Here is a 56,260-nt window from a genome sequence, read left to right as displayed (position 1 = left end):
CCCACTCATCGACATGCGGATTGATCTTCTGCTCGACATACCGCCGTACCAGCGCACGGAATTCCTGATGCTCATCGCTGTAGATCACGTCGCCCTCCTCACCGAGGCCCCCACTCCGACGCTAGCCGAGCCCGCCGCCTAAGACGGCCGAATGATCACCGCCAGCGCGCGTGGCGCGGAAACAGTGCGCGCCCCGCCTCATGCGCCACCTCGACCAGGACACGCGCCAACCGGGCGGTATCCAGAGCCGTTCGCTCCCCGCCGATTTGGCCGGACAGCGACAGCGCCCCCACGGCGGCCCCCCGGCCCCGAATCGGCACCGCCACGCAGGCGATGCCGGTGATCGATTCCTCGTTGTCCAGGGCAACACCCTGCCGGTGCCGGATCCTGGTCAGCTCACGATGCAGTTCCGCCTTGTCGCAGATGGTGCGCGGCGTCAACTGCGGCAACCGGTCCCGGAAGGATGTCTCGACAATGCTCGGCTCCAGCGAGGCCAGCAGCGCCTTGCCGAGTGCAGTGGTGTGCGCGGGCATCCGTCCGCCCAGGCGGGTCGGGATGCTGGCGGTAACCCGGCCACCGGCCTTGTCCAGGTACAGCACCTCGCGCCCGTCGAGCACGCCGAGATGGCCGACCATGCCGGTCCGCTGACACAGATCGTGCAGCAGTGGACTCACCACATCGCGAATCTCGTTGTGGTCGGCGGCGAGTCCGCCCAGTTCGAGCGGACGCATGCCGAGTCGGTAACCGCCGGGCGCGTGCGCCAACCAGCGTAGCCGGATCATCTGGTCCAGAATCCGGTGCACGGTGGACCGGGGCAGGCCGGTGCGTTCGGCGAGCCCGAGTAGCGTCAGGGTCGGTGTCGAACCGTCGAAAGCGTCTAGGATCAGCGTCATCCGCTCGATCATGGATACCGGCGTCTGCGCGGGCCGGGTGGTCGGTCGACCCGAACCCGACAACAGCTGTTCGGACTGCGGGCCGGTCAGCACCTCGACCGTCATGGCGCACCTCCATTGTGTAGCGGATCTAGCTTAGAGTATTTCGATTAGGCATGTCCGTTTTCGGCACACCTGTTCGTGTCCCCCATCACAGTGCCGTCGCGCGGACAACCCGGAATCCCGAAAACTACGGAGATCGCTACGGATCTTCTCGGTAGCCGGAATCCGTTATTGACAGCCCACCGAGCGCGCCGCTTACCTTCATGGCGAAACGGAATATTTCTAGTCGAAACTAGGAGCGCCATGGCCGTCGTGCTGGACTTCAAGGCCGTCCTCGGCCGGTTCGCCACCGGAGTCACCGCGATCACCGCCCTGGACGGCGCCGAACCCATCGGGTTCGCCTGCCAGTCCTTCTCCGCACTGTCCCTCGATCCGCCCGCGGTGGCCCTGTTCCCGGCCAGGACCTCCACCACCTGGCCGCGCATCCGGACCGCCAGCAAGTTCTGCGTGAACGTGCTTGCCGCGGATCAGGAGGATGTGTGCAGACAGCTCGGTCGCAGCGGTGCCGATAAATTCGGCGGCCTCGATTGGCAGCCGTCCCCCAATGGCTCACCGCTACTGGCCGGATCGATCGCGTGGATCGATTGCGAACTCGGCGGCGAACTCGACGGCGGTGATCACACCATCGTCATCGGCAAGGTCACCGCGCTCGGGGCGGACCGTGAGGCCGATCCGCTGCTGTTCTACCGCTCCGGATTCGAGCGCCTTACCAGCGTTTGAGCTTGCTCCCGACCAGTGGGACGCCGCCTTTCGGCAACGGCGGACACCGCCGAACCATCGAAGCACAACGACACGGACGACGAACGTGGAGGACCAATGAGCCCGGCGAACACCGACGACCAGGTGCGCGTGATCGACACCGGCGCCCCGCCGACCCGATACGCCCGCGGCTGGCACTGCATCGGCCTTGCCGACAGCTTCCGCGACGGTAAACCGCACACCATCGAAATCTTCGGCACCGAACTGGTGGTGTTCGCGGGCGAGGACGGCACGCTGCATGTGCTCGACGCCTACTGCAGGCATATGGGTGGCAACCTCGGTGACGGCACCATCAAGGGCGACACCATCGCCTGCCCGTTCCACGACTGGCGCTGGAAGGGCAATGGCCGCTGCGCCGCGATCCCCTATGCCCGCCGGGTGCCCCCGCTGGCCCGCACCAAGTCCTGGGTCACGATGGAGCAGAACAAGCAGCTGTTCATCTGGAACGATCCGGAGGGCAATCCACCGCCCGCGGATGTCGCGATTCCCCGGATCGAGGGCGCGTTCAGCGACGAGTGGAGCGACTGGACCTGGAATCAGATCACCATCGAGGGTGCGAACTGTCGCGAGGTCATCGACAACGTCGTGGATATGGCGCATTTCTTCTATGTGCACTACGCCTTCCCGACCTACTTCAAGAACGTCTTCGAGGGGCACATCGCCAGTCAGTACATGACCTCGATAGGCCGCGAGGATATGCAGGGTGAACTGGCCAAGGAAGCGGGCGGCCAGAACACGCTGCATTCGGAGGCGCACTACTACGGCCCTTCCTACATGATCGATTACCTGGTCAACGAATCCAATGGGCAGACAGTCGAATCCGTGCTGATCAACTGCCACTACCCGGTCTCGCCCACCAAGTTCGTGCTGCAATACGGCGCGATCGTGAAGAAGCTGCCCGGGCTCTCGGCCGATGAGGCCGAGGCGATGGCGGTGCGCTTCGCCAATGGACTCGGCCGCGGTTTCGAACAGGATGTGGCGATCTGGGAGCGCAAGACCCGCATCGACAATCCGCTGCTGTGTGAGGAGGACGGACCGGTCTATCAGCTGCGGCGCTGGTACGAGCAGTTCTATACCGATATCGCCGAGGTGGAGCCGAAGATGACCGACCGTTTCGAATTCGAGGTCGACACCACCCGCGCGATCACCGCGTGGGAGGCCGAGGTCGCCGAGAATCTGGCCGCCCAACGCGCGGACGCTTGAACGGACCAGTGATGGATTGCGTCACCTGCCACGCCTGTCGAAACCAGGTGTCCGTGGTCAAATTCAGCCCCGCGCATACGAGTGTGCAGTGGAGTTCCGCCGCTCGCGCGCACTGTGCCGAGTTCGCCCGCGATGGCGGCGGGCCGGTGCGCGGCTGCGCGGCCTTGCGCGACAGTATCGAAAAGGCCGTCACCTCAGGCGAAGTCGGGTTGACCACGCGTGATAGGGATCTGCTGTGAGCATGGCGGAAACACTGCGGGTGGTTCGCGTGATCGCCGAAACCCACGACGCGGTATCGCTGGAACTGGTCGCCGAATCGGGTCGGCCACTGACCTATCGCCCCGGCCAGTTCCTGACACTGCGGATACCCAGTGCGCGAACCGGTTCGGTGGCCCGCTCGTACTCGCTGTCCAGCGCACCGCACGAGGACGGGCCGCTCAAGGTCACCGTCAAACGGACCGAGGGCGGCTACGGTTCGAACTGGCTGTGCGATAACGCCGTCGCGGGCATGACCATCGATAGTCTGGCGCCCGCAGGAGTCTTTACGCCCGACTCGCTCGACACCGATCTGCTGCTGCTCGCGGCGGGCAGCGGGATCACGCCGGTGCTGTCCATCCTGAAATCGGCACTGGCGCAGGGGTCCGGACGCTGCACCCTGATCTATGCCAACCGCGACGATGACTCGGCGATCTTCGCCGACGAACTGCGGTCGCTGACCGCCAACTACCCGGATCGCCTGGTCGTGCTGCATTGGCTCGAGTCCGTACAGGGCTTGCCGTCGGTGCGCACACTGACCACCCTGGTCGCGCCATGGTCGGACCGCGAGGTATTCGTCTGCGGCCCGGTGCCCTTCATGGACGCCGTGGTCGAGGCGTCCGTCAATCTCGGCATGGACCGCACCCGCGTGCATGTCGAGAAGTTCGTTTCGCTATCGGGCGACCCCTTCGCCGAGGTCGACGACGACACCGGCGACGCCGCGCTCGTCGAGGTCGAACTCGACGGCACTACCAACGAATTCCCCTGGCCACGTAATACAGTGCTGCTCGATCTACTGCTCGCCCGCGGCGTCGAAGCACCGTACTCCTGCCGTGAGGGCGCCTGTAGCGCGTGTGTCTGCCGGGTCGTCGACGGCGAAGTGAAGCTGCTGCGCAACGAAGTACTGGAACGCGAGGACCTGGCCGACGGCTATGTGCTGGCCTGCCAGGCGGTGCCGGTAACCGACACGGTCCGGATCACCTATGAATGAGGAGAACACCCCTATGGGCATTATCAGCTCGCTCGGCTATGTGAAGGTCGCGGTCGCCGATCCGGCGGCCTGGCGTACCTTCGCCTTCGATGTGGTCGGCTTCGCCGAGGGTACCGGTCCGGATCCGGACGCGATCTACCTGCGCATGGACGAGCACGTCGCGCGCCTGGTCCTGGTGCCGGGCGAGACCGACAAGGTGCTCGCCATCGGCTGGGAGGTGCGCGACCACCGCGCGCTCGCGGAGGCGCGAGAGGCGGTGGAGCAGGCCGGAATCGAAGTTGCCGCGCTCACCGTGGCCGAGGCGGATGCCCGCAGCGTGGAGGAGGCGATCACCTTCCGCGATCCCTCCGGCACCACCATCGAGATCTTCCACGGCCCGGTCCTCGACCACAGCCCCGTCGTCGGCAAACACGGAAACCGTTTCGTCACCGAGGGTCTCGGTCTCGGCCACGTGGTGCTGCCGGTGCCCGACCTCGACGGCGCGTTCCGTTTCTACACCGACGTCCTCGGTTTCCTGCCACGCGGCGCGTTCCGGCTGCCGACGCCGCCCGAGTACGGTCCGGTGCGCATCCGCTTCCTCGGTGTGAATCAGCGCCACCACAGCCTGGCGCTGATCCCCTCCGACGGTAAGGAGGGCTCGGGCCTGGTGCACATCATGGTCGAGGTCGACCGTCTCGATGATGTCGGCCGTGCCCTGGATCGGGTGAACAAGGCCGGATACCACCTGTCCTCCACGCTGGGCCGCCACACCAACGACAAGATGATCTCCTTCTACGTCCGTACGCCGGGCGGCTGGGATCTCGAATTCGGCACCGAGGGTGTGCTGGTGGACGAAACCACCTACACCGCAGAGGAAATGACGGCCGACAGCTATTGGGGTCACGACTGGGACCGCAGCTGAACCACCGCACGTAAGGACAATTGAATGAGCGACAACCAGTTCGGCCCGACCAGGTTCGGATTCTTCATCGCGCCCTACCATCCGCTCACCGGCAACCCGACCCTGCAACTCCAGCGCGACCTCGCACTGGTGGAGCTGGCCGACCGACTCGGCTTCGCCGAGGCCTGGGTCGGTGAACATCATTCGGCCGGACTGGAGATCATCGCCGCACCCGAGGTATTCCTCGCCGCCGCGGCCCAGCGGACCAGCCGCATCCGTCTGGGCACCGGTGTGAACTCCCTGCCCTACCACCAGCCGATGATGCTCGCCGACCGCATCTGCCTGCTGGATCACCTGACCATGGGCCGCACCATGATGGGCGTCGGCCCCGGTCAGCTGGCCACCGATGCCGCCATGATGGGCATCGATCCGGTTCGCCAGCGCGACATGATGCACGAATCCATGGACGTGCTGGTCCGCCTGCTGCGCGGTGAGACGGTGACCGCCGAAAGCGACTGGTATCACCTGAGCGAGGCCCGCCTGCAACTGCTGCCCTATCAGGTCGACGGTCTGGAAATGGCGGTGGCCTCGACGATTTCACCGTCCGGCGCGGTGCTGGCCGGACGGCACGGCGCCGGTCTGCTGTCCCTGGCGGCCTCCGATCCCAGCGGATACGATGCGCTGCTGCCGAATTGGCAGGTCTATGAGAAGACCATGGCCGAACACGGCCAGACCGTCGATCGCGCCAAATGGCGGCTGGTCGCGCCGATGCACATCGCCGAAACCCGCGAACAGGCGATGTGCGAAGCCGAATGGGGCGTCGGACATCTCGTCGACTACATCGAAAAACTCAGCGGCCGCAGCGCGCCGTGGAATACCTCGGCCCGCGCCGCCGTCGAACAGTGGACCGGTGCAGGGTTCCCGGCCTTCGGCCGCGCCACCATCGGTACCCCCGACGATGCCATCGCGACCATCGAGAAACTCGCCGAACAGTCCGGCGGCTTCGGCACCTTCCTGCTGCTCGGACTGAATATCGCGGACTGGGACGCCACCCAGCGTTCGGCCCGGCTCTTCGCCGAACGGGTGATCCCGCATTTCACCCGGGCCAACCGCAATCGCACCGCCTCGCTGGAGTGGGCGCATGCCAATAGCGAACGCATGATCGGCGGCCTGACCGCTGGCATTCAGAGTGCCTTCGAAAAGTACGGCCAGACCTTGGCTTCCGCACTGGGCACCGAGGAGGCCAACTAATGCGCGCGGTGGTGATGCGGGCCGGTGCGCTGGTCGTCGACGAGGTGCCGGAGCCCGTGCCCGGACCCGGCCAGGTCCTGGTCGAGACGATTTCCTGCGGTATCTGCGGATCCGATAAGCAGGCCCTGGACTACACGGACGAATTCCTGCAGGCCTCCCGCGACAGTGGCGTCCCCACTTTCCAATTCGATCCCGATCGCGATGTCGTCATGGGTCACGAAATCGCGGCACGAGTGGTCTCGGCCGGACCGGATACCCCGCATACCCAGGGACAGTTGGTGGTGGCCCTGCCATGGGCCATCGATCATGTGGGCCAGATCCACGGTGTCGGGTTCTCCAATGAATTCCCGGGCGGCTACGGCGAACGCATGGTGTTGCAGGCCATGGCGTTGGAGCCGATTCCGGATTCGGTCGCACCGCACGTCGCGGCGCTTACCGAACCGCTCGCCGTCGGCTTCGGCAATGTCGCGCGCACTGGGATCGGGCCCGGCGGCTCCGGCATCGTGATCGGTTGCGGCCCGGTGGGTTTGGGTGCGGTCGCCGCGCTGGCCGAGCGCGGGATCGCCCCGATTGTCGCCTCCGATCCGTCGAAGCTGCGGCGCGATACCGCATTGCGGCTCGGCGCGCACCGCGTTGTCGACCCCGCTGCCGCAGATCCGATCGAGGTATGGCGGGAGGCCGCCGCCCCCGGCCAGCTCCTGCACGTCTGGGTCTGTGCCGCGGTCCCCGGCATGATCAACGAGCTGATGTACAAGGTCCCGCGCCTGACGACGATTCTCCAGGTCGGCGCGGTGATGACCGACGATGTCATCCGCCCGATCGTCGGCATCTACAAGGACATCTCGCTGCAGATGTGCATGGTCTACCCGCATGAGGAGTACGCGAAGACCCTGCACCGCATTGCCGACGGCACCATCGATGCCGCCTCGCTCATTACCGATCAGGTCGGGCTGAGCGGCGTCGCTGGTGCCATCGACGCACTGCGCAATCCGGACGATCACATTCAGATCCTGGTGCGACCGGATCTCTGACCGCCCCGGGGCCGTATCGTCGAGGACGGCAGTCGAGGGCGACGAAGGGGCTGGTCATGGCATTGCGTACCGATCTCACCGAGATGTTCGGCATCGAGCACCCGGTCATGCTGGCCCCGATGGGCGGGGTGGCGGGCGGCGAGCTGGCCGCCGCGGTTTCCGAGGGCGGCGGATTCGGCCTGATCGGCGCCGGTGGCGGCGATCAGGACCTGCTCGATCGGGAATGCGGGGTGCTCACGGCCCACACCGAAAAGCCCTGGGGCGTCGGGTTATTGAGCTGGGCAACCGATCTCGATGCCGTACTGCGAGTAGTGGAGCGCCGCCCGGCGGCGATCATGTTGTCCTTCGGCGATCCCACACCGTACGCGGATGCCGTACTGGCGGCCGATATTCGCCTGCTCGTCCAGGTGACCACCACGGATGAGGCCGCCCGCGCCCTCGACGCGGGCGCGCATGTCCTGGTCGCACAGGGCGGCGAGGCGGGCGGACACGGCGGCGCGCGCGGCACGCTGCCGTTCGTACCAGCGGTCGTGGATCTGGCGGGGACGGTGCCGGTACTCGCCGCGGGCGGCATAGCCGACGGTCGCGGGCTGGCCGCCGCACTCGTGCTGGGTGCGGCCGGTGCGCTGATCGGGACGCGCTTCGAGGCCACAAACGAAGCCCTGATATCCGCCGAACAGGCAAAGGCCATCGTCGAGGCCGATGCGGGTGACACCGAACGCAACCGGATCATCGATATCGCGCGCGAATCCCCGTGGCCCGCCGAATACACCGCCCGCACGCTGCGCAATAGCTTCCTCGACGAGTGGCACGGCCGCGAAGCCGAACTCGCGGCCGATTCGGTTGCGCGACAACGGTATCGAGACGCGGCCGAGCGGGGCGATCTGGACTGTCTGCCGACCTGGGCGGGCGAGGCGGTCGGCCTGATCGACGGCCTGGAGTCGGCCGCCGATCTGGTGGGCCGGATCAGCGGCGACGCCGAGCAGGTGATTCGGCGTGCCGCAGGGCGCTGCGGTTAGTCGGCTCATCCTCGGTCATCGCGTGTAGCCATTCGCGGGTGTAGCGCTCGGCCAGCAACGGCAGGAAGTTGTCGATGGTGGCGTGGTCCGCGACGTGGTCATAGGCGGAGCGCAAGCACTGGTCGACGGTTTCGTCGGGGACCCCGTCGAATTCGCGCTCCAATCGCCGCGCGGCGGTACGCAGTGCCAGCTGCTGATCAATGGACGGCTCATGGTGTTCGTGCGGGGTGCGACCTTCGGTCATGGCGGACTCCTGGCCAAGATGAACTTGCAATGCGGTGGGCGCAGCGGGGCGCGCCGACTACTGCGTCCACCAACCGGATACCCGCTGTGGCCGCGCGAACACCCGCAATTGCGGGGCGGATCCGGTGCTGTTCCCGGCGCGGATTCCGCGCTACCGTTTTGGCATATATCAATAGCCTCGCGGAGGTGGTCGGAATGCTCGGCAAGAATCCGACGTGGGTGGCACCGGAGGCGTGCACGTTGCCCACCGAACAACAGCCATTGCGCGTAGGTGAGTTCGCGCTCCTGTTCGCCACGGCACTGCGCAAGATCGAGCGCCCGGCGCCGACCCTGCTCCGACTCGAACTCGACGCCGCGGCCACGGCGAGCGCGCAAGATCTCGCGGCCCGCGAATCGAGCTGCTGCGCCTTCTTCAGCTTCGCGTTCACCCCCGCCGAGCCGGGCGCGATATTCATGGATATCCAGGTGCCATCCGCCCACATCGCGGTCCTGGACGGCCTCGCCGCACAGGCCGTGGCCGCACAGCCGACGGCTCCGTCGGATGGCTAGAACAAGTTCTTGTTTTGCCGCTTCGTCAGTGCCAAGCTGAACGGATGGATCTCGACGCCATCGAAGCCGTCCGCCAGCTCAAGTACCGCTACTTCCGAACACTGGATCTCAAACAATGGGACGACTTCGCGGACACCCTCGCGGTCGACGTCGCCGGTCGCTACGGCACCCATGCCATGGGCGCACCGCTGTCCCTGGACGGCCGTGACGCCGTCACCGCGTTCATGCGCGAGAACCTCGGGCCCGCCATCGTCACGACCCATATCGCCAACCATCCGGAGATCACCGTGGACGGCGATACCGCAACGGGCTCTTGGGCTTTCGAGGACACCGTGATCGCCACCGAATACGGCGTACTGATCCGCGGCGCGGGCTACTACACCGACAGCTACCGCCGCGACAGCGACGGCCGCTGGCGCATCACCGCGACGAGCTATCAGCGGATCTACGAGTCGATGCAATCCCTCGCCGACACCCCCAGCTACCAACTCCTGTCCAACATGTGGGCGGCCGGGACCCCGAAATAGGACAGCCGATAAGGTGGATCCGTTATGGCCACCATCCGGCATGAAATTTCGATCGACGTCCACCCGAAGCACGTATGGGCGGCCCTGCGCGATATCGGCGCCGTGCACGAACGCCTGCTGCCCGAATATGTCGTCGATACCCGAATCGATGGCGACGTCAGATTTTTGACCATGCCCGGCGGCAATGTGATCCGCGAACTGATCGTCACCATCGATGACGAGGCACGCAGGCTGGCCTACTCGGCCGTCGAGGGCTTCCAATTGCCACTCACCCACCACCACGCCTCCTTCCAGGTACTCGATGCCGACAACGGTCGCAGCACCCTGGTTTGGGTCACCGACGTACTACCCCACGATGCCGCCGACCAGGTGCGCCCGCGAGTCGAACGCGGCGCCCAGGTAATCAAGACAACCATCGAACAACACCATCCAGCCTGAGACCACCCACCCACCCCACCTACCGCGCGCCCCACCAAAAAACGACCGTCATGAGCCGAGAATGCGCTGGTGCAGGTGCGTTCTCGACGTTTGCCTGCGTGAGCGCATGGTGATCGCCTGTCCGAGGGCTACCCAGCATGCTGGGTGAGGATTGGATTTGGGTCCACTATTTTGCGGGTGGCACTCGACTCGGGCGGGTCGTGCGCGGAGTGTGTCAGGTATGTCTTCGCTTGCGCCCGATGAGTTCACGACCGAGACCGCCTATCTGAATACCGCTTCGCACGGTTTGCCGTCTGCGCGCTCATTGGCGGCGGTGCAGGAGATCAACGCGTTCTGGGCGGCGGGTCGTGGTGCACCGGCGACGCGGGATGATCTGGTACCCGAATTGCGGGCCGGGTTCGCGCGATTGCTGGCGGGCGCTTCGGTCGACGATATCGCGCTCGGCGCAACCGTGGCCGGGCTGATCGCGCCGGTGGTCGCCGCATTGCCGCCGGGAGCGGAAGTATTGCTCGCCGAAGGCGAATTCTCTTCCGTCTCCATGCCTTTCGTGCATCGCGGCGATCTCGCCGTGCGGTTCGTGCCATTGGAGCGCCTTGCCGAAGAGGTGCGGCCCGAAACGGCATTGGTCGCGGTCAGCGTCGTGCAGTCCAAGGACGGCCGGACCACGGATATGCCACTGTTACGCGCGGCCACCCGGGCGCACAATGCCCGACTGCTGGCCGATGCCACCCAGGCCGCCGGATGGTTGCCGCTGCGTTTCGACGATGCCGACTATTGGGTGTGTGCGACATTCAAGTGGCTGATCGGCGCGCGCAGCGTCACATTCTTCGCCGCCGCACCGGAAGCCGCCGCCGAGTTGCGCCCGATCAGCCCCGGCTGGTACGCGGCGGCCGACCGCTGGGCCGAACTCTACGACCCGATCGCACTATCGAGCACCGCCCAGCGATTCGACTCCACTCCGGACTGGCTCGGCGTCATTGCAGCGCTGGCAGGTCTGTCGTTGCTCGAGGAGCTGACCATCGACAAGATCGGCGCCCACAACCGCGAACTCGCCACCCGGTTCCGAACCGGGTTGGCAGAGTTGGGTTTCCAGTCGGTACCCGCCGATTCAGCGATCATCTCGGTGCCCGGCGCGGGCGATGCGGCAGCCCGCCTGGAAGCGGCGGGCATCATCACATCCGCCCGCGGTGGCGGCCTGCGCTTCTCCTTCCACCTCTACAACAGCACCGACGATGTGGACCGAGCACTGACCGCCCTCGCCGAGCGCTGACAACCGCACCTGCTGGTCGACCGGCCGTTTCCTGGCGCACGAGTTCCGGACTCACGATGATCGGCGGATGCTGTTCATAGAAGAGCACTGCTGACCGCGTGCGCGGCCGGGCGGGGAAACCCTCCCGGCCGCGCCTGCACCCGATCCCCGCGCGACCATCACATCCAGGCCATCGAGCACCCGCTTGCGGGTCTCCGCAGCTCCGGAACCCCCGACCAGTCGGCCGCTACTTCACCTGCCCGGGATCACGGCTGGCCGCTGGCCCACGCCTGTACGGCGTCGAGGAACTCCGGGCCGCCCACGACATATCCGCCGACGGTTCCACCGATCAGCGCGCCCACGGGAATGCTGATCCCCCATATCAGGGGAAAAAGCGCCCCGAGGATGCCGCCCACGATGGCACCGCCGACGACGCCGGGCAGGTTCTTGTTGATCTGCTCCTTGAGTCGGTCGTAGGAGCTGATGTCCTGCAGTTGCGCAATATCTTCTGCCGTCGGGGTCGGTGTCAGCGTCAGGGTGCGGCCGTCCGCACCGATGTGCTGCGCAATCGCGATCGAACGCCCGTCGACGGCGTACCACTGCGGCACTTCGGTCACCGCCGCTCCGTCGCCGGACTCGAGCACCACCGCACCGTTCTGCGCGATCTCGAACTCGCCATTCTCGACGGAGGCGATAATGACCCTGTCCACTGGCGAAACGGTGATCTGGTAGTTGATTCCGTGATCCACACCGGAAGTCGTGCCCCCCGCAGTCACCGCAGTCGGCTGCTCCGTTACGGCCAGCTCTGCATGGGCGGTTGCCGCAGTGACACCCACGGCCGAGATGGCCACGAAAACGGCAGCAGTGATTTTCTCGAACTTCATCCTTCGAATCCCTCCACTCAACTGCCCCTGATGGGCGGACCGAGTCAGACCTTAAGCGGTGTCGAATTCAATGGCGTGCAGCACGCCACACGCAGTTCGAAGTCACTGCATTCCGGTTTTCCATATCTCCGGTGCAGCCCTTGCGGGTGCCGCAGCGAGCGGAAGGTCGCCGGGAAGATCCTGCGTGTCAGCGCTCTCGCTCCAGCTGGGCGAGCCGGGTGAGGGCGGGCAGCGCGGCGGCGAGTGCCCGTCGGTGTGCGGGGCTCAACTCGGAGACCATCGGAACCAGGTACCGGACCCGGTCGTCGCGGCGGGCTTGCCGCACCTGCCGGCCTGCCTCGGTGAGGTGCACGATCACGGCCCGTCCATCACCAGGGTCACGGCGGCGCAGCACCAGCCCGTCGCGCTCCAAGCGCGTGATGAGTTGCGTGATGCCAGGCTGGGTCATCTGCTCGGTCTCGGTCAGATCGGTCAGCCGCACCGGGCCCCGGTGAGCCAGGGTGTCGAGCACCGACAAGGTGGTGAACGGCAGCTTCTCCCGTACCGGGATGCGGATGTAGACGCGGTTGAAGTCCTCGATTGCCGCGGCGAAGGCGTCCACGTCGAAATCGTCTATGTCGTCCACACGAGCAACTATATCCGGGAATTATAAAAGTTGCTTAAATAAGCTCCTTATGTAAAGTCGACACCAAACGGCGCAGGAGGCCAGATGAGCGACAGAACCCACGATGCCCGACCGTTCCCCTTGACGCCGACGAAGATTCACGTCCCCGACAGCGTGCTCACCGACCTGCGGCAGCGCCTGGATCTGACCCGCCTGCCCGATGATGTCGGCAATGAAGACTGGTATTACGGCGTGCCGCGCAGCTATCTCCAGGAGCTCGTGGACTACTGGCGCAGCGGATACGACTGGCGCGCAGCCGAAGCCGAGATCAACACCTACCAGCATTTCAAGGTCGAAATCGACCGTATACCAGTGCATTTCATGCGCAGGCCCGGCGTCGGGCCGAATCCGACGCCGCTGATTCTGACACATGGCTGGCCCTGGACGTTCTGGCACTGGTCCAAGGTCGTCGACTTGCTGGCGGATCCGGGGGCGCACGGCGGTGATCCGGCCGAGGCGTTCGACGTGATAGTGCCCTCGTTTCCCGGGTTCGGGTTCTCCAGCCCGCTGGCGAACCGCCCGGATGTGAACTTTTGGAAGGTCGCCGACCTCTGGCACACGCTCATGACCGATGTTCTGGGCTACCAGAAATACGGTGCCGCCGGCTGCGACGTGGGCGCACTGGTCACCGCGCAGCTCGGCCACAAGTACGCCGACGAGTTGTATGCCATCCACATCGGATCCGGACTGAAACTCACTCTGTTCAACGGCGATCGTGCCTGGGATTTCAGCGGCGGCCTGCCGATTCCCGACGGCCTGCCCGCGGAGGTACGCGCACGAATCGTGGAGCTGGACAAGCGTTTCGCCGTCCACCTGGCCGCACACCTGCTCGCCCCCAGCACCCTCGCCCACGCCCTGTCCGATTCCCCGGCGGGCATGCTGGCCTGGATCCTGGAACGTTGGTTCAAATGGAGCGACAACGGCGGCGACATCGAAACCGTGTTCAGCAGAGACGATCTCCTCACGCACGCCACGATCTACTGGGCCACCAACACCATCGGCACCTCGATACGCCTCTACGCCAACCACAACCGCTATCCCTGGACGCCTTCGCACGACCGTCTCCCGGTCGTGCAGGCCCCCACCGGCATCACCTTCGTGGGCTACGAGAACCCACCCGGCATCAGCACCGCCCAACGCGTCGAACACTTTCGCGCCAGCGACCGCGCCCAGTGGTACAACCACGTCAACCTCACCGTCCACGACCACGGCGGCCACTTCATTCCCTGGGAGATCCCCGACCAATGGACCGGCGACCTACGCCGCACCTTCCGGGGACGGCGCTGACACGTCTAACAGACGGTACGTAGTGCTCGGCAGTCAGGCGCGCTACGGGCATGTTCAGCTACTGAGCTGGTGCGTGTTTCGAAGTGAAGTGAGGGGTGACACCGTTGCGATGCCACCCCTCGGTGTGTTCGGTGGAAGTTGTTGCCCGCGTTGGTGTGTGGGTGAGGTCTCCGGGTAGGCGGGCCGCGGGCCCGCCCTCACCACTTCGAGACAGAACCCAGTAGGGGCACGCGGGACCGGCGCGCTATCCGCGTTCGGTCAGGGATGCGATCAGCGGGAACTTGGCGTTGAGGGTGATCGCCGCAGCCGGAGTGGGGTTCGGGTTCTCGATGGTCAACTCGAACCGCCGCATGATGGTCGACAACGCGAGTTGCATTTCCATCATCGCGAACGCGTTGCCGATGCAGAGGTGTCCACCCGCACCGAAGGGCAGGTAGATGTTCCGGTCACGAGCGGCGACCGCGTCGGCTGCGAAGCGGTCCGGGTCGAAGGTATCCGGCTGATCCCAAACCTCGGGATTGCGGTGTGCGTGATAGTAACTGAACATCACCGGAGTGCCTGCCGGGATGAGGTGGCCCCCGATCTCATCGTCCTCGCGGGTGCGGCGTTGTCCCATCCACGCCGGTGGCATCAGCCGCAGCGCCTCCTCTATCACCTGCTTGTTGTAGGCCAACGCGGGCAGATCGGTCATGGTGGCGTGATCGCCGGGCAGCGCGGCGTCGACCTCGTCACGCAGCCGCTCACGCACCTCCGGATGCAGTTGCAGGAGCAGAATGGCCGATGTCAGAGCCGAGGAGCTGGTTTCGTGACCGGCGAAGAGCATGGTGACGACCTCGTCGCGCAACTCTTTGTCAGTGAAGTTCTTGCCGGTCTCGGCATCGGTGGCGCTCATGAGCATGGCCAGCAATCCGCCGTTGTCGTTGTCGCGGAGCTGGTCGATCACCGAGTAGACGATGGCATCCATCTCGCCGAGCGCCCCCCAGAAGCGGCGGTGGCTCGGAGTTGGAAACTGCAAGGGGATCAACGGCATTCGGATGAACTTTCCCAGTTCGTCGTTCACCCGCTGGGTCGCGTTGGAGAAACCGGTCACCTCTGGTCCCTGCGGATCCATCCCGAACAGAGCCCGCACCACGATCCGCAAAGTGAGATGGCTCATCTGCTGGCCGATATCGATCGTTCGGCCGGCTCGGGCGTGTTCGGCCCATTCGTCGCACATGGCGTCGATCTCGGCCACCATGATCTCGGTGAGCGCGTTGATCTTCTTGTGGTGAAAGGCGGGTTGCACGAGGCGCCGGTTATGTCGCCACTTGTCGTGGTCGGCGATGGTCGCCAGCCCGCGGCCCGCGAACAGCTCCAGGATGTCGTACATCTCGGTCTCACGGGTGAAGTTCACCGTGCGTTCCTGCAAGATGTACTTGATGTGGTGGGGATGCGTAACGCCGACCATGACCCCGTTGATCAGCTGGAACCGAAACACGTCACCGTGCTGGGACCTAGCGTCGGAGAGGAACGTAATCGGGTCGGTGAGATAGCGTTTGGTGTTGCGGAGGCGGCCAGAGACCATCGGGGGCAACGCATGGACAGTGATGGAGAGAGACGTCACCGCACCAAGTAAAGCCGAGCGCGCAGAACTTGCCATGGTTGGCAAATGCGCCCGAAAACGACTGTTTACGGTTCGGTCGATACCTTCCGTGACCTGCTGTCGAGAGTCCGTGCGGTTGGTTTCCCTCCGCCCCGGGCCAGCACTACCTTATCAACCGCGTCAACGCCCGAGCCTGACGTGGTTGCCGCCAGCAGCGCCGAAACAGCTTGACATGCAACGGATTCGAAGAGAATCTGCTGACCCGGGGTTTATGTTGGTTCGCGCCCTATCGGGCCCTATCCAGGATGTGGAGCATCGGGTTACCCGGGTGGGCGGGTTGCGGGGGCGGTGATCAGGGGCAGGTCCAGCGCGGTGAGGATGCCCGCTGGGGCTTGGACGACCGCCGGGACCGCGTTGACGATGCGCATGGCTGTGGCCAGTAGCGTCGCGTGGTTGTGGTCGCCATTGCGGCTGGAGGTGACCAGGTCCATGGCATAGCTGGGTTCGCCGGTGATCTCGACACGGTAGGAGCCCTCGGGGTGGGCGGGTTGCGGCCAGTCCGGGCACAGGTCGGGGCGCAGGCGCGTGACGTGTTCGAGCACCGTCACGACCTGGTCCCCGACCATGCCGCGCACCTCGAAACGCAGTGCGGCCGCGGTCCCTTCGGCGATATGGCCGGTGGCGATATCGAAGGAATCCGGTGCGGGAATGCGTTCGTAGGTCTGGGTGACGGCGTCGAGAGTGACGCCGATGCCCGCCGCCAATTGACGCACGGTGCCGCCCCAGGCCAGCGATAGCACCCCCGGCTGCAACAACATCGGGATCTCGTCGAGCGGTTTGCCGAAACCCATGATGTCGAACATGACCTCACGGTTGTCGTAGCTGGCGTAGTCGACGATCTCCAGACACCGCAGCTGGTCGATGCGCAGACAGGTGCCCGCGAGCGCCAGCGGCAGTAGATCATTGGCGAAGCCCGGATCGATACCGTTGACCCACAGCGACGAATTCCCTTGTGCTGCAGCCTCTTGGATCGGCTTCAGCAGCTCATCCGGCAGCACACCGTAGGGGTACTGGAAGAACACCGGAGCGCACGCGACCACATTGATTCCGGCACTGAGCAGCCTGCGCAGATCTTCGACCGCCTCGAGCAGACGGTTATCGGTCATCGAGCAATACACGACGCAATCGGGTTTCGACGCCAGTATCGCCTCGGTATCGGTCGTCGCGGTGACGCCGACCGGATGATCCAGTCCGGCAATGGTTCCCGCGTCCAGCCCGTCCTTCTTCGGACCCGAAACCCATACCCCGGCCAATTCCAGATCCGGATTCGCGATCACACCGGCCAGTGCGTGCGCGCCGACATTGCCAGTGCCCCATTGGACTACGCGGTAGGTCATGACAGATCCGGAAGTGGCAGGTCGAGATTGGGCGCGATCAGACCGCCATCGGGCTCGAGCACCTTACCGGTGACGTACTTTCCGGCTGGCGACACCAAATACAGTGCGGCGGCGGCGATATCCTCGGGTTCACCGATGCGGTGCAGTGGCGTCTTCGCCTCCAGCTCCGTACGCATCGCATCGTTGCCCGCCACGATCTCCAACGCGGAGGTCAGAATCGAGCCCGGTGCGATGGCATTCACCCGGATGCGCGGATTCAGATCCATTGCCGCCAGCCGCGTGTAGTGCGCCAGCGCCGCTTTCGCCGTCCCGTACGCCGCAAAAGCACGCCCAGGCAGTCGCCCCATGGTCGAGGTGATATTGAGAATCGAACCGCCACCGGCGGTTTCGAGAATCTTGGGCACCGCCGCACGCACCAGCGCGTGCGCATTGGTCACATTGAAGTTGAACGCCTGCACCAGCGCGTCCGGCGTTGTGTCGAGCAATGGGCACGGCAGCGCGCCGCCGACATTGTTGACCACGATATCGAGGCGTCCGAAGCGTTCGACGGCCGCGGCGGCCAGCCCGGCGGTCGCCTCGATATCACTCAGGTCCGCGGGCACCACATGGGCCTGACGGCCCGCGGCCGTCACCTGCTCGGCGACCTCGTCCAACTGGCTCTTGGTGCGGGAGGCGATGACGACATCCGCGCCCGCCTCCGCGAAGGCCACCGCAATCGCCGCGCCGAGGCCGCGCCCCGCGCCGGTGACGACGGCGACCTGTCCGTCGATTCGGAATCTGTCCAGAATCATGCGCACTCCACAACTGTCGAATATTCGACACTGCTTGTCGTAATATTCGTCATCGTAGAACCGCTCCACCGAACCGCACAAGAGGTTGTCCATGTCCGACCGGTCCCCGTCCCCGCCGACCCGCCGCGTCATCGATATCGTGTCGCTGCTCGCCGCGACCCCGGAGCCGATCAGCGTCGCGGGCATCGCGGACCGCCTCGATATCGCCCGCGCCACCGCGACCGCGATTCTCGCCGAACTGGATTCGGCGGGCTGGGTGCGGCGCGATCCGAACCGCGGCTACGGCCTCGGCCCGGCGCTGGCGAATCTGCACGGCCCCGCGCTGCCGCGCGCGCTCGGCGATATCCTCACCGAACTCACCGTCCGCACCGGCTACGGCGCGACCCTCAGCCGGATCGAGCCCGAGCACCTCACGGTCCTCGATGTGCGCCACGGGCCCGAACGCGTCGTCCCCGGCATCCCGGTCGGCCATCGCATCCCGCTGCAATTTCCGGCCGGGGCCAGCGTGATGCCGTGGCGTTCGGCCACCGAACAGAACACCTGGCTGGCCACCGCGCCCGACGCGGACCGCCGCATCGCGAGCGGCCTGCTCACCCTCGTTCGCGATCGCGGCGTTGCCCTGTTCCGCCCGCGCACCGACGATGCGGGCACGGTCGAACTCCTCGCCGACCTCCTCGGTGCCATGGGCACCGAACTCGTGCAGCCGCACCTGCGGACCCGGGCCCTGCGCCGCCTCGCATTTCTCACCTCGCGATCGTTCACCAGGGCCGAACTCGACTCCGAGGCCGTACTGCCGCTGAGCTATCTCGCCGCACCGGTTTTCGATGCCGCGGGCGTCGCGGCCTACGAGGTCCAGTTGGGGCCGCTGCGCGCATCGACGACCAAACCCGAACGCGAGGAATTCATCGCCGCCACCGTCGATACGGCCCGCGCACTGACGGGAGCGCTGGTGTCCTGAGCACGGTCACTTTGTCAGCGCATGTGCCGCCCCACGGTGCAATGTCACCGGCGCAGTGATCGTCGCGGTATCGCGTCTGATCCCTTTCGCGGCCGAATTTGCCTGTTCCAGTTGGGGTTTGCGATCGAAGAGGGTCCTGGTGAGCACACAGGCCAGATTCGCGTCGAGATCGTCACGGACCAGCAGCAGATTCGGCACGACAATGGTCTTCACATCGGCGGTCAGCCCGTAGACGGTGGCCGGAATTGTGCCCTCCTCGTAGACCGGATTCACCGCGTGCATGCTGCCGGAGATATCGGCGATATCGAGGAAGCGCACCTTGCCCTTGGTGGAGGTGAGCAGGTCGGTAATGCCCGGGGTGGGCAGGCCGCCGGAGAAGAACATGGCGTCGATGGAGCCGTCCTTCATACCGTCCACCGTTTTGGTGAGATCCAGACGCTGGGGCGAAATATCGGTGTCCGGATTCAGCCCGGCCGCCTGCAGTACGCGCTGGGCGATCACCTCGGTACCGGACTTCGGCGAGCCGGTGGAGACCCGTTTGCCGCGCAGATCGGCGACCGATTCGATCTCGGCGCCGGTGCGCACGATCACCTGGGTGTAATTCGGATAGAGCCGCGAAAGTGCCTGCACCGGTTGCTTTTTGCCGTCGAAGCTGGCATTGCCCATGATCGCGTCGGCGGCGGTATCGGCGAGCGCGAACGCGACCTGATAGGTGCCGGCCACCAACTGCTGAATGTTCTGCACCGACGCACCGGTTTCGGCGGCGGTCGCCTTCACCTTGCCGCCGGTGGCCTGCGAGACCTGTTCGGCGTATGCGTTGCCGAGCGCGAAGTACACGCCGGTGGAATTGCCCGTCGCGATGCCGACACGGGTGTCGTCCTTCACCTCACAGGTGACCGCGCCACCGGTATCGGACTGCGGCGTGTCTCGGCGTCCCCCGCATCCGGCCAGCAATCCGGCCGACAGCACGGCAACGGCGAATCCTATGGCAACTCTTCTCAAGTCGTCCTCCTTCTGGAGAGCAGAGTGACCCCGACGGCCGCGGTCAGCGCGACCAGACCGACGACGAGTGCGCCGGGCTCCAGGTACAACAGGGCCAGACCGGCCACCGCGGCGAGCAGCCGGGCCGCGATCCCGGCCGGGCCGATGCCGAGCATCCAGCCGCCGGTCGCCACGGCCAGCGCCGCCACGCCGATACCGGCCACGATCGTCGTCCACAGCACACCGAGCACCGGCCCGTGCCCGAGCAGATATGCACCGGGTCCGCTGAGTACGAAGACGATCGGCACCAGGAAGGCGGGCAGCGCGTACTTCAGCGCCTGCCACATCGTCGGCACCGCACGCGCCCCGGTGATCGCCGCCGCGCCCACCGCCGCCAGCGCGGTCGGGGGCGTCACCTCGGACAGCACCGAGTAGTAGAAGACGAACATGGCCGCTGCGGGCGCGGACACATCCAGCGCGAGCAGTGCCGGACCGATGATCGCCCAGCCGATAATGAACGACGCGGTCACCGGCACCGCGAGCCCGAGCAGCGCGAGTGCGATCGCGGCGAGCACCACCGTGCACGCCAGCACCACGGTGTGGTTGTCCGACACCGCCTTTCCCGCACTCACCAGCACCGAGGCCAACTGCGCGCCGAGCCCGGTCTTGGTGGCGATCGCGGTGATCACCCCCGCCGATGTGCACACCGCGACGACCGGCAGCGCCGAACGCACACCGCTGCCGAGCATGTGGAAGATCCGGCGCGGTGAGCGCGCCCGGGCCCGGATGCGCGAGTCGAGGAAGGCCAGCACGAATGCCAGTGCGGTGGCGTATATGACGGCCTTGGCGGCGCTTACGCCGATCAGCAGCAGCACCACGATCGCGATCAAAGACAGGAAGTGGTAACCGAATCGGGCCAGCAGCCGCCATACCGAGCCGACGCCGATCTCGACCTGCGCGGTGCCGAGCCGACGCGCATCGATCTCGACCGCGAGCAGAATCCCCAGGTAGTACAGCAGCGTTGGGATCATCGCCCAGCCCAGCACCGTGACATAGGAGACGTCGAGGTATTCGGCGACGATGAACGCGGCGACGCCCAGGGTCGGCGGTGACAGGATCGCGCCGACACCCGCCGCGGCGAGTACCCCCGCCGCCTGTTCCGGCGGATATCCGGCGCGGCGCAGGATCGGCCAGGTGACCGCGCCGACCGTCACCGCGGTCGCGGTGCCCGATCCGGAGACGGTGCCGAGCAGGAATCCCGAGGCGACCGTGGTGCGTCCGGCGGCACCGCGCGAGCGCCGGAATGCCGCAACCGACAGATCGACGAAGAACTGTGCCGCGCCCGAGAATTCGAGTACCGCACCGTAGAGGGTGAACAGCACGATATAGCTGGCCGCGACATCCAGTGGTGTGCCGTAGAACCCGCTGCCCGAGTTGTACAGCGCATCGACGATCTGCCCGAAGTCGAGTCCGGCGTGCGCGACGGTCCACTGCTGCGGCAGGTAGCCGCCGTAATAGCCATACGCGATGAAAACCAGGCATACCGCGGGCAACACCCACCCTGTGGTGCGCCGACAAGCCTCCAACACCAACACCAACACCACCGTGCCCATGGCGATATCGACCGGATCGAACAACCCTTGCCGATCCAGGAACGCGTTATAACCGCCGCCACCGGACCCGATCCCCATCGGCAGCACCGGATACAGGCATACCACCAGCGCGACCAGGGCCAGCAGCCAATCGATCGGCCCCGGACCCGCCCCGCGCTCGAGCCAGCGCAGCCCGGACCGATAGGCCAGGAACACCACCGGCAGCGTTCCGGCCAGGAAGATCACCAGGTAGTACTGGCTGCCCTGTGCCAGGGGCCGGAACACCTGCCACAGCACCAGCAGCGCGACCGCGAAGGCGGCCGTCGCTACGACCCACTCGGCCCGTCCGCGCAGTACCCGGGCGGGCTTCTCTTCGTCGTCGACCTCGAGCTTCTCCGGCACCCAACTACGAGCGGACAACTCAGCGTGCAAATCCGCCCCCGGCGAATCCGACATGGCGCGACCATTTGACTTCCTCCCGTGGCCGGAGCTGCGGGATTCCAGACCGCTCACGAATTGGCAAGCAGCCGAACAGTAGTTCCTCACGGTTTCCTGTTGGTTCCTGCTTCACTGACCCGCCCAGCGGCTGGAGGTCTCCACAGGCTGTGACCGCAAGCCCTGCGGCCAGGATGTTCTTCGCCGCGTTTACGTCCGCATGCTCGATATATCCACAGCTGGTACAGCGGAATACCGCTTGGCTCTCACGGGATTCCGAGTCCACGAATCCGCAGACCGAACAACGCTGCGATGTGTATTGCGGCGGCACTTTCACGATCAGGCAACCTGTACGTCGGGCTACGTTGCGCAAGGCCAGCTCGAACTTGTGCCAACCCTTGTCCAAGATGGCCCGATTCAGCCCAGCCTTCTGCCGAACGTTCGTGCCGGGTTGCTCGACCGTTCCTCTTGCCGACCGGATCATGTTGCGAATCGGCAGATCTTCTATGACGACCACGCTGTTTCCAACAGCGAGCCTATTCGCTGTGTAGGCACAAAAATCGGCTCGACGTTGGCGTTGGCGACGCCGGACCGACCTCATCGCAACGAGGGTTTTGTGCCGATTCGCCGAACCATTCACTTGCCGCGCCAGTCTGCGTTGCAGACGGCGATACCTTCGCCGTTCGCCAGGAGTATCGAATTTTCGGTTGTACATCGTGCCGTCCGAGACTGCGACAGCCACCTTCACACCACGGTCCACACCAGCCGCTGTACGGCTGTCGGGTTCGTTCGTTGGGTCCAGTCCAGTGTTGACGAGGAACGATACGAACCAGCGCCCTCCGTCACAGGAAACCGTGGCCGATCGGATTGTCCCGCCCAATGAACGAGACCAACGGAAACGAACCCACCCCAACTTCGGCAATCGAGCCTGTCCCCGTTTACGGCCCAACCGTTGCACGATGATCTGTTTCGGATCGGGAAACCGGAAAGACGGCGACCAGCGCCGACTCGAACGCCACCGCACCCGGAATGTACCGCGCTCTCGGCACGCTCTGTCCAGGTCGATGAGTGTCTGCTGCAGGATGTGTGACGGTGCCGCACGCAACCACGCATGCTCAGTCTTCGCATCAGCAAGTTCGGCCGCTTGCGGTGAATAGTTCATCCACGCACCCCGACATTGGTACGCGCGGCGCTGTTCCAAGCCGGTATTCCATACCGAACGACAGATACTCCCGAACAGCGTGCATGCCTGCTCTTGCAATGGAGTCAGCTCGAGCTGGTACCTGCGTCCCACCAACATGGATCCGCCTCCCTCATCACCCGGCTCTTTGGCCCCAGTCGACATCACCACACTGCGACGCAAACCAAACAGGTCACGGCTCCGCCGACGAGAGCGTAACCATGGGATGAGTGGTACTGCTGGCGTTCCGAGGTGACGGTATCAACGAACGACCGTCTGCATACTGCTATCAACTATGTAGCCCAAACGCACCGCCGGGAGTGTCTAGGCCGTGTGCCCGGATACTCGACCGCCAAGTGCCACGCGATGGGCGATCACCTTCCGATAGGAGATCCGCCAACCACCGGCCTCGTGCACGACCGTATCGTCGTATTCGACGCTGCTGCTGCTCCCATCGGCATGGATCCCGATCCCCTTCGACCGCACCCGGACCGCACCGTCCGCCTCGGCGATGACCACATTCGTAATGTGATGTCCGACCGGGTTCCCGGCACCGAGTGCGCCCGCCGCCTCCCGCAGCGCCGGAATTCCGCGCAGCTCCCCCAGTCCGAAGTCGTTGAGGTCGTAAGTGATTCCTGCGGTGAACAGCTCATCCATCCGATCCAGCTCACCCGTGTCCATGAGGTGACCGTGCAGTGCGATCAGGTCGCCGATCTCGATTCGGTCCTGTGCCGACAGTGCCATGATGCGACCTCCTGCCACCCCACTCCTACCGTAAGATGAGGCATAGTCCGGTTATCCGAAACCGTAACGGACCATGTCCCCGGTTAGCAAGAGGAGCACCCGCTGACGCGCGAAAGATCAACCCGCACAATGCGACCGATGCGCGCCGATGCTCGGCGCAACTACGAGCGGCTGCTCGACCAGGCCCGAATCGCCTTCACCGAGCACGGCGTCGACGCATCCCTCGACGAGATCGCCCGCCGCGCCGGCGTGGCCAGCGGAACGCTCTACCGGCACTTCCCCACCCGCCTCGACCTCATCGAGGCGGTGCTCGGTGAGCGGGTCGCCGAACTCGCCGAACTGGGCCGCGACCTGATGGACGAGCCGGACAGCTATCGGGCACTCACCACCTGGCTGCGGGCGGCCATCGGCCACGCGCTCACCTTTCGGGGACTCTCCGCCGCGATCTTGAATTCCGCCATCGACGGCGGTGCCGAATTGATATCCGCTTGGCACGCAGAGACTTTCACGATCGGTACGGCGTTGCTGCACCGCGCCCAGGCATCCGGGACCGTCATCGCAACCGCGGATGCGGCCGATCTGCTGCGCATGGTGGGCGCCATTGCCTGGGCCGCCCAGGACACGCCGAACCCGGCCGCGCAGGCGGACCGGCTGCTGACCCTGCTGCTGAACGGACTGCGCGCGCCTACGCGGCCGAATCAGCGAGCGCGGCGGACGGACGGCGGGACATGACCTTGCGCAGAAAGGTGACCCACCGCGATGGGCGGGCCGGAGTAACGAGCGGATGCCCCAGCGAGACGGCGGTTCTATCGAGGATTGCCTCGATCATGGCGTCGTGTATCCAGCGGATCGCGACCGGCCACAGGATGTAGCCCATCCCATGCAGGCGGGCGTCGATCTCGTGGCGCAGGATGCTGCTATCCGGCCACTTGCCATCCAGCACGTCGAAGGTGTGCGTGCCGGTAAGGAATGACCCAGGTGCCAGGGTGAACTGCACGCGGCGACCCGGCACCCACTCGGTACACCGATACCGAATGAGCCCGTGGCCGCCGTCGGCCCCGACACCGAGTGGCCGGTCGAGCACCAGCGCGGGCCAGCCGGGCGGCCACACCGGACTGTCCGGTTCGGCAGCCCTGGCGAGCAGTGCACCGACCTGCTCCGCGGGCACCGGATACTCCCGCTGATGGATGTTTCGAACCACGACCCAACCTCCATTCGGTACCGTATGGAACGCTGCCCATACGGTACCGTATGGAGAGTGGGATGCGAAGTCGACCGAGCCACATCGGCCCAGGCGATGCGCGGCTATCCAGCCGGACGATTCGCGGGAGCGGATTCGTACAGGACTATCGCCCACGGTGATTCGGGAGACGGGCGGACCGCGGTGCGTCGTTCGTGCGGCCCGGTCACCGGCTCGTCGGCCGGAAATCCGGCGGCCCGGAGACGAGCGAGGGTGGCGTCCAGATCGCCGACCTTGACCGCAAGGGATGGAATATCACGCTCATCGGCACCCGCGAGCATGACTCGGGTCGGACCGATATCGAACTGCGCCCACCGATCACCGTCGACGAATGTCGCGGTGGTACCCAATACCGCGGTGAGCAGATCGATGGCGGCGGTGAGATTGTCGGTGGGGAAAATCGTGCCGAGTCGTTCGACCGTCCCACCCGTGGTCGAATCGCTGCGCGATGGTGCACTCATCGGACCTCCAATGCACGGCGGAGTGCGGAAAAGGCTTGGGCGGTGGCTTCTTTCGCATCGGGCAGGCTGTCGACCATGGTGAAGAAGCCGTGGAACTGGCCGTCGTAGCGGATCATCACGGTCTCGACACCCGCCTCGCGGAGCCGAGCGCCATACTGCTCGCCCTCGTCACGCAGCGGATCGAATTCGGCGGTAATGACATAGGCGGGCGGCAGCCCGGAGAGGTCGGCAGCGCGCGGCGGTGCGGCGTAGGGGTTGGCCGCAGCACCGTCGGATCCGAGATATTGCTCCCAGTACCACCGCAAATGGTCATCGGTGACGAAGTATCCGTTGGCATTGTCCCGGTAGGACGCAGTGTCGCGCGCCGGATCCAACATCGGATAGACCAGCAGTTGGTGGACGATTTCGGGCCCATTGCGATCGCGGGCCATCAGCGCCGTCACCGCGGCCAGATTCCCGCCCGCGCTGTCCCCGGCGACCGCGATCCGGTCCGGCTCCCCGCCGAACGTATTCGCCTGGGCCGCAACCCATTCCAGTACCGCATAGGCATCCTCGGCCGCGGCCGGGAATCGGTGTTCCGGCGCCTGCCGATAGTCCACCGATACCACGATCGCGCCGACACCGTTGCTCATGGCTCGACACAGCTGATCGTGACTGTCCAGGCCGCAGATCACGAACCCGCCGCCGTGAAAGAAGACCACGATCGGCAACGAGGTGCCCGCGGGCCGATACAGGCGAACCCGCACCGGCGGCGCTCCGGCGGGCCCGGGCACCATCCGCTCTTCGACCTGGTCGACCGGAACCGGCTGCACCGGAGGAGCCGGACGAGCGGCGAGGATCCGGCGCGCCTGTGCCGCGTCGAGCACCTCGGTGCCCAATGCGGGGAACGACGCCGAAGCCGCATCGACGATCGCCCGCGCCTCGGGTTTCAGCGGCATCGCCGGTACCTCACGACTCGCCGGTGGCGCCGACCGGCGGCATCGAGCCGGGCGGAATGAACTGTCCCGCGGATAATCCGCCGTCGATGGCCACTTCCGCACCGGTGATGAAAGCCGCGGCATCGGAGGCCAGGAACGCCACCAGATCCGCCACCTCGGACGGCAGGCCGACCCGTCCCAGCGGCAGCGCGGGGAAACTACCCGGCCCGGTGCCGAGGCCGAGATGGCCGATCATCGGGGTGGCGATGGGGCCGGGATGCACCGAATTGACCCGGATCCCCGCCGGACCGAATTCCAGCGCCGCCGTCTTCGTCAGCCCGCGCAGTGCCCATTTGGACGCACCGTAGGCGGAATGCCCCATCAGCCCTTGCAATCCGGCCTGCGATGAGATGTTGACGATCGAACCGCCGCCCGCCGCCGCCATCGGGCCGACGACCGACTGCATGCCGATGAACGCGCCGACCAGGTTGATCCGCAGAATGCGTTCCAACTCCTCGACAGTGGTCTCGGTGAGCGCCTTCGTCGTATAGATCGCCGCATTGTTCACCAGCACATCGAGCTTGCCGAAATCGGTCACCGCGGTCTGCACCGCGGCCGCCCAGTCGTCGGCACTGCTCACATCGTGGCGCACGAAACGCGCTGCGGCGCCAATGGATTCGGCGACCGCCTTACCTTCGGTTTCGAGCACGTCGGTCAATACCACGCTGGCACCCGCTGCGGCGAACAGCCGAGCCTCCTCGGCACCCTGTCCCCGCGCGGCGCCGGTGATCAGCGCTACCTTGCCGGTCAGATCGATCATTGTCTGCTCCTTGCCAATTCAGTTGTGACTAGCTCTTGCGGAAGTGCGGGATGACCTTCTCGCCCCAGTGCCGAATCGTCTCCAGGCAGGCCTCCTGCGGCACGGTGCCCATCTGGATCAGGCACAGGATCTCGTCGGCACCGGCCGCCTGCAGCCGCTCGACGTAGGCGATGGCGTCCTCGGGACTGCCGTAGGCGTGTTCGGCATTGAAAACCGAAGTGGCCCCGGCCTTCACCGGAATCTTCGCCTCGTGCAGGTACGCCACATGCTCATCGGCGGCCTCGCGGATCCGGGCCATCTCGTCCACGGTCGGGTCGATGGCCTCGTCCGGCACCGGGCCCGCGCCGTACCAGTGCTTGATGGACTGGGCGAAGAACCGCTGGCCGCGCGCACCGATCTGCTGCGCCTTCTCCCGGTCGTCCAGCACGATCGTCGGGCACAGCGCCGCGAAGTGGTCGTTGACCACGGTGGAGACGAACTTCTCCCCGGTCCGCTCGGCAATGGCGGCATCGTAGGTGCGGCGCAATTCGGCGATCTCCTCCACACCCGCGAAGCCCAGTACCAGCGCACCGATTCCGTAGTCGGCGGCCAGCTTCAGGGTGTCCTTCTTGGTGCACGCCATGAACAGCGGCGGATGCGGCAGCTGCACCGGACGCGGCAGCATCGGATGCGGATCGATATCGAGCAGCTCACCGTGCCATTCGAATTCGCCCTCCGGATCCTGCCAGGCCTTGCCGATGATGCGCAGCGACTCCTCCACCTCCTGATAGGTGCGGTCGGGATCGACACCGCACATGGAGGTCTCCTGCGGCGTGGCGCCGCGGCCCGCGCCGAGGTTCACCCGCCCGTTGGAGAGCACGTCGAGCATGGCCGCGCGTTCGGCCGCGCGCACCGGGTGGTTGAAGTTGAACGGCATGCACACCACGCCGTGGCCGATGCGGATCCGCTCGGTGCGCGCGGCCACCCAGGTCAGGAAGATCTCGGGCGCACTCATATGCGCGTACCACTTCAGGCCGTGGTGTTCGACCGCCCAGACGGTGTCGAAACCCATCTCCTCGGCCAGTACCGCCTGCTCGACGCAGTCGCGCAGGACCTGCCGTTCGTGATCGGCCGACGGGTTGGTCATCTGCGCCTCGAAGATCATCGAGAATTTCATGCATTGCCTCCATTTCTCAATATGCCTAGTAGAAATATTTCCGATGCTCTCGTTGAGGTCAGGTGCATGTCTCGGTGGATGGGACTGGCTCCGGTCGCGTCGGCCTCGCGCCCATAGCGTCGAATTCGACACGGCGATCGAACCGACGCCGCAGAAAGGACGGACCTGCAGTGGGTCGACTCGATGACAAGGTCGCGCTGATCACCGGCGGAGCGCGCGGAATGGGCGCCGAACACGTCCGCCGCTTCGTCGCCGAGGGCGCGCGGGTGGTGTTCGGCGATGTCCTCGACGAGCAGGGCGAACAGCTCGCCGCCGAGACCGGCGCGCGCTATGTGCACCACGATGTGACCAGTGCGGCGGACTGGGCCGCCGCGGTGCGGACCGCGGTGGACGAGTTCGGCGGACTCGATGTGCTCGTCAACAATGCGGGCATGCTGCGCTTCCAGCGCATCGCCGAGATGAGCCTGGCCGACTTCACCACCATCATGACGGTGAACGTCACCGGCACCTGGCTCGGTATCAAAACCGCCGCACCCGCCATGACCGGCGGTGGCGCCATCGTGAATATCTCCTCGGTCGAGGGCTTCATCGGCGCGGCGGGCCTCTCCGCCTACAGCGCGAGCAAGTTCGCGATTCGCGGACTCACCAAATCGGCCGCCCGTGAACTCGGCAAGGACGGAATCCGGGTCAACTCCATCCATCCCGGCGGCATCGCGACCCCGATGACGGCGGCGGCGGGCTCGGGCGTCGACGGCAACAGCTTCTTCGCCGGTCTGCCGATTCCGCGCTGGGGACAGTCCGGCGAGGTCTCCGAGGCGGTGGTCTTCCTGGCCTCCGATGCCGCGAGCTATTGCACCGGAACCGAGGTCGTCATCGACGGCGGCATGCTCACCGGCGCCGGTTACTAGGGAAGGAGAGCCAGATGTCCCAGGAATACACCTACGACGTCGTGGTCGTCGGCTCCGGCGCGGCGGGTATGACGGCCGCGCTGACCGCCGCCTATCGCGGGCTTTCGGTGGTGCTGATCGAAAAGAGCGGCAGCTTCGGCGGTTCCACCGCCCGCTCCGGCGGCGGTGTCTGGATTCCGAACAATCCGGTTTTGGTGCGCGAGGGTGTGCCCGACAATCCGGACCTGGCCCGGGTCTACCTGAAATCCGTTGTCGGCGACCGGGTTCCGCAGGAGAAGCAGGACGCCTTCCTGGACAACGGGCCGCGGATGTTCACCTATCTCGGCGCGCGCACGAACCATCTCCAATTCGTCTACGACCGTGGCTATTCCGACTACCACCCGGAACTGCCCGGCGGACTCGCGCAGGGCCGCAGTATCGAACCCGCGATCGTCGACGGCCGTCTGCTCGGCAAGGATATGGAGCTGATCAACCGGCCGACCATGTCGGGCCCGAAGGGCATCGCGTTCACTGTCAGCGACTTCCACGATCTGAATATGATCGCGCGGACCTGGAAGGGTAAGCGCACCGCGCTGAAGGTGGGCGCGAAGGCCGTGCTGAACCGCATTCGCGGGCGGCAGCCGCTGAGTCTCGGCAAGGCCCTGGTGGCGCGGCTGTGGCTGGCACTGCGCGACGCGGGTGTGCCGGTCTGGCTGAATACGCCACTCACGGATCTCATTGCCGACGACGATGTGGTGGTCGGTGTGCGTGCCGAGCGCGACGGTGCGCCGATCGTTATCCGCGCGCGCCGCGGTGTTGTGCTCGCCGCTGGCGGTTTCGAGCACAACCTGGAGATGCGCGAGCGATTCTTCGCCGAGCCGGTCAGCACCGACTGGACCGTCGGCGCGACCGAGAATGTCGGCGACGGCATTGTGGCGGGTGAAAAGCTCGGCGCCGCACTGGATCTGATGGATGATGCCTGGTGGGGCCCCTCGGTGCGCAATCCGGACGGACCGCCGTTCTTCTGCCTGGCCGAACGCTCCCAGCCCGGCGCGATCATGGTCAATGACGCCGGCGAGCGGTTCACCAACGAATCGGCCAGCTACGTCGATGTGGTGCACACCATGTATGAGCGGCACGCCACCAGTGTCGGCCATGTGCCCGCGCATTTCATCATGGACCAGCGCTTTCGCGATCGGTACCTGTTCCTGGGCACCTTCCCGAAACAGGCCATCCCGCAGAAGTATTTCGACGCCGGAATCATCAAGAAGGCCGACACGCTGGCCGAACTCGCCACCAAGATCGGTGTGCCGGCCGAAGCCCTGACCGCGACGGTCGAGCGCTTCAACGGCTTCGCGCGCGCCGGTCGCGACGAGGACTTCCATCGCGGCGAATCCGCGTACGACCGCTACTACGGCGACCCCACCGTCACCCCGAATCCGTGTCTGGCGCCGATCGATCAGGGCCCGTTCTACGCGGTCGAGATGGTGCCCGGCGATCTGGGCACCAAGGGCGGTCTGGTCACCGACGAACACTCCCGGGTGCTGCGCGCGGACGGTGCGCCGATCCCCGGACTCTATGCGGCGGGCAACAATTCGGCCGCCGTCATGGGCAATAGCTACGCGGGCGCGGGCGCGACCATCGGTCCCGCCATGGTGTTCGGCTATATCGCCGCCCAGCACATCGCCGATCTCGAACATCCCTGAGGAGTATGACGTGGACAGAGTCGCAGGCAAGACCGTCATCATTACCGGCGGCGCGCGCGGCATGGGCGCCGCATTCGCCCGTCGCTTGGCGGCCGAGGGAGCCTCGGTCGTTATCGCGGATGTCCTCGCCGACGAGGGCAAGGCGGTGGCCGCCGAACTCGGGGACAGCGCGCTGTTCGTTCCGCTCGACGTCACCGACGAATCCGCGTGGGCGGCAGTTGTTGCCGAGGCCGAGCGCACCTTCGGACCGGTCTGGGGTCTGGTCAACAATGCGGGGATCGTGCATGTCGATCCGATCGAGCGGCTGGCGGAGGCAGACTACCGCCGCGTCATCGATGTGAACCAGGTCGGTGTCTTCCTCGGCATGAAGGCCGTTGTGCCGTCGATGCGCCGGGCCGGTGGCGGCTCGATCGTCAATATCTCCTCGATCGGCGGCATCATCGCCTTCAGCAATATCCTCGGCTATGTCGCGTCCAAGTGGGCGGTGCGCGGGATGACCAAGGCCGCCGCCCAGGAGTTCGGCGCCGACGGAATCCGGGTCAATTCGGTCCATCCCGGTGTCGTGGCCACCGAGATGACCGCCGACTCCGACCGCTCCAACTCGATGGTGCACGACCAGCCGCTCCCCCGTGCCGCGGCGCCGGGTGAGCTGGCCAACCTCGTGCTGTTCCTCATTTCCGACGAGTCCAGCTTCTGCACCGGCTCCGAATTCGTCGCCGACGGCGGCTACACCACCAAATAACCAAGGACACCTGCTGTGAAGAACTTTGAGGACAAGGTCGTCGTCATTACCGGCGCGGGCGCTGGCATCGGTCGCGCGCTCGCGCTGGAGCTGGCGGGCCAGGGCGCCAGGTTGGCGTTGTCCGGGCGAAACCTGGCCAATGTCAGCGAAACCGTCGCACTGTGTGAGCAGGCTGGAGCCGAGGCACGCGCCTATCGGCTCGATGTCACCGATCGCGCCGCCGTCTACACACACGCCGACGAGGTCCGATCCGATTTCGGCCCGGCCAATCTCGTGGTCAACAATGCGGGCGTCTCGCTGACCGCCAATGTCGAGGAGTTGAGCTGGGAAGACTTCGAGTGGATCGTCGGCATCAATTTCTGGGGCGTCATGTACGGCACGAAAGCCTTTCTGCCGCAGGTCATCGCATCCGGTGACGGCCATATCGCCAATGTCTCCAGCATGTTCGGACTCGCTGCCTGTCCGAGCCAGGGCGCTTATAACGCAACCAAATTCGGTATCCGCGGCTTCACCGACGCACTGCGCCAGGAGATGAAGATCGCGGGTTACCCGGTCGGCGTCAGCAGCGTCCATCCCGGCATGATCAAGACCGACATCGCCTGGAAGGCCCGCGCGGGCGGCGACCGCGACCGCGACGCTCTGGCCGCCAACTTCGACAAATTGGCCAAGACGACACCCGAATCCGCCGCGAAGACCATTCTGCGCGGCATCCGCAAGGACAAGGCCAAGATTCTCATCGGTGCCGACGCCCGCGTAATCGATTTGCTGCCCCGGATTTTCGGCTCCGGTTATCAGCGCATCCTGACGGCGCAGATGAAAAAAGAAGTCGAGTGAGACCATGACCCGCTGGGTGATTCGCACACCGACCACCCGACTTCGTGCCCGCCGTTGCCGCAGCCCGCGCTGGCCGGGAGGTCGTGGCCTGCTCGGCGGGCCCCGATCTCCCAGGCACCGCCGGCGGCCTCGGCATGACGTGGGATCTGACCAGCACCGGCCCCGCCTCGGCGGTCCTGCCCGACCTTTCGGCCGATGCGGTGCCGCTGATTCTGATTGCCGCACAGCATGTCCCGTTTCATCCGCTCGCGTCGGCCGCGCGCAGTAACTTCGCGCCGAGGTCGCGGAGCATTTCCGCCATCTCCGGTGGTTCCCTGACCTCGAATTCCAGGCCCAGGTGGGCGATTCGGAGGGCGGTCCATTCCAATGAGTCGGCAGTGGTGCGCAGGAGGCAGGTTTTGGTGTCGATCGGCTCGATTTCCTCGGGGCGGACGCGGAAGCTTTCGATCAGTTCCGGGGCCGGGGCGTGGACAATGAAGACGACTCGGCGTATCGGGCGGGATTTCGCGAGCGATTCGGTGACGAAGGCCGCGGCGTCCTCGGTGGGCAATTTTCTTGGCGTACTGCGGATTCCGATCGGTTGTGCGGATTCGATGCGGTCGACTCGAAAGGTGCGCCAGTCGGCGCGGTCGATATCCCAGGCGACGAGGTACCAGCGGCGGCCCGCGGAGACGAGGTTGTGCGGTTCGGCCAGTCGGCGGGTTTCGGTATCGCCCTTATCGCGGTAATGGAAGCGAATGCGTTCGCCGTCACGGCAGGCGGCGGCCAGCACAACCAGGGTTTCGGGGTCGATGAGCGGTCCGGCCGCGGGTCCACCGAGCGAGAGCGTCGCGAACCGCACCGCCTCGACGCGGCGGCGCAGCCGGGTGGGCAGCACCTGTTGGAGTTTGACCAGCGCGCGTGCCGATGACTCGTCGATGCCCTCGACCGCGCCGACTGCGGAATTGCGCAGTCCGAGCGTGATCGCGACCGCTTCGTCGTCGTCGAGCAGCAGCGGCGGGAGCGCGGTCCCCGCAGCCAGGCGGTAGCCGCCGATCGAGCCGAGGCTCGCGTGCACCGGATACTCCAATTCACGCAGCCGTTCGATATCGCGGCGCACCGTCCGCACGGTCACACCGAGGCGTTCGGCCAGTTCCGGACCGGTCCACTCGCGACGGGTCTGCAGTAGGGACAGCAGTTGCAGCAGGCGGGCGGCGGTTTCGGTCACAGCTCCCAGTATGACCTCAAATGAGGACCGATTCTGACCTCATTCGGCTCTACCGTGGCGATTGTGAACGCAGACCGAGACACCATCCAGATCATCGGGGCCCGTGCCAACAACCTGCGCAATATCTCCCTGGCCATCCCCAAAGGCAAGATCGTCGTCTTCACCGGCGTATCCGGATCGGGCAAATCGTCGGTGGTCTTCGGCACCGTCGCCGTCGAATCGCAGCGCCAGCTCAATGAGACCTTCACCTGGTTCATCCGCAACCGGCTGCCCAAGTACGAGCGGCCCGAGGCCGATGTGATCGACAATCTCGCGCCCGCCGTAGTGGTCGACCAGAAGCCGATCGGCGGCAACTCCCGCTCCACCGTCGGCACGATGACCGATATCCAGTCGATCATCCGAGTGCTGTTCTCGCGCTATGGCGAGCCCAGTGCCGGTGCGGCGACTCACTATTCGTTCAACGACCCATTGGGCATGTGCCCGGAGTGCGGCGGGCTCGGATATGTCGTGCGGCCGGATCTGGACAAGCTGCTCGATACCGACAAATCGCTCAATGCGGGCGCCATCAACTTCGCGCCCTTCGCGGTGGGCACTTTTCAGTGGCAGCTCTATGCGGAATCCGGACTCTTCGATCCGGACATGCCATTACGCGATTTCACCGCCGAGCAATGGCAACTGTTCCTACACGGCAACGGGTTCCGGGTGCCCCGACTCAATCGGACCGGATCGATGGGCAGCAATGCCTACGAGGGGCTGCTGGAACGTTTCGACCGGCTCTATATCAAACGCGACCTCGGTGCATTGAGCGATAAGAATCGCGCGGCCGCGACGGCAGTGGTCAGCGAGGAGATCTGCCCGGAATGCGGTGGCGCACGCCTGAACTCCGCCGCATTGGCGAGCCGGATCAATGGTCTCGGCATTGCCGCATACGGCCGCCTCGAGGTCTCCGACCTGATCGAGGTGCTGAGCGCACTCGCACAGACCCCCGCCGCGCCGATCGCCGCTGCCGCCATTGCCCGGTTGCGGCGGATCGCGGAGGTGGGCCTCGGCTATCTCTCGCTCGACCGTGAGACGTCCACGCTTTCCGGCGGTGAAGCCCAGCGGCTCAAGGTCGTTCGGCATCTCGGCTCCAGTCTCACCGGAATGACCTATATCTTCGACGAACCCAGCGTCGGCATGCACCCGCGCGATGTCGGTCGGCTGAACCAGCTGCTGATCCAGTTGCGGGACAAGGGAAATACCGTGCTGGTGGTCGAGCACTCCCCCGATGTCATCGCCGTCGCGGACCATATCGTGGATATGGGGCCGGGCGCGGGCGGACACGGCGGTCAGGTCGTCTTCGAGGGCACGCTCACAAAGCTGCGTACCTCGGGCACCCTGACCGGTGAGCGGCTGCGTCTCGTCCGGCCGATCAAGCGCGGCAACCGAACTCCGACCGGCTGGCTCACTGTCGCCGACGCCGACTCCTACAATCTGAAGAACGTCACCGTGCGGTTCCCCACCGGTGTGCTCACCGCGGTCACCGGAGTGGCGGGTTCGGGCAAGAGCACCTTGGTATCCGGCGCATTCGTCACCGCCTATCCGCAGACCATCGCCATCGACCAGTCGGCCATTGCCGCCTCCCGCCGCTCCAGTCCCGCCACCTACATCGGCATCATGGACCCGATGCGGCAATTGTTCGCCAAGGAATACGGCGTCAAGCCCGGCTTGTTCAGCTTCAACTCCGAGGGCGCGTGCGGCGAATGCGGCGGCGCTGGCGTTATTTTCACGGATCTGGCGTACATGGACCCGATCACCACCGTCTGCCAGAGCTGCCATGGCCGCCGCTACCGCCCCGAGGTGCTCGGCTACACGATTCGCGGCGCATCCATCGCCGATATTCTGGATATGACGGCCGAGCAGGCGCTCGACTTCTGGAACGGCAACGCGGGCAGCAAGATTCACCCGCCGCTGCGTGCACTGAACGAGGTCGGCCTCGGCTACCTGACGCTGGGACGCTCGCTGAGTTCACTGTCCGGCGGTGAGCGCCAGCGCCTCAAACTCGCCGACCACCTGCACCGCAGGGGCGGCATCTACGTGCTCGACGAGCCGACGACCGGATTGCATATGGCCGACGTCGACACGCTGCTCGCACTGCTGGACCGACTGGTCGACGCGGGCAATACGGTGATCGTCATCGAACACGACCTGGAGGTGGTCAAGCGGGCCGACTGGGTCATCGATCTCGGGCCCGACGGCGGTAAGCACGGCGGCGAAATCGTCTTCACCGGAACTCCCACGGCACTGCTCGACGATCACCGCTCCATCACCGCCGACTACCTGCGGCGCAGCGTGGCGCATTGATCGTGGACCCGGTCGGCGCGCTGAAGCCGCCAGGTTTGCCGTGGTGATCCGGTGAGCACGTGCTCGCGGTTTGATCAGCGCGCACGCCATCCGGTGGCTCGGGCCCACTCCTCCATGCACGCGACCGCGGCAAACCACGAGTCCTCGGCCAGGCTGGCCGGTGCGCTGGAGTGTCCGAGGCTTGTCGTGGTAGTCCGCGGATCCGGAGCCGAGATCGCTGCGGCACATCCTGCTGACCGGGACGTCCGGTACGCCGGAGCGCTGCGCGGCGGCAATCTGGGATTGCGCTGCCCCGCGGCGCGCGAAACGGGGCGATATTCGCCAGGGCGATCGGACGGCCGAGCCTCGGTCCGGCGAACCGATGATCTGCCCTTGTCACCTGCTGGGTTGGTGGCTGTCGACAACGTGAGGAGTGACATGACGATCGGAGTGGAGTCGGTGGAGCGACCGGAGGCGGTCTTCGGAGGGCTCGATTCCGATCGGCACGCATCCGTTGTCGAGCTCGATGGGACGTGTCGACTTCCGCGGGAGCGGATCGGTGGGAAGGCGTGGAGCGTCGATCACATGCGGGGGCTGGGACTGCCGGTGCCGCCAGCGTTCGTGCTGACGACCGAGGCCTGGGCGGAATTCGGAGCCAATGGCGGGGTGCTCGGTGCGGAGATCTGGGCCGGGGTACGGGACGGTATCGCCGCACTGGAGCGTGGGACGGGACGGCGGTTCGGTTCCGAGCAGCGGCCGTTGCTGGTCTCGGTGCGTTCCGGGGCTGCGGTGAGCATGCCCGGAATGATGGATACCGTCCTGAATCTGGGGATGACCGACGCGGTCGAGCGGGCACTGACCGATGAGACCCGAAATCCGTTGTATGCCAGCGACACTCGGCGCAGGTTCAGCACCCAGTATCGGGAAATCGTGCTGGGCGATGCGAATGGCATTGTGCCCGAGGATCCGTGGGAACAGTTGCGCGGTGCCGTCACCGCGGTGTTCCGGTCGTGGGATTCCGCGCGCGCCAAGACCTATCGCCGCACCCGTGGCGTTTCCGATACGCTCGGTACGGCGGTCACGGTGCAGGCCATGGTGTTCGGCAATCTCGACGCGCACTCGGGGACGGGCGTGCTGTTCAGCCGGAACCCGAATACCGGCGAACGCGCGGTCTTCGGTGAATGGCTGATCGGCGGACAGGGTGAGGATGTCGTCTCCGGGCGCACCACCCCGCGTCCGCTGGACGACCTCGCGGCGACGCTGCCCGATGTGCACCGGGAATTGCTCGCCGCCGCCGAACTCCTCGAGCGCGACGGCCGCGATATTCAGGACATCGAATTCACGGTCGAGTCCGGCCGGCTGTGGTTGTTGCAGTCGCGGCCGGCGAAACGCTCCGCGCGCGCGGCGGTTCGCGCCGCCGTCGGGATGGTCGACGAGGGCCTCATCGATGTGAACGAGGCATTGCGCCGGGTCAGCGCCGACCAACTGCGGACGGTCCTGCGCCCCGCATCCGGCGATGACACCGGGCTGACCCCGCTCGCCCATGGTGAATCCGCCTGCCCCGGCCTCGCCGCCGGTGTGGTGGTCACCGATCCGGACGAAGCCGAAACACGTTCCGCCGCTGGCGAGCAGGTGATCTTGGCGCGCCCGACGACCAGCCCGGACGATCTGCACGGCATGATCGCGGCGCAGGCCATCGTCACCGAACTCGGCGGCGCGACCTCGCATGCCGCGCTGGTGAGCCGCGAACTGGGCCGCCCCTGTGTTGTCGGCTGCGGCCCAGGGGTTGTCGAGGCGCTGGCCGGTCGCCTCGTCACCGTCGACGGCGGAGCGGGCACGGTCTGGCCGGGACAGGTGGCAGGAAAGGCGGTGGAGGCCGCGGTGCTCGAGGACGTCGATCGCCTCGCACAGTGGGCGCGGGTCGATGCCGCCGGGCTGCCCGAGTTCCTGGCCGACCGCGATCGAAGCGAATCCACGTCAATAGCAGGACATTCCGATGCCGAAGTGTTGGGACTACCAGCAGCCCCTCCGGATACCGGCGCGCACAATGCCATCCAGGCGAAACCCGAGGTTTCCGAGCTCGCGATACTGCGCTTGATCGGCATCAAGGGCCGCGTGCAGCCGAACGCTGTCGCCGCGAGCCTCGATATCGCTGAGACCGAAGCCGTCTCCCGCAGTGGTGATTTCGTCACCCGCGGGCTATGTGCCAGCACACCGGTCGGCGTGCGATTGACCCCACACGGCCGCGAACAACTGACCCAACTCTTGGAACACGAGCGCGCCGATATCGACCGGACCGTCATCGCCGCGGCCTACGATGAATTCTGCCAGTTCAATGCCGAGCTCAAAGAAGTCATCACGGCGTGGCAGATGAAGGACGCGAGTACGGTTAACGATCACTCCGACCATGCCTACGACGCAGCGATTTTGGCGCGGCTGACCACGCTGCACCACTGCGTCGCACCGCTGGTCGAACGCATCGGCGCGATCGCGCCCCGCCTGACGCCCTACACCGATCGGCTGACCCGCGCCGTCGAGCGCATGAACGGTGGCGACCACAGCTGGGTGGCCCGGCCGATCATGGACAGCTATCACACGGTGTGGTTCGAATTGCACGAAGACCTCATCGGCCTGTGCGGCCTGAGCCGCGCCGATGAAGCCGCCGCGGGCCGAGCCCACTAGCGCCATGTTCACCGATAATGCGCAGCGGCGATGGGTGGACTTCGCCGAAATCGACAATGTCCGTGACCTCGGCGGTCTTCCGGTAATCGGCGGCGGCACAACCCGATTCGGCGTCGTCTACCGCGCGAGCACACCCCAGCATCTCACCGAGGACGACCTGAGCAGACTCATCGGCCCGGTCGGCCTGCGCACCCTGATCGACCTGCGCAACCCGGATGAGGTGCTGCGCGAGGGCTACGGCAGGCTGACCGACAATGCGGCCGTGCGCATGGTCAACCTACCGGTGCGCAAGGCGAGCACCGTCGCCGCGACTCCCGCCGAACTCGTTCCCGACGGCAGACAATACGATCTCGTCGCCCTCTACCGCGAACTCCTCTCCGACAGTGGCGAATCCATCGTTGCGGCGGCACGCATCATTGCCGATTCCGCGCGTCACTCGGTCGTCTTCCATTGCGCCGCAGGAAAAGACCGCACCGGCGTGCTGGCGGCCGTGGTGCTGGATGCGGTGGGTGTGCCCGCCGAGGTGATCGCCGCCGATTACGCGCTCACCGGCGAACGGCTGGAACGTATTCGGCAACGCCTCGATGCGCTGCCGTCGTATCACGGACTGCCCCCGGTGCGTACCGGCATACTCGGGGTCGATCCCGATGTGATCATGCGGTTCCTCGACGAATTGCACACCACGCACGGTGGCGCGGGCGAATGGCTGTGCGCACATGGCCTTTCCGGTGCCGAACTGGCCCAGCTCCGTGGGGTGCTCGTGGACGCCGACCAGCTCGAGTTCAACGCCTGAGGTCGTGCCGGGGACCCAGTTCGATTCAGAAGCCTTTGCCGAGGATGGCGGCCGCTCGGTGCGACTGCTCCCGGAACGCGCCAGCATTGTCATCGAACATATTGGCATGGAAGGTAATTCGCGCCACATCGGTAATGCCCGCGAACCGCAGCCAGTAGTCGAAGTACATGGCGTGGAAGTCGACGCCGAATTCGTCCGGGCTGCCGGGGTGGTAGACGGCGGCCGTGTAGACGACAGCGGCCTTCTTGCCGGCGAGCAGGCCGCGGTAGCCGGTCTGCTGGTCGATGGCGAACAGCAGGCCGTTCTGGGAGATCACGTCGATGAAATGCTTGAGGACATAGGGCAGCCCATGGTTCCACATGGGCACGCTGAACAAGTAGTGCTCGTAGCTGTCGAAGCGGCGGAAGGTGTCCAGCACTCGATTCCAGCTCGTGTTCTGGGCGTCGGTGAGAGGGGTGCCGGTGAGGGCGTTCATCTTCGCCTGCGCGGCTGCCGGTCCCATGTCCGGCAGGTCGGTCTCCCAGAGATTCCATTCATCGATCACCGCGTCCGGATGCGCTTCCCGATAGGTGGACAGGAAGCTGCCGGCCAATGCGATCGACTCTGACTGTTCGCCGCGCGGCGAAGCCGAGACGTGGAGCAAACGTGTCATGACCATCCTCGAGATGTCGGCGGGTGCTGGTTCAGCTGTAGATCTGTGCATAGAGGCCGCGAATCTCGGCATCGGCCGGGACGCGCGGATTGTTGGCGGGTGAACCCGAGGCCAGCGCCTGCTCGGCCATGACCGGGATCAGCTCATGCCACCGTTGTCTGTCGATGCCGTATGCCTCGGGCGTGGGCACCTGCAGGTCTCGGCACAGCTCGGTCAGCGCCGAGACGAGATTGCCCGCAGCGGTGGCGTTGCCGTCGAGGCTGGTCGCCACCCCGAACGCGCGGGCGCAGTCGGCGTAGCGGTCCTCTGCCGCTCCGACCGAGAACGCGGTGACGGCCGGCAGCAGCATGGCGTTGGAAAGACCGTGCGCGACACCGAAATGCGCGCCGATCGGCCGGCTCATCCCATGTACGAGCGCGACACTCGAATTCGAGAATGCCATCCCCGCGATGGTGGCGGCGAGCATCATCTGCTCGCGGGCCTCGATATCGTCTCCGTCGGCGTAGGCGCGCCGCAAGACGCGGCCGATGGCTCCGACGGCGACGAGAGCGAGATTGTCGGCGAAGGGATTCGCCCTCTTGCTGACGTAGGCCTCGATGGCGTGGGTGAGCGCGTCCACGCCGGTGTCGGCCGTCAGCCGCGGCGGCATCGAGACCGTCAGCTCGTAGTCGATCACCGCGGCGACGGGCAGGAACGCGGGCCCGACACACAGCATCTTCTCGTCGTCATCACTGTCGCTGATCACCGCGAATTGCGTTGCCTCCGAACCGCTTCCGGCGGTCGTCGGGACAGCGATGACCGGCAGAGCGGGGCCGGCATTGGTGCGCGGAGCCTTGTAGTCGCGCATCTGCCCGCCCTGCCGGCCGAGCAAACCCAGTGCCTTGGCGGTGTCCATCGGACTGCCGCCGCCGAATCCGATCACCGAGTCCGAGCCGTGCTCGCGGATGGCGAGCAGGCCGGCGGCCAGAGAATCGGTGGTCGGATCGGGGACGGTATCCGGGAACAGCCTCGGTGACGCTCCGGCCGCCGTGAGGTCTTTGATCATTCGCTCCGCCGCGCCGGTACCGACGAGGAACGAGTCGGTGACCACGAGCGGGCGGGTCAGCCCGAGAGTTGCGACCACGTCAGCGATTTCGCGGACCGCGCCGCCGCCGATGCGCAGGATGCGAGGTAGTGCGATGTGTGCGATCACTGTTGAATCTCCTTACCTACAGCGGTCGAGTCTTGTGCGACATGTCGCAGATCGCAAGCATCAAATCGGCACATTGCTGTGCGTATTCGCACAGAGCCGGTAGCATGCGTCGATGATCGATGCGGATGCCCTCCGGTACTTCCTCGAGGTTGCCCGAACCCGCCGGCTGGTGAGCGCCGGGCAGCGGCTGGGTGTCAATCACACGACGGTGAGCCGGCGAATCGCCGCGCTCGAGCGCTCACTCGGAATCCGCCTATTCGATCGGGCCCCGAGCGGATGGGTGCTCACCGACGCGGGGTACCGCCTGCTGGCCCACGCCGAGGCGGTCGAGTCGACTCTGCTGGCCGCCATGGAGAGCATCGCGGCGGGTGGCCGGTTGTCGGGCACGGTCCGGATCGCCACCCCGGATGGTTTCGGCGCGTTTCTCCTCGCACCGAATCTGGCCGAATTGTGCGCGCAGCATCCCGACCTCGATATCCAAATCGTCACCGCGACAAGGCAGGACGTCGTCGCGACCCGGGAATTCGATATCGCGGTCACCCTCGAGCCCCCGTCGCCGAGGTCCGTGGAGGTCAGCGAACTCGCGGACTACCGGTTGGGTTTGTTCGCGGCGCGCGGCTACCTTGCCGCGCATCCGCCCATCACTCGCGTCCCCGACCTGCGCGACCATCGTTTGATCGGCTATGTCGACGCGTTGCTCGACATTCCCGCCCTTCGGATTCTCGATGACATCCTTCCGGGCCATCGCGTGAGCATTCAGACCAACAACATCACCGGCCAGTGGAACGCCGTTGCCAGCGGCTTGGGCGTCGCCGTGCTGCCGCTCTATATCGGCGATTCCGATCCGCGGCTCGACCGCGTTCTCGCCGAGGAGGTCACGGTCACCCGGAAATATTGGCTGGTCGTGCCGCGGGACCTGCACCGGCTCGCCCGGGTGCGAACCGCGGTCGCGATGCTGCGCACCATCGTGGCGACCCACGACGGCCTGATACCTGGCACCTAGGTAGTGACACCACATCTCAATGTCTCGGACCCCGCCTCGGCGGGGCCTGCCCCCGGCATCATGAGCGTATGGCAACGCGCGAGGTGGTGCGGGCCGGCGCGTTCGCGAGGGTGTACGACCCCAGTGCCGGTGAGCCGCACCCGTGGTACATCAACGACCACACCGTGGTTCGCGACGCATCGGGTCGCTGGCATCTGTTCGGCATCACCCATCCGGAACCGGCCGACCCGTTCCACGAAATCGAATTCGCCCACGCCACCGCACACCGGCTGCACGGACCATGGACCAAGCAGGCGCCCGCCCTGACCGTGGATCGCGATTACGGCGAGACACATCTGTGGGCACCGCATGTCATCGGCGTCGGCGGCCGGTACTACATGTTCTACGCGGGCGGCGGCGTCGATCGGACCGCCGCCGCGATGAATCTGGCCACCTCGCGCGATCTGTACCACTGGACCCGCAGCCGGTCCGGGCCACTGTTCCGCGACGGCTACGACGCCAGGGACCCGATGGTTTTGCGGATCGGCGAGCAGTGGGTCATGTACTACTGCGCCACCAGCGCACCGCGCGGCGGTCACCATGTGGTCGCCTATCGCACCTCCGGGGACCTGGTGCACTGGGGCGATCGGCATATCGCCTATACGGACCCGAGTAGCGGCACCGAGGCGGGCAATACCGAATCGCCGTTCGTCGTGCAGCACGGCGGCCGGTGGTACCTGTTCATCGGTCCACGCCCGCATTACCTCGGAACCGACGTATTCCGCAGCGACACCCCCTACCAGTTCCGTATCGGCGACAAAGCGGGCCATATCGCCGCCCACGCCGCCGAACTCGTCCGCGACGATGACCGCTGGTGGATCACCAGCGCGGGCTGGGCCCAGGGCGGTGTGCATCTGGCACCACTCACCTTCCCGAACCCGCCCTCCGTCACCGCGTCCGTCCCGCGCTGACCGCCCGGACCATATCCGCCACCAGCGCCCTGGTCTGCTCGAAGGTCGCCCCGGACACCGCGGGCGCGCCGACCACAGCGCGCATCACCCCCAGACCCAGCAGCACCGCACCGATCAATTCGGCGCGCAGGGCGGCATCGGGACCGTCCAGGCGCGCGGTCATGTCCCGCAGGTAGCCATCGCAGAGCTGGGCGCGCAATTGGTCGCGCACGGCCGCATGGCCCGAAGACCGCAACATCGCCAGCAGCGGATGCTCACCACCGAAGGCAGGCCAATCCTCGAACACGACATCGCGCAGCAGCGCATCGACGATGGACACCACCGGTCGATGCGGGTCGGCAGCAACCCCTTTCGGGATCTCGAGGTACATCGCCTCGGCGTAGAGCTGTTCCTTAGAAACGAAGTAGCGGAACACCAGCGCCGGATCCACTCCGACATCACCTGCGATATCACGGATGCCGGTGCGGTCGAATCCGATGGTGGCGAACCGGATTCGAGCGGCGTCCAGCAGTGCGGATCGGGTGGCGGCACGGTCGCGCCGACGGCCCGGCGCTGCGGTTTCGGTCATGAAGTCAGCGTAAGTCATCAATTGTTGACTTGCCCGATCCACGCTTCCTAGCCTCGATGTCACCGGCCGGTGACTCAACCGAAATTGACTCGAGGAGAAGCGATTCGATGCGCACCTACGTGATAACCGGCGGGACCGACGGCATGGGCAAGGGTTTGGGGCTGCACTTCCTCGGCCGCGGCGACCGGGTGGTCGCGGTGGCCAGCGGTGCGGCCAAAGGCGCCCGATTCCTGAGCGAGGCCGCCGCGCTCGGCGCCGCCGCCCGGGCCGTCTTCGTACAGGCCGATCTCAGCACGGTCGCCGGGATGCGAAAGGTGCTCGCTGAGGTCGAGGCCGTCACCGACACCGTCGACGGACTGGTATTCGGCGCGCAGAACTTCCGGTCGGTACGCCAGGAGACCGCCGACGGTTTCGAATACACCTTCGCGCTGTTGTATCTGAGCCGATATGTCCTCGGGCACGGATTCTTCGACGCACTCGAACGCGCCACCGCACCGGTCATCATGAATATCGCGGGCCCCGGTGGACTTCCCGGCACCATCGAATGGGATGACCTGCAGCTGCGCGACGGCTATCGCGGAATGCGCGCGTCCATGCAGTCCTCACGCTGCATCGACCTGCTCGGCGCGGCATTTCCGCAACGCCATCCGGGGGCACGCACCCGATATGTGCTCTACAACCCGCTGATGGTGCGCACCGCCATGGCCGATCCGCTGCCAATGATGCACCGTCTGCTCACCAAGGCATGGCTGCTGGTCGCCGGGCAACCGGTGCACAAGGCCATCGTCCCCATCGCTGAGCTGATCGACCATCCGCCGACCGAACCGCTCGCGGCCTTCCGGCGCCGCACGCGACTGCCCCTGGCTGGCACGGACTTCGACCCGGCCCGGGCCCGGCGCCTGAACGCGATCACCGCGGAGCTGGTCGACGGCCGAACATCACCGGTGGATAACGACCGCTGACCCGCTGCCCCGAAGCGGACCACCCGCCACCCCCTCCGGATGGATAATCCTGGAGGGGGCCTGCGCGTTGGGAGGCGGTCGGGATGGCGCGGATCGGGGTTATGAGCATTTCCGATGGGCGTGACTACGTGCACGCCGGCATCGCGGAATTCATCGAATCGACGGAGGATCGGCTGGTCGCCGGATTGCAGGCGGCCGGACACGAGGTGGTCCGCGGCGCGGCGCCGATCAGTACGAACGCATTGGCCGGATCGGTGGCCCGTGAAGTGGCCGCCGCCGGTGTGGATCTCACCGTGCTGCACTACGCGGTCTGGGCATTCCCGCACTTCACCATGCTGGCCGCGGGGGCAACGCCGGGGCCGCTACTGCTGCTGTCCAATATCGATCCGGTGCAGCCCGGCATGGTCGGCATGCTGGCCGCGGGCGGTGCACTCGATCAGATCGGCCGCGCGCACGCCCGGTTATGGGGCGATCCGGCCGATACCGAGCTGATCGCGGCGATCGGCATCCGGGCCACCGCGGCGGCGGCCGTATCCAGTTTGCGCGGCAGCACTTTCGGGCGCTTCGGCGGTCGCCCGATGGGGATGAATACGGCCGTGGCCAATACCGATCAGTGGCAGCGCATGTTCGGCATCGATGTCGAGGAAATAGACCAGTGGGAGATCGTGCGCCGCGCCGAATCGGCCGATGCCGGGGAGGCAAAGGGGGCGCGAGAGTGGTTGGAGCGCAATACCGCTGGTGTGCACTACGACGGCGTGAAACTCACCCCGGAATTGCTGGAACGACAGATCCGCTCATATCTGGCGGTGCGCGAACTGATCGCCGAATGGCGCCTGGACTTCTCCGGTATCAAGGGTCAGCCCGAACTCACCCAGTACTTCGCGACCATGGATATCACCGAGGCGTTCCTCAATGATCCCTACGATTGGAACGGCCCCAAACAACCCCATGTGTGCGCGACCGAAGCAGATATGGACGGCGCGCTCACCATGCAGCTGCTCCATCGAATCGCGCACACCCCGGTGCTCTTCGCCGATGTCCGGCACTATCACGCGGACCGCGATATCTGGGATCTGTGCAACTCCGGCCAACACGCCACCTGGTTCGCGGCCCGCAGCGAGGATCCGCACGAAAACCTGGCCAATGTGCATCTATATCCGGAGGTGTTCTTCTTCCCGGCGGGCGGTGCCTCCGTGCACCATCTGGCCGCACCCGGCCGTATGACCCTGGCCCGCCTCACCCGCAAGGACGGCGACTATAGAATGCAGTTGATGCTGGGCGATTTCGAAACCTACGACCCGGCGACCAACGAAGCACTGATGAAGCAGTCCACCTGGGAATGGCCACATGCCTTCGCCCGCTTGGACGCACATGCCGGAGATTTTCTGTCCCGCTTCGGCGCCAACCATATTCACGCGGTCCCCGGCGATCATCGGGCACCGGTCCGAGCCGCCTGCGATCTCCTCGATATCACCGTCGACGAATTCACCCGATGACGAGCTCCACGAACAGGAGGGCCGGATATGTTCCTCGGAGTTGATATCGGAACCTCCGGTTCCAAGGGCGTGCTGGTCCGGCCGGACGGCACCGTCATCGCCAGATCCGAATGTACACACGGCGTTTCGACGCCGCGACCGGGTTGGTTCGAACATGATGCCGAAGGGATTTGGTGGGCGGAATTCTGCGCGATCATCCGCGAACTCCTCGACGCGGCCGGCGGCGCGACCCTCGACGCACTCGGCGTATCCGGGATCGGCCCCTGCCTGCTGCCCGCCGACGCCAACGGAACTCCGCTGCGCCCGGCCATCCTCTATGGCGTAGATACCAGGGCTACCGCCGAAATCGCCGAACTGAATCAGGAATTCGGTGCAGCCGCGGTGCTCGAGCGCGGCGGTTCCCCTTTGACCAGCCAGGCCGTCGGCCCCAAATTGCGCTGGCTGGCCCGCCATGAGCCACAGGTCGCGGCTCGCACCACCATGCTGTTGATGGCGAGTTCATTTCTGGTGCATCGACTTACCGGCCGCTATGTGCTCGACCATCAATCGGCCAGCCAGTGCGTGCCGATATATGATCTGCGCCAACGTAATTGGGCGTGGGACTGGGCGGCTGCCGTCGCACCGGGTCTGGCATTGCCCGAATTGTTCTGGCCCACTGAGATTGTCGGACGGGTGAGCGCGGCCGCCGCGGCAGCAACCGGACTACCCGCCGGACTCCCGGTCACCACTGGAACCATCGACGCCTGGGCCGAGGCCGCCAGCGTCGGCGTCCGCGCACCCGGCGATGCGATGATCATGTACGGCACCACCATGTTCCTCGTGCAGGTGCTCACCGATCCGCGACCGCATCCCGGACTGTGGCTCACCTGCGGAGCCTGGCCGGGCACCTACACATCGGCGGCGGGCATGGCGACCTCGGGCGCGGTCACGGATTGGCTGCGCAGACTCGTCGGCGGCGACTTCGCCGAACTCGTGGCCGAGGCCGCCGAGGTCCCCGCGGGCAGTCGCGGCCTGCTCGCGTTGCCCTATTTCGCGGGCGAGCGCACACCGCTGTTCGATCCGGACGCCAGGGGCATAATCGCCGGTCTCACCCTCGGACACGGACGTGCGGAGCTGTATCGGGCGGTGCTGGAGGGCATTGCCTACGGCGTGCGGCACAACCTCGAGGCGATGACTGCCGCGGGCGGGCAGGCGCAACGGCTGGTCGCGGTAGGCGGCGGCACCAAGGGTGGGCTGTGGACCCAGATCGTCACCGATGTGACCGGCCTGCCGCAGCAACTCCCGGCCGATACCGTCGGGGCCTGCCTCGGCGACGCCCTGCTCGCGGCGGCGGCCGTCGGCGTCGATACCGCGGGCTGGAACCCCGTCATCGGCGTGGTGGAACCCGATCCGGAGCGCGGAGCAATTTACGCTGCGTACTACCAGCGCTACCGCGAGATGTACGAATCCACCAGGCATATCGCGCATTTCCTTGCGGCGGAACAGCACCGATCCGCACCTCCCCCATAAGCCCGTGCCTGTGCGAGGATGCAAGGTTGCCGATAGGACAGTGATCGCGAGGGATCTCGATGCCGACCATGACCCTGACCCGAAATAACTTCGACGCGACCGTCGCGAACAGTCATATCGTGCTGATCGACTGGGGCGCGCAATGGTGCGAGCCATCGCGCCGCTTCGCCGAGGTCTTCGAGGCATCCTCGGACCTGCACCCCGAGATCGTCTACGGCACGGTCGATATCGACGCCGAACAGCATCTGACCCAAGTGGCCAAGATCGAGGCGTATCCGACCCTCATGGCCTTCCGCGAGGGCCTGCTTGTGTACTCGGAGGCCGGAGCGATGGCCGCCGAATCGATGGAGGAACTGGTGCAGCAGATCCTCTGGCTGGATATGGACCAGTTCCGGCGCGAGCTGGCCGAGCTCTCGGCCAGCGTGTCGGCCGGCGAACCCGAACAGCCGCAGACCGGCTTCACCTACCAGAAGCGCGCGGGCCACGCGGCGGTGACCGACCGATACGGCTGGCCGGGGCTGTGAGCGCGCCGGAGTCGGAACTCTGGCGCCTGGATGCCGCGCGCACCCGCTCGATCAGTGCGGAGAATCCGACCGGCGCCCCCGGTGCGGGTGCTCGCGCGACCGATGGCACCGGCGCACACGCGGCGCGGCTGCTCGGCCCCGGCTGGAAAGTCTCACCCTCCATTCACCTGGCGGCGGGCGAAACCGCAACGCTGGCAGATATTTCCGGCCCCGGTGTACTCCGGCACTGCTGGCTCACCACCGACCGCAGCGCGCTCGGGATGATCACCCTGCGCATGTATTGGGACGCCGAGGCACGGCCCGCGATCGAGCTGCCGCTCGGCGACTTCTTCTGCAATGGCTGGGACGAATTGGCGCTGGTGCGATCGGAAATGGTGGTCGTCGCCCCGGCCGGAGGCCTGAACAGCTACTGGCCCATGCCTTTTCGCGCGCACGCCAGGATCACCCTGCACAATGGCAGTGCGCGTGCGGTTCCGGTCTACTACCAGTTCACCTACACCGAGCAGGACGTCCCTGCGGACGCCGGATATCTGCACGCGCTGCGGCGCACCGGCACACCGCTGGGCGCGCCCGCCGTGCACACCATCCTCGACACGGTGCCCGGACCGGGCCGGTATGTCGGCACCTACCTGGCCATCCGGCCGGGCGCACCGGGCTGGTGGGGTGAGGGCGAGCTGAAGTTCTACCTCGACGGCGACACCACCCATCCGACGCTGTGCGGCACCGGCACCGAGGACTACTTCGGCGGCGCCTGGAACTTCGACCTCGACGGCGCCTACCGCACCTATTCGACGCCCTACCTCGGACTGCACCAGGTGCTGCCGTCGGATGAGATCTACCGGCCACAGCAGCGATTCGGCATGTATCGCTGGCATATCCGCGATCCCATCTGCTACCAGCGGGAGTTGCGCGTGACAATGCAGGCGCTCGGCTGGCATGACGACGGCACGTACCTGCCGCTGGAAAACGCGGATATCGCGACGACGGCGCTGTGGTATCAGGGCCTAGTGCGGGCTTAGGTCCTCGTCATCCGGCAGTTCCATCGCGAGTAGCTCATCGGCGCGGGACAGGGCATCGTCCATCGCCGATTCGATGCCGTCCATCATCGACAACCCGTCCAGCAGGCCGGACAGCTCGCGACGGGTGGCTTCCAATTCCGCGACCGCCGGGTCGACGCGATACCACCCGACGCCGTCACACCACCAAGGGTCCTCGTCGATCCACGCCCACATCACATCACGCACCAGCCGGGCGTCGGGGGTGTACATCTGGAAGCAGTCGCCCGCCCCGTCCGCGCGGTGCTCCAGTTCGTAGACGTTGTCGGGCAGCAGGCGAGCCTGGATGTAGGCGTGCTCGCCGCGGCTGACCACGATCGCGGGGCAGTCAAGGTCGGGTTGTGCGTGCAGCAGATCGTCCAGCAGCGGATCCGTCAGGGCGGGCAATGTGGTTCCGTCGCCCGTGCGGACGTGCACGTCGGCGTGCCGGTCCGGGTCGTCGCTCACCGCGACAGTCTGCCTCATCCGGAAATCCGCGGTGCGGCGGGGCGAAATGCGACGCGATGCCGGTGTCCGGGTGCAAGGTAGTGCTATGCGTGCGGTCGTGATCGAGACGCCACGGAATTTCTCGGTGCGGACGGTGCCGGATCCGACACCCGGTCCCGGCCAGGTCGTGGTCCGGGTGGACGCGGTCGGGATCTGCGGTACCGATGTGCACATTGTCGACGGCGAGTTCCCGCCGACGCCCTATCCGATCGTGCCGGGCCACGAGTTCGCCGATGCCACCGCGACCACCGCCGACGAATTCGACCGCCCGCAGGGCTGGGAGGTGGTCATCGACTGCACCGGCGCGATCGCCGCCATCGAGGATGGGCTCGGCCGGGTGCGCCGAGGCGGGGTGTTCCAGCAGTTCGGCGTGGCGCCGGGGACGGCGACCGCATCGATTTCGCCGTTTCGGATCTACCACGACGAGATCACCATCGTGGGTTCGATGGCGGTGCTGCACAGTTTCGGGCGCGCGGTCGAACTCATGGGCAAGGGGGTGATCGATGCCGACACCATGATCACCCACGGCTTCGGTTTGCCCGAATTCGCCGATGCGCTACAGACTTTCCGTGACGGCACCGGTCGCAAGATCCAGATTCGACCGGATCGGGATTCCGGCGGGGTGTCCGCCTGATGGCCACCGTCGTCGGAGTCGACAGCTCCACCCAATCCTGCAAGGTCGTCCGCTGTGATGCCGATACCGGCGAGATCTTGGCGCAGGCATACGCCCCGCACCCGGATGGCACCGAGGTTTCCGCGGAATCCTGGTGGCAGGCACTGTGTTCGGCGGGCGACGGATTGCTCGATCGGACCGATGCGGTGGCGGTGGCGGGTCAGCAACAGGGGCTGGTCGCACTCGACGCCGACGGCCAGCCGGTACGGGATGCGTTGCTGTGGAACGATATTCGCTCGGCACACGCGGCCGAGGAGTTGATCGCCGAACTCGGCGGCCCGCAGCCGTGGGCCGATGCCGTCGGCAGTGTGCCCTTGGCCGCGTTCATCGTCGCCAAACTGCGCTGGCTGGCCGATCACGAACCCGCACACGCCGACCGGACACACCGGGTGCTGCTGCCACACGACTATCTCACCTGGCGGCTGCGGGGTGGGCCGTCGGATCGCACGGTCGAACCGACCACCGACCGCGGCGAGGCGTCGGGCACCGGCTACTGGTCGCCCGCGACCGGGGCCTATCGCAACGACCTCCTGGCGCTGGCTTTCCGGGGCCGCACGCCGGAACTCCCCCGCGTCGCCGGACCGGCCGAAGTGGTCGGACGCACGCCCGCCGGCGCGCTGGTCGCGGCGGGCACCGGTGACAATGCCGGCGCCGCACTCGGTTTGGGCATCGAGTACGGTGATGTCGTGATGTCACTGGGCACCAGCGGCACTGTCTACACCCGGGCCGCAGCGCCCAGCGCCGACGCCGCCGGAGCAATCGCCGGATTCGCCGATGCGACCGGCGCTTTCCTGCCGCTGGTCTGCACGCTCAATGCCGCCCGGATACTGGATTCCACCGCCGCCCTGCTCGGCGTGGACCTGCCCGGGTTGGAAACCCTTGCGCGCCAGGCACCCCCGGGTGCGGAAGGGGTCGTACTCCTGCCCTACCTGTCCGGGGAACGCACCCCGAATCTGCCGCACGCCACCGGCAGTCTGCACGGTCTGCGACCGGAAACCCTGCGCCCCAGCCATATTGCCCGCGCAGCGTTCGAGGGCATGCTCTGCAATATGGCCGACGCGCTCGACCGCCTGCGCGCCATCGGAATACCGATCCACCGCGTACTGCTCATCGGCGGTGCGGCCCGCTCCCGTCTGGTCGCCGAACTCGCCGCCCAGATCATCGGGGTCACGGTTATCGTGCCCGAGCCGAACGAGTACGTCGCGCTCGGAGCCGCCCGGCAGGCGGCATGGGCCCTCGGCGGCTCGGAGCGGCCACCGCAATGGACCGCACGCACCGCCGGCGAGGTTCACGTAGCCGGCGACGGCGGGGCGATCGGTCGGCGCATCCGAGCCGAGTACGAGCGCGCACAACGGGCCGTCTTCGCTCGATGAGAACGCCGCCTAGCAGCGCAAATACCGCAGCGCGCGAAACGCAGGTGGCCGAATTCGCGATGTTGTAGTACAAGCATTTCCACCTGCTGTCGAGTGAGGATCGGCGGCACCGTACCCGGGGGATCATCATGGAATCCGCGCACCCACCGCGACGTCGGCTCGTCGTCTACGTCGCCGGTCTTTCCGAACCGCCGCACGCGGCCAAGGACCTGTTCAACAAGCTGCGACACGAGCCGGGATACGGGCCCGACGAGGCCGTCTACTGGCAGTTCCCGGAGCCGGTCACCCGGCTGAGTCGGGGCAGTCTGACCGCACGCTGCCGCGATCTCGCCGATCGCATCGACGCGTACTGGAGCGGACCGCGCCGGACCTCGGAGATCGTCCTCATCGGACACAGCATCGGCGGCGTCATGCTCCGCTACGCCTTCCTACAGGCACTGCGCGGTCTCGACGGCCCGCAATTGGCCTGGGCCGATGCGGTCACCCGCATCGTGCTGCTGGCCGCGCCGAACCGCGGCATAGATCTCGACCGCGCGCCATGGCCGTGCCGGGTGGCGGCGAAGCTGCTGGCGCCGCTGCTGCGGATGTTCACCGTGTTCGACCTGCTCTGCGGCACACCGTTCATCACCAACCTGCGCATCCAATGGCTGCGCGAAATATCCGATCTCGGCAAGAAGGCGCCGACCGTCGTGCAGGTGCGCGCCACGAATGATTGGGCGGTGGACCGCGAGGACAGCCGCGATCTGGAATCGCTGCCCACCGGCGTACAGAAGCTGATGCCCAATTCGACGCACGGCGATATCGCGTGCACCGGACGCAAGGTCCGCGAGGACTACCCCGGGCAGCGCTACGACATCCTGCGCTGGGCCATTACCGAGGATGTCGCCGCCACCGATCCGAGCCCACTGCCCGAGCACGAGGCAACCATCAAGTCGGTTGTGTTCGCACTGCACGGAATTCGGTCCGGCAATGGTGAATGGCCGACCCAACTCGAGTCCAAACTGCACGAGTTCGAGAAGGACGTGCTGGTGGTGACCCCGTCGTACGGGCGGCTGTCGGCCTACGACTTCGCATTGCCGTTCACCCGGCGACGCAATCTGCGCTGGTTCGCCGATCAGTACAGCTACTATCGGGCCCGGCATCCCGACGTTCCGTTCCACTTCGTCGGTCACAGCAACGGCACCTATTTGTTCGGACAATCGCTCGAGCAGATTCCGGCGCTGGAATTCCACAATGTCTTCCTGGCGGGCAGTGTGCTGCCCCGCGAATTCGACTGGGTGAAATGCGCCGACAACGGGCAGATCCGCACCCTGGTCAATGTGTGCGCGAGCGCCGATAAACCGGTCGCCTGGCTGTGCAGCGCCCTGCGTGGGCTCGGTATGCGCGATGTCGGTGTCGGCGGATTCACCGGATTCGACTCCGTTCCGCCCGGCACGCTGCAGGTGCGCTACATCAAGGGCGGGCACGGTGCGGCCCTGGTGAACCGGCGGCTGCCCGGTGTCGTCGGTTTCGTCCACGGCGGCGAACCGCCCTGCGAACCCGAGCACACCGAGCCCACCGAGTTCTTCGGGCTGATGTCGCGTTCCGCGCCCATGGTGACCTCGCTGACCGGTGCGGCGCTGATCGGCCTTGGCTGCCTCACCGTCGCCACGCTCGGCCCGCTGCTCGGCCTCGGCATCGTCGGCGGACTGCTGGCGGCCACCTATGCCGGACTCAAGGTCGCCTGATATTTGTTTTCGCGAGAGCCCTCCGGCTCGTGCGACCATGTAGGAGATACCGGTAGTACCGGATACCCGAGTGGATGCGAGGTGCTGAGATGATCGCGCCGTCGCCGCCACCATCGTCGGCGGCCGTCTCCTCTACGAATACGGCGAATTCGCCCCGGGTTTCGGCACCACCATCCACGCGGGCACCTTCCTCACCGCCCAGCGAAACGCCAACCGATGAATTTCCGGGCGCAGGTCCGTCTCAGATCATGGAAAGGACCGTATGGACGGGCGGAGGAGGCTCGATGACAGATACCGAGGTGCGTAAGGCGATCGAGGCCGAGCGGGGTGAGTTGGCGGATCTGCTCGGTGGGCTTGATGCCGGGCAGTGGGATGAACCGACATTGTGCGCCGGGTGGCGGGTGCGGGAGGTCGTCGCGCATATCACCATGCCGTTTCGGCTGACCACACCGAGATTCGCACTCGAAATGCTCAAGGCGCGTGGGAATTTCAACAGGATGGCGGATAAGACGGCACGAGCCGACGCCGCGGTGCTCACGGCCGATGACCTGATAGCCGCGGTGCGGGATAACGTGACTCATCCGTGGAAGCCGCCGGGTGGCGGGTTCGCGGGTGCGCTGAGTCATGACGTCATCCACGGCTTGGATATCACCGTCGCGTTGGGGCTGGACCGGGTGGTTCCGGCGGATCGGATGCGTTTGGTGCTCGGCGCACTCTCGCCGAGGAGTGTCAAGTATTTCGGCGTCGACCTGGACGGGATCGAATTGCGGGCCGACGATCTCGACTTCAGTTACGGCACTGGGTCGGTGCTCGCGGGCTCGGCTCAAGATCTGCTGCTGGTGTTGTGCGGGCGGACACTGCCCGCAGGGAGTGTGCGCGGCGACGCGGCCGCGCGATTCACCGCGTCCGGGTAGGCCGCGAGAGTGCCGGTGTCGCCGTCGCGGCGACACCGGCACGTGCTGGATCACAGTGTCCAGCAACGGCATCCGCGGCTCAGTTCTTCGTGAGCAGCTTCGCCCGCAGTGCGTCGAGCGTCGCAGCGTCGACCCCGAGACCGTCACTGAGGAACCGGTCGAACGACCCGTACGACGTCTGGACCTGATCGAAGGCCACGTCCAGGAAGTCGCGCTGCACACCGAGAATGGGTTCCCACAGTGCGCGATCGGTCACCAGCCCCTGGGCGACGAGCCCATCGAGCAGCGCCTTGTTCCCGGCCGCCAAATTGTCATTGGAATCCAGGAAGTCGCTGTAGATCTGCCCCTTCGGCACATCCAGTGCGCTCATCAGGATCGCGGTCATCCAGCCGGTGCGGTCCTTGCCCGCCGTGCAGTGGTACAGCACCGCACCCTGCGCGGTCGCAATATCCCTGAACGCCTGCGCGAATTGGGCGCGTGCGGACGGATTCGAGACGAACCAGCCGTAGTAATCGCGCATGATCTGGGCGGCCTTGCCGCCGCCGAGCGCCTCCTGCTGCGCGGCCGGTCCGGCCTGGATCAGTCGCGCCACCATGAGGTAGAAGTCATTGGCGGGATCGTAGACCGGCTGCTCGGTTCGGCGAATGGCGGCCGGGAGCTGATCCGGATCGCGACCGGTTTCGGTCGGGCTGCGGAAGTCGATGACCTGACTGATATTGAACGACACCAGCTTCTGCTGGTCGCTCGCACCGAGTTTGGCCAGCGCGTCGGAGCGGTAGACGACGCCGGTCGCGAGCTTGCTGCCGCCCTTGGCCGGATAGCCGCCGATATCGCGGGCATTCGGCGCATGCGCCAGACCCATCGGCCGATCGGCCTGGCCCGGGGAGAGGAGGACGGGCGCGGCCGGACCCGATAGCGCCGGACCCGCCGATGCCGGACCGGCCAGCGCCGGGAGGACGCCGACGAGCACTGCGGCGGCGGCCGCGACAGCGCCGCGGTAAGCGCGCGAATTCTTCACGAGGGGTGTTCCTTTCATCATGGGCCGCAAGAGGTCCGCGGCCCAAGCTTCGAGCCGGGCTCAGTCGGCGAGCAGGGTGACCGTCCCGGCCGCACCGTCCACGCGCACGCGCTGACCATCGGCGAGCCGGGTGGTGGCGGTCTTGGTGTCGACGACACACGGAATGCCGAACTCGCGAGCGACGATCGCAGCATGCGATGCGGAGCCGCCGATATCGGTGATCACCGCGGCGGCGTAGGCGAACATGGCAGTGTGCCCGGTATCGGTCACCGCGGCGACCAGAATGTCACCGGGCTCGATATCGTCGTCCAGCGACAGCACCAGCTTCACCCGGCCCTCCACCACACCGGGGCAGACACCGATGCCGGTCAGGCTCTCGTCGGCGGTGAGTGCGGGCGCCTCGGCGACCGGTTCCCAGTGTCCGGCAATGACATCCGGCATCCGGATGGCCTGCAGCCGAAGCCGTTCGGCGCGCCTGCGGGTCACCTTGTCGGCCGCATCGGCCG

57 protein-coding genes (1 of these 57 cut by a window edge) are annotated in these 56,260 nt (G+C 66.2%); 33 read left to right on the top strand and 24 right to left on the bottom strand.

Features of this window, described 5'->3' with window-relative positions; translation table 11 throughout:
* Positions 1–88: the 5' end (the start) of an acyl-CoA dehydrogenase family protein gene (locus tag ABZW16_RS15530; RefSeq protein WP_354956264.1), read on the bottom strand. The gene continues 1,058 nt to the left of window position 1, outside the view; 88 of the gene's 1,146 nt are visible here — the first part of the coding sequence; its start codon is at positions 86–88; the stop codon falls past the left edge of the window.
* 67 nt (positions 89–155) lie between these two features.
* Complete coding sequence (locus tag ABZW16_RS15525; RefSeq protein WP_354956263.1) at positions 156–998, bottom strand: IclR family transcriptional regulator; 843 nt, start codon at positions 996–998, stop codon at positions 156–158.
* 240 nt (positions 999–1,238) lie between these two features.
* On the opposite strand from ABZW16_RS15525, the gene ABZW16_RS15520 reads away from it, so the two are divergent.
* The 8 genes from ABZW16_RS15520 to ABZW16_RS15485 all read left to right on the top strand — a co-directional run bounded on the left by ABZW16_RS15520 (position 1,239) and on the right by ABZW16_RS15485 (position 8,384).
* Positions 1,239–1,715 carry a flavin reductase family protein gene (locus ABZW16_RS15520; protein WP_354956262.1) on the top strand — a complete coding sequence of 159 codons (477 nt, stop codon included), beginning with the start codon at positions 1,239–1,241 and terminating at the stop codon, positions 1,713–1,715.
* A gap of 96 nt (positions 1,716–1,811) precedes the next feature.
* The gene (locus tag ABZW16_RS15515) at positions 1,812–2,957 is read left to right on the top strand and encodes a Rieske 2Fe-2S domain-containing protein (RefSeq protein WP_354956260.1); all 1,146 of its coding nucleotides are present in this window, start codon (positions 1,812–1,814) and stop codon (positions 2,955–2,957) included.
* A gap of 53 nt (positions 2,958–3,010) precedes the next feature.
* Positions 3,011–3,196: a hypothetical protein gene (locus ABZW16_RS15510; protein ID WP_354956258.1), complete on the top strand. Its 186-nt coding sequence runs from the start codon at positions 3,011–3,013 to the stop codon at positions 3,194–3,196.
* A 2-nt stretch (positions 3,197–3,198) separates the two neighbouring features.
* Entirely contained in the window at positions 3,199–4,203 is a 1,005-nt protein-coding gene (locus ABZW16_RS15505) for a ferredoxin--NADP reductase (RefSeq protein WP_354956256.1), read from the top strand.
* Between the two features lie 13 nt (positions 4,204–4,216).
* Positions 4,217–5,104 (top strand): VOC family protein, encoded by an 888-nt coding sequence (locus ABZW16_RS15500; protein ID WP_354956254.1) that lies wholly within the window; start codon positions 4,217–4,219, stop codon positions 5,102–5,104.
* A gap of 24 nt (positions 5,105–5,128) precedes the next feature.
* Positions 5,129–6,334: an LLM class flavin-dependent oxidoreductase gene (locus tag ABZW16_RS15495; protein WP_354956252.1), complete on the top strand. Its 1,206-nt coding sequence runs from the start codon at positions 5,129–5,131 to the stop codon at positions 6,332–6,334.
* The gene (locus ABZW16_RS15490) at positions 6,334–7,365 is read left to right on the top strand and encodes a zinc-binding dehydrogenase (RefSeq protein ID WP_354956250.1); all 1,032 of its coding nucleotides are present in this window, start codon (positions 6,334–6,336) and stop codon (positions 7,363–7,365) included. The genes ABZW16_RS15495 and ABZW16_RS15490 overlap by 1 nt, the downstream gene beginning before the upstream one ends.
* 56 nt (positions 7,366–7,421) lie before the next feature.
* Entirely contained in the window at positions 7,422–8,384 is a 963-nt protein-coding gene (locus ABZW16_RS15485) for a nitronate monooxygenase (protein WP_354956248.1), read from the top strand.
* On the opposite strand, the gene ABZW16_RS15480 is transcribed toward ABZW16_RS15485, so the two are convergent.
* Positions 8,332–8,628 (bottom strand): three-helix bundle dimerization domain-containing protein, encoded by a 297-nt coding sequence (locus tag ABZW16_RS15480; RefSeq protein ID WP_354956246.1) that lies wholly within the window; start codon positions 8,626–8,628, stop codon positions 8,332–8,334. The genes ABZW16_RS15485 and ABZW16_RS15480 overlap by 53 nt on opposite strands.
* Positions 8,629–8,786: 158 nt before the next feature.
* Between ABZW16_RS15480 and ABZW16_RS15475 the strand changes: the two genes are divergently transcribed.
* The 4 genes from ABZW16_RS15475 (at position 8,787) to ABZW16_RS15460 (ending at position 11,411) form a co-directional block, all read left to right on the top strand.
* Positions 8,787–9,176, top strand: a complete 390-nt coding sequence (locus tag ABZW16_RS15475; RefSeq protein WP_354956244.1) for a hypothetical protein — start codon at positions 8,787–8,789, stop codon at positions 9,174–9,176.
* 44 nt (positions 9,177–9,220) lie between these two features.
* On the top strand, positions 9,221–9,703 hold the full coding sequence (locus tag ABZW16_RS15470) for a nuclear transport factor 2 family protein (RefSeq protein ID WP_354956242.1): 483 nt from the start codon (positions 9,221–9,223) through the stop codon (positions 9,701–9,703).
* A gap of 24 nt (positions 9,704–9,727) precedes the next feature.
* Positions 9,728–10,141, top strand: coding sequence for an SRPBCC family protein (locus tag ABZW16_RS15465; RefSeq protein ID WP_354956240.1), 414 nt, complete (start codon positions 9,728–9,730; stop codon positions 10,139–10,141).
* A 220-nt stretch (positions 10,142–10,361) separates the two neighbouring features.
* On the top strand, positions 10,362–11,411 hold the full coding sequence (locus tag ABZW16_RS15460) for an aminotransferase class V-fold PLP-dependent enzyme (RefSeq protein ID WP_354956238.1): 1,050 nt from the start codon (positions 10,362–10,364) through the stop codon (positions 11,409–11,411).
* Positions 11,412–11,656: 245 nt separating this feature from the next.
* On the opposite strand, the gene ABZW16_RS15455 is transcribed toward ABZW16_RS15460, so the two are convergent.
* Together ABZW16_RS15455 and ABZW16_RS15450 are read right to left on the bottom strand one after the other, a co-directional pair.
* Positions 11,657–12,274, bottom strand: a complete 618-nt coding sequence (locus tag ABZW16_RS15455; protein ID WP_354956236.1) for a hypothetical protein — start codon at positions 12,272–12,274, stop codon at positions 11,657–11,659.
* A gap of 187 nt (positions 12,275–12,461) precedes the next feature.
* Entirely contained in the window at positions 12,462–12,899 is a 438-nt protein-coding gene (locus ABZW16_RS15450) for a MarR family transcriptional regulator (protein ID WP_354956234.1), read from the bottom strand.
* An 84-nt stretch (positions 12,900–12,983) separates the two neighbouring features.
* Between ABZW16_RS15450 and ABZW16_RS15445 the strand changes: the two genes are divergently transcribed.
* Positions 12,984–14,225, top strand: a complete 1,242-nt coding sequence (locus tag ABZW16_RS15445; RefSeq protein ID WP_354956232.1) for an epoxide hydrolase — start codon at positions 12,984–12,986, stop codon at positions 14,223–14,225.
* A gap of 244 nt (positions 14,226–14,469) precedes the next feature.
* Here ABZW16_RS15445 and ABZW16_RS15440 read toward each other — a convergent pair whose 3' ends face one another.
* The 3 genes from ABZW16_RS15440 to ABZW16_RS15430 all read right to left on the bottom strand — a co-directional run bounded on the left by ABZW16_RS15440 (position 14,470) and on the right by ABZW16_RS15430 (position 17,995).
* A complete protein-coding gene (locus ABZW16_RS15440; protein WP_354956230.1) occupies positions 14,470–15,828 on the bottom strand; it encodes a cytochrome P450 in 1,359 nt (452 codons plus the stop codon).
* A gap of 299 nt (positions 15,829–16,127) precedes the next feature.
* Positions 16,128–17,204: a diacylglycerol kinase gene (locus tag ABZW16_RS15435; RefSeq protein WP_354956229.1), complete on the bottom strand. Its 1,077-nt coding sequence runs from the start codon at positions 17,202–17,204 to the stop codon at positions 16,128–16,130.
* Complete coding sequence (locus ABZW16_RS15430; protein ID WP_354956227.1) at positions 17,201–17,995, bottom strand: SDR family oxidoreductase; 795 nt, start codon at positions 17,993–17,995, stop codon at positions 17,201–17,203. The genes ABZW16_RS15435 and ABZW16_RS15430 overlap by 4 nt, the downstream gene beginning before the upstream one ends.
* Before the next feature lie 91 nt (positions 17,996–18,086).
* Here ABZW16_RS15430 and ABZW16_RS15425 point away from each other — a divergent pair, with 91 nt between their 5' ends.
* Positions 18,087–18,953 (top strand): helix-turn-helix domain-containing protein, encoded by an 867-nt coding sequence (locus ABZW16_RS15425; protein ID WP_354956225.1) that lies wholly within the window; start codon positions 18,087–18,089, stop codon positions 18,951–18,953.
* Positions 18,954–18,959: 6 nt separating this feature from the next.
* Here ABZW16_RS15425 and ABZW16_RS15420 read toward each other — a convergent pair whose 3' ends face one another.
* The 4 genes from ABZW16_RS15420 to ABZW16_RS15405 form a co-directional block, all read right to left on the bottom strand.
* Positions 18,960–19,955 carry a TAXI family TRAP transporter solute-binding subunit gene (locus tag ABZW16_RS15420; RefSeq protein WP_354956223.1) on the bottom strand — a complete coding sequence of 332 codons (996 nt, stop codon included), beginning with the start codon at positions 19,953–19,955 and terminating at the stop codon, positions 18,960–18,962.
* Positions 19,952–21,982 carry a TRAP transporter fused permease subunit gene (locus ABZW16_RS15415; RefSeq protein WP_354956221.1) on the bottom strand — a complete coding sequence of 677 codons (2,031 nt, stop codon included), beginning with the start codon at positions 21,980–21,982 and terminating at the stop codon, positions 19,952–19,954. The genes ABZW16_RS15420 and ABZW16_RS15415 overlap by 4 nt, the downstream gene beginning before the upstream one ends.
* Positions 21,948–23,261 carry a transposase gene (locus ABZW16_RS15410; protein ID WP_354956219.1) on the bottom strand — a complete coding sequence of 438 codons (1,314 nt, stop codon included), beginning with the start codon at positions 23,259–23,261 and terminating at the stop codon, positions 21,948–21,950. Before ABZW16_RS15410 ends, ABZW16_RS15415 begins: the two co-directional genes overlap by 35 nt.
* Positions 23,262–23,465: 204 nt before the next feature.
* Positions 23,466–23,885 carry a nuclear transport factor 2 family protein gene (locus tag ABZW16_RS15405; RefSeq protein ID WP_354956217.1) on the bottom strand — a complete coding sequence of 140 codons (420 nt, stop codon included), beginning with the start codon at positions 23,883–23,885 and terminating at the stop codon, positions 23,466–23,468.
* Positions 23,886–24,023: 138 nt separating this feature from the next.
* On the opposite strand from ABZW16_RS15405, the gene ABZW16_RS15400 reads away from it, so the two are divergent.
* Positions 24,024–24,617: a helix-turn-helix domain-containing protein gene (locus ABZW16_RS15400; RefSeq protein WP_354956215.1), complete on the top strand. Its 594-nt coding sequence runs from the start codon at positions 24,024–24,026 to the stop codon at positions 24,615–24,617.
* Here ABZW16_RS15400 and ABZW16_RS15395 read toward each other — a convergent pair.
* From ABZW16_RS15395 to ABZW16_RS15375, 5 genes are all read right to left on the bottom strand, one after another.
* Positions 24,571–25,086 carry an SRPBCC family protein gene (locus ABZW16_RS15395; RefSeq protein ID WP_354956213.1) on the bottom strand — a complete coding sequence of 172 codons (516 nt, stop codon included), beginning with the start codon at positions 25,084–25,086 and terminating at the stop codon, positions 24,571–24,573. The genes ABZW16_RS15400 and ABZW16_RS15395 overlap by 47 nt on opposite strands.
* A 104-nt stretch (positions 25,087–25,190) precedes the next feature.
* Positions 25,191–25,586: a hypothetical protein gene (locus ABZW16_RS15390; protein ID WP_354956211.1), complete on the bottom strand. Its 396-nt coding sequence runs from the start codon at positions 25,584–25,586 to the stop codon at positions 25,191–25,193.
* Positions 25,583–26,524, bottom strand: a complete 942-nt coding sequence (locus tag ABZW16_RS15385; RefSeq protein WP_354956209.1) for an alpha/beta hydrolase — start codon at positions 26,522–26,524, stop codon at positions 25,583–25,585. The genes ABZW16_RS15390 and ABZW16_RS15385 overlap by 4 nt, the downstream gene beginning before the upstream one ends.
* Positions 26,525–26,534: 10 nt before the next feature.
* The gene (locus ABZW16_RS15380; RefSeq protein WP_354956207.1) at positions 26,535–27,323 is read right to left on the bottom strand and encodes a glucose 1-dehydrogenase; all 789 of its coding nucleotides are present in this window, start codon (positions 27,321–27,323) and stop codon (positions 26,535–26,537) included.
* 28 nt (positions 27,324–27,351) lie between these two features.
* Positions 27,352–28,479, bottom strand: coding sequence for an LLM class flavin-dependent oxidoreductase (locus tag ABZW16_RS15375; protein ID WP_354956205.1), 1,128 nt, complete (start codon positions 28,477–28,479; stop codon positions 27,352–27,354).
* Positions 28,480–28,649: 170 nt separating this feature from the next.
* Between ABZW16_RS15375 and ABZW16_RS15370 the strand changes: the two genes are divergently transcribed.
* From ABZW16_RS15370 to ABZW16_RS15355, 4 genes are read left to right on the top strand one after another with little or no spacing between them, the layout of a single operon-like run.
* A complete protein-coding gene (locus tag ABZW16_RS15370; protein WP_354956203.1) occupies positions 28,650–29,387 on the top strand; it encodes a glucose 1-dehydrogenase in 738 nt (245 codons plus the stop codon).
* Between the two features lie 14 nt (positions 29,388–29,401).
* Positions 29,402–31,072 carry a 3-oxosteroid 1-dehydrogenase gene (gene kstD, locus ABZW16_RS15365; RefSeq protein WP_354956201.1) on the top strand — a complete coding sequence of 557 codons (1,671 nt, stop codon included), beginning with the start codon at positions 29,402–29,404 and terminating at the stop codon, positions 31,070–31,072.
* A 10-nt stretch (positions 31,073–31,082) separates the two neighbouring features.
* Positions 31,083–31,814, top strand: a complete 732-nt coding sequence (locus tag ABZW16_RS15360) for a glucose 1-dehydrogenase (RefSeq protein ID WP_354956199.1) — start codon at positions 31,083–31,085, stop codon at positions 31,812–31,814.
* 15 nt (positions 31,815–31,829) lie between these two features.
* Entirely contained in the window at positions 31,830–32,648 is an 819-nt protein-coding gene (locus ABZW16_RS15355; protein WP_354956197.1) for an SDR family NAD(P)-dependent oxidoreductase, read from the top strand.
* Positions 32,649–32,886: 238 nt separating this feature from the next.
* On the opposite strand, the gene ABZW16_RS15350 is transcribed toward ABZW16_RS15355, so the two are convergent.
* On the bottom strand, positions 32,887–33,855 hold the full coding sequence (locus tag ABZW16_RS15350; RefSeq protein WP_354956195.1) for a YafY family protein: 969 nt from the start codon (positions 33,853–33,855) through the stop codon (positions 32,887–32,889).
* A 63-nt stretch (positions 33,856–33,918) separates the two neighbouring features.
* On the opposite strand from ABZW16_RS15350, the gene ABZW16_RS15345 reads away from it, so the two are divergent.
* The 3 genes from ABZW16_RS15345 to ABZW16_RS15335 all read left to right on the top strand — a co-directional run bounded on the left by ABZW16_RS15345 (position 33,919) and on the right by ABZW16_RS15335 (position 39,652).
* A complete protein-coding gene (locus ABZW16_RS15345) occupies positions 33,919–36,198 on the top strand; it encodes an excinuclease ABC subunit UvrA (protein ID WP_354956193.1) in 2,280 nt (759 codons plus the stop codon).
* A gap of 417 nt (positions 36,199–36,615) precedes the next feature.
* Positions 36,616–38,859 carry a pyruvate, phosphate dikinase gene (locus ABZW16_RS15340; protein ID WP_354956191.1) on the top strand — a complete coding sequence of 748 codons (2,244 nt, stop codon included), beginning with the start codon at positions 36,616–36,618 and terminating at the stop codon, positions 38,857–38,859.
* A gap of 4 nt (positions 38,860–38,863) precedes the next feature.
* Positions 38,864–39,652: a tyrosine-protein phosphatase gene (locus tag ABZW16_RS15335; protein ID WP_354956190.1), complete on the top strand. Its 789-nt coding sequence runs from the start codon at positions 38,864–38,866 to the stop codon at positions 39,650–39,652.
* Positions 39,653–39,677: 25 nt separating this feature from the next.
* Here the strand turns inward: ABZW16_RS15335 and ABZW16_RS15330 are convergent, their stop codons facing one another.
* Both ABZW16_RS15330 and ABZW16_RS15325 read right to left on the bottom strand, forming a co-directional pair.
* Positions 39,678–40,304 (bottom strand): NAD(P)H-dependent oxidoreductase, encoded by a 627-nt coding sequence (locus tag ABZW16_RS15330; RefSeq protein WP_354956188.1) that lies wholly within the window; start codon positions 40,302–40,304, stop codon positions 39,678–39,680.
* Positions 40,305–40,335: 31 nt separating this feature from the next.
* Complete coding sequence (locus tag ABZW16_RS15325; RefSeq protein ID WP_354956186.1) at positions 40,336–41,496, bottom strand: iron-containing alcohol dehydrogenase; 1,161 nt, start codon at positions 41,494–41,496, stop codon at positions 40,336–40,338.
* A 112-nt stretch (positions 41,497–41,608) separates the two neighbouring features.
* Here ABZW16_RS15325 and ABZW16_RS15320 point away from each other — a divergent pair, with 112 nt between their 5' ends.
* A complete protein-coding gene (locus ABZW16_RS15320) occupies positions 41,609–42,499 on the top strand; it encodes a LysR family transcriptional regulator (RefSeq protein WP_354956184.1) in 891 nt (296 codons plus the stop codon).
* Between the two features lie 68 nt (positions 42,500–42,567).
* The gene (locus ABZW16_RS15315) at positions 42,568–43,449 is read left to right on the top strand and encodes a glycosyl hydrolase family 32 (RefSeq protein WP_354956182.1); all 882 of its coding nucleotides are present in this window, start codon (positions 42,568–42,570) and stop codon (positions 43,447–43,449) included.
* On the opposite strand, the gene ABZW16_RS15310 is transcribed toward ABZW16_RS15315, so the two are convergent.
* Positions 43,427–44,017 (bottom strand): TetR family transcriptional regulator, encoded by a 591-nt coding sequence (locus ABZW16_RS15310; protein ID WP_354956180.1) that lies wholly within the window; start codon positions 44,015–44,017, stop codon positions 43,427–43,429. The two genes, ABZW16_RS15315 and ABZW16_RS15310, sit on opposite strands and share 23 nt — an antisense overlap.
* Before the next feature lie 107 nt (positions 44,018–44,124).
* Here ABZW16_RS15310 and ABZW16_RS15305 point away from each other — a divergent pair, with 107 nt between their 5' ends.
* The 5 genes from ABZW16_RS15305 to ABZW16_RS15285 all read left to right on the top strand — a co-directional run bounded on the left by ABZW16_RS15305 (position 44,125) and on the right by ABZW16_RS15285 (position 49,527).
* Positions 44,125–44,979 (top strand): SDR family NAD(P)-dependent oxidoreductase, encoded by an 855-nt coding sequence (locus tag ABZW16_RS15305; RefSeq protein WP_354956178.1) that lies wholly within the window; start codon positions 44,125–44,127, stop codon positions 44,977–44,979.
* Between the two features lie 83 nt (positions 44,980–45,062).
* Positions 45,063–46,475 carry an L-fucose/L-arabinose isomerase family protein gene (locus ABZW16_RS15300; RefSeq protein WP_354956176.1) on the top strand — a complete coding sequence of 471 codons (1,413 nt, stop codon included), beginning with the start codon at positions 45,063–45,065 and terminating at the stop codon, positions 46,473–46,475.
* Between the two features lie 27 nt (positions 46,476–46,502).
* Positions 46,503–47,984, top strand: coding sequence for an FGGY-family carbohydrate kinase (locus ABZW16_RS15295; RefSeq protein WP_354956174.1), 1,482 nt, complete (start codon positions 46,503–46,505; stop codon positions 47,982–47,984).
* 59 nt (positions 47,985–48,043) lie between these two features.
* Positions 48,044–48,508, top strand: coding sequence for a thioredoxin family protein (locus ABZW16_RS15290; protein ID WP_354956172.1), 465 nt, complete (start codon positions 48,044–48,046; stop codon positions 48,506–48,508).
* Positions 48,505–49,527 (top strand): glycoside hydrolase family 172 protein, encoded by a 1,023-nt coding sequence (locus tag ABZW16_RS15285; RefSeq protein ID WP_354956170.1) that lies wholly within the window; start codon positions 48,505–48,507, stop codon positions 49,525–49,527. The genes ABZW16_RS15290 and ABZW16_RS15285 overlap by 4 nt, the downstream gene beginning before the upstream one ends.
* Here the strand turns inward: ABZW16_RS15285 and ABZW16_RS15280 are convergent.
* Complete coding sequence (locus ABZW16_RS15280; protein ID WP_354956168.1) at positions 49,513–50,028, bottom strand: hypothetical protein; 516 nt, start codon at positions 50,026–50,028, stop codon at positions 49,513–49,515. The genes ABZW16_RS15285 and ABZW16_RS15280 overlap by 15 nt on opposite strands.
* Before the next feature lie 67 nt (positions 50,029–50,095).
* Here ABZW16_RS15280 and ABZW16_RS15275 point away from each other — a divergent pair, with 67 nt between their 5' ends.
* The 4 genes from ABZW16_RS15275 to ABZW16_RS15260 all read left to right on the top strand — a co-directional run bounded on the left by ABZW16_RS15275 (position 50,096) and on the right by ABZW16_RS15260 (position 54,736).
* Positions 50,096–50,683 carry an alcohol dehydrogenase catalytic domain-containing protein gene (locus tag ABZW16_RS15275; protein WP_354956166.1) on the top strand — a complete coding sequence of 196 codons (588 nt, stop codon included), beginning with the start codon at positions 50,096–50,098 and terminating at the stop codon, positions 50,681–50,683.
* A complete protein-coding gene (gene xylB, locus ABZW16_RS15270) occupies positions 50,683–52,095 on the top strand; it encodes a xylulokinase (RefSeq protein ID WP_354956164.1) in 1,413 nt (470 codons plus the stop codon). Before ABZW16_RS15275 ends, xylB begins: the two co-directional genes overlap by 1 nt.
* Before the next feature lie 128 nt (positions 52,096–52,223).
* Complete coding sequence (locus tag ABZW16_RS15265) at positions 52,224–53,822, top strand: hypothetical protein (protein WP_354956162.1); 1,599 nt, start codon at positions 52,224–52,226, stop codon at positions 53,820–53,822.
* Between the two features lie 284 nt (positions 53,823–54,106).
* Complete coding sequence (locus ABZW16_RS15260) at positions 54,107–54,736, top strand: maleylpyruvate isomerase family mycothiol-dependent enzyme (RefSeq protein WP_354956160.1); 630 nt, start codon at positions 54,107–54,109, stop codon at positions 54,734–54,736.
* A gap of 79 nt (positions 54,737–54,815) precedes the next feature.
* Here the strand turns inward: ABZW16_RS15260 and ABZW16_RS15255 are convergent, their stop codons facing one another.
* Both ABZW16_RS15255 and ABZW16_RS15250 read right to left on the bottom strand, forming a co-directional pair.
* Positions 54,816–55,754 carry a tyrosine-protein phosphatase gene (locus tag ABZW16_RS15255; protein WP_354956158.1) on the bottom strand — a complete coding sequence of 313 codons (939 nt, stop codon included), beginning with the start codon at positions 55,752–55,754 and terminating at the stop codon, positions 54,816–54,818.
* Positions 55,755–55,814: 60 nt separating this feature from the next.
* On the bottom strand, positions 55,815–56,260 hold a 446-nt coding region (locus tag ABZW16_RS15250; RefSeq protein ID WP_354956155.1), incomplete at its 5' end, for a PEP-utilizing enzyme.

It is taken from the genome of Nocardia sp. NPDC004604 (assembly GCF_040609795.1).
In the GTDB taxonomy this organism is placed as follows: Bacteria; Actinomycetota; Actinomycetes; order Mycobacteriales; family Mycobacteriaceae; genus Nocardia.
The sequence above is the reverse complement of the archived record's forward strand: the minus strand, read 5'-3'. Positions and strand labels throughout refer to the sequence as shown.

What these genes read in the sequence shown, in the direction of transcription:
- ABZW16_RS15460 (WP_354956238.1), top strand. Translation starts at nt 10,362, where the DNA reads ATGTCTTCGCTTGCGCCCGATGAGTTCACGACCGAGACCGCCTATCTG.
- ABZW16_RS15305 (WP_354956178.1), top strand. Translation starts at nt 44,125, where the DNA reads ATGCGCACCTACGTGATAACCGGCGGGACCGACGGCATGGGCAAGGGT.
- ABZW16_RS15455 (WP_354956236.1), bottom strand. Translation starts at nt 12,274, where the DNA reads ATGAAGTTCGAGAAAATCACTGCTGCCGTTTTCGTGGCCATCTCGGCC.
- ABZW16_RS15505 (WP_354956256.1), top strand. Translation starts at nt 3,199, where the DNA reads ATGGCGGAAACACTGCGGGTGGTTCGCGTGATCGCCGAAACCCACGAC.
- ABZW16_RS15290 (WP_354956172.1), top strand. Translation starts at nt 48,044, where the DNA reads ATGCCGACCATGACCCTGACCCGAAATAACTTCGACGCGACCGTCGCG.
- ABZW16_RS15330 (WP_354956188.1), bottom strand. Translation starts at nt 40,304, where the DNA reads ATGACACGTTTGCTCCACGTCTCGGCTTCGCCGCGCGGCGAACAGTCA.
- ABZW16_RS15380 (WP_354956207.1), bottom strand. Translation starts at nt 27,323, where the DNA reads ATGATCGATCTGACCGGCAAGGTAGCGCTGATCACCGGCGCCGCGCGG.
- ABZW16_RS15320 (WP_354956184.1), top strand. Translation starts at nt 41,609, where the DNA reads ATGATCGATGCGGATGCCCTCCGGTACTTCCTCGAGGTTGCCCGAACC.
- ABZW16_RS15295 (WP_354956174.1), top strand. Translation starts at nt 46,503, where the DNA reads ATGTTCCTCGGAGTTGATATCGGAACCTCCGGTTCCAAGGGCGTGCTG.
- ABZW16_RS15275 (WP_354956166.1), top strand. Translation starts at nt 50,096, where the DNA reads ATGCGTGCGGTCGTGATCGAGACGCCACGGAATTTCTCGGTGCGGACG.
- ABZW16_RS15480 (WP_354956246.1), bottom strand. Translation starts at nt 8,628, where the DNA reads ATGACCGAAGGTCGCACCCCGCACGAACACCATGAGCCGTCCATTGAT.
- ABZW16_RS15525 (WP_354956263.1), bottom strand. Translation starts at nt 998, where the DNA reads ATGACGGTCGAGGTGCTGACCGGCCCGCAGTCCGAACAGCTGTTGTCG.
- ABZW16_RS15315 (WP_354956182.1), top strand. Translation starts at nt 42,568, where the DNA reads ATGGCAACGCGCGAGGTGGTGCGGGCCGGCGCGTTCGCGAGGGTGTAC.
- ABZW16_RS15310 (WP_354956180.1), bottom strand. Translation starts at nt 44,017, where the DNA reads ATGACCGAAACCGCAGCGCCGGGCCGTCGGCGCGACCGTGCCGCCACC.
- ABZW16_RS15490 (WP_354956250.1), top strand. Translation starts at nt 6,334, where the DNA reads ATGCGCGCGGTGGTGATGCGGGCCGGTGCGCTGGTCGTCGACGAGGTG.
- ABZW16_RS15265 (WP_354956162.1), top strand. Translation starts at nt 52,224, where the DNA reads ATGGAATCCGCGCACCCACCGCGACGTCGGCTCGTCGTCTACGTCGCC.
- kstD (WP_354956201.1), top strand. Translation starts at nt 29,402, where the DNA reads ATGTCCCAGGAATACACCTACGACGTCGTGGTCGTCGGCTCCGGCGCG.
- ABZW16_RS15520 (WP_354956262.1), top strand. Translation starts at nt 1,239, where the DNA reads ATGGCCGTCGTGCTGGACTTCAAGGCCGTCCTCGGCCGGTTCGCCACC.
- ABZW16_RS15300 (WP_354956176.1), top strand. Translation starts at nt 45,063, where the DNA reads ATGGCGCGGATCGGGGTTATGAGCATTTCCGATGGGCGTGACTACGTG.
- ABZW16_RS15515 (WP_354956260.1), top strand. Translation starts at nt 1,812, where the DNA reads ATGAGCCCGGCGAACACCGACGACCAGGTGCGCGTGATCGACACCGGC.
- ABZW16_RS15400 (WP_354956215.1), top strand. Translation starts at nt 24,024, where the DNA reads ATGCGCGCCGATGCTCGGCGCAACTACGAGCGGCTGCTCGACCAGGCC.
- ABZW16_RS15500 (WP_354956254.1), top strand. Translation starts at nt 4,217, where the DNA reads ATGGGCATTATCAGCTCGCTCGGCTATGTGAAGGTCGCGGTCGCCGAT.
- ABZW16_RS15405 (WP_354956217.1), bottom strand. Translation starts at nt 23,885, where the DNA reads ATGGCACTGTCGGCACAGGACCGAATCGAGATCGGCGACCTGATCGCA.
- ABZW16_RS15390 (WP_354956211.1), bottom strand. Translation starts at nt 25,586, where the DNA reads ATGAGTGCACCATCGCGCAGCGATTCGACCACGGGTGGGACGGTCGAA.
- xylB (WP_354956164.1), top strand. Translation starts at nt 50,683, where the DNA reads ATGGCCACCGTCGTCGGAGTCGACAGCTCCACCCAATCCTGCAAGGTC.
- ABZW16_RS15470 (WP_354956242.1), top strand. Translation starts at nt 9,221, where the DNA reads ATGGATCTCGACGCCATCGAAGCCGTCCGCCAGCTCAAGTACCGCTAC.
- ABZW16_RS15260 (WP_354956160.1), top strand. Translation starts at nt 54,107, where the DNA reads ATGACAGATACCGAGGTGCGTAAGGCGATCGAGGCCGAGCGGGGTGAG.
- ABZW16_RS15280 (WP_354956168.1), bottom strand. Translation starts at nt 50,028, where the DNA reads ATGAGGCAGACTGTCGCGGTGAGCGACGACCCGGACCGGCACGCCGAC.
- ABZW16_RS15435 (WP_354956229.1), bottom strand. Translation starts at nt 17,204, where the DNA reads ATGACCTACCGCGTAGTCCAATGGGGCACTGGCAATGTCGGCGCGCAC.
- ABZW16_RS15385 (WP_354956209.1), bottom strand. Translation starts at nt 26,524, where the DNA reads ATGCCGCTGAAACCCGAGGCGCGGGCGATCGTCGATGCGGCTTCGGCG.
- ABZW16_RS15335 (WP_354956190.1), top strand. Translation starts at nt 38,864, where the DNA reads ATGTTCACCGATAATGCGCAGCGGCGATGGGTGGACTTCGCCGAAATC.
- ABZW16_RS15425 (WP_354956225.1), top strand. Translation starts at nt 18,087, where the DNA reads ATGTCCGACCGGTCCCCGTCCCCGCCGACCCGCCGCGTCATCGATATC.
- ABZW16_RS15465 (WP_354956240.1), top strand. Translation starts at nt 9,728, where the DNA reads ATGGCCACCATCCGGCATGAAATTTCGATCGACGTCCACCCGAAGCAC.
- ABZW16_RS15445 (WP_354956232.1), top strand. Translation starts at nt 12,984, where the DNA reads ATGAGCGACAGAACCCACGATGCCCGACCGTTCCCCTTGACGCCGACG.
- ABZW16_RS15340 (WP_354956191.1), top strand. Translation starts at nt 36,616, where the DNA reads ATGACGATCGGAGTGGAGTCGGTGGAGCGACCGGAGGCGGTCTTCGGA.
- ABZW16_RS15495 (WP_354956252.1), top strand. Translation starts at nt 5,129, where the DNA reads ATGAGCGACAACCAGTTCGGCCCGACCAGGTTCGGATTCTTCATCGCG.
- ABZW16_RS15410 (WP_354956219.1), bottom strand. Translation starts at nt 23,261, where the DNA reads ATGTTGGTGGGACGCAGGTACCAGCTCGAGCTGACTCCATTGCAAGAG.
- ABZW16_RS15430 (WP_354956227.1), bottom strand. Translation starts at nt 17,995, where the DNA reads ATGATTCTGGACAGATTCCGAATCGACGGACAGGTCGCCGTCGTCACC.
- ABZW16_RS15375 (WP_354956205.1), bottom strand. Translation starts at nt 28,479, where the DNA reads ATGAAATTCTCGATGATCTTCGAGGCGCAGATGACCAACCCGTCGGCC.
- ABZW16_RS15485 (WP_354956248.1), top strand. Translation starts at nt 7,422, where the DNA reads ATGGCATTGCGTACCGATCTCACCGAGATGTTCGGCATCGAGCACCCG.
- ABZW16_RS15415 (WP_354956221.1), bottom strand. Translation starts at nt 21,982, where the DNA reads ATGTCGGATTCGCCGGGGGCGGATTTGCACGCTGAGTTGTCCGCTCGT.